Here is a 56,580-nt window from a genome sequence, read left to right on the forward strand (position 1 = left end):
CCACAACCTACAGGCAGGTTCGCGTTTCTGTGGGGGCGAATTCATTCGCGAAAGGACCGCAGCATAGTCCCATAGGTTGGCGCTGAGGAACGAAGCCCAACACAACGGCTCGACCGCGAACGTTGGGCTTCGCTTAGCTCAGCCACAACCTACAGGCAGGATCGCGTTTCTGTGGGGCGTTACTTGCCGTAGTTTTTCACCGCCTCCAGCCAGGCGGGATCGAGGCAGTTCTGCTCCACATCCAGTCCTTGCGCCTCCATCGCCTCGCGGTGCTGGTCGATTTCGCGCGTCATCTGGTTGAGATCGGAAAGATTGCCGTCCAGCTGGTGCATCTGGGTCAGGCCCAGGTGGTAGAAACGCAGCAGCTTCATGGCCGCCGGATCGCGGGCTGCGACGCCCTCCTTGACCCGGTGCATCACGTTGCCGACGCGCATCAGGTTGCGTTTGAGCTGCCAACCGTAGACAGCCGGAGCCATCCAGGGCCGCGGCCAGAGCTGGATGCGCACCACGGCCACGGTGAAGGCGAGACCGGCCAGGACGCCGACCAGGTTCCAGCGGAAGTTGTCACCACCGGGTTCGCCGAACAGCTGCACGCTGAAGGTGGCAAACAGCATGGCCAGCACCAGGAACAGGCTGGCAACGACCAGTGTGATGCGCCGCGTCTGCTGCCGATAGAGCTCGGGGCTCATGGGGCGGATTTCGAACATCGGACAGGATTCCTCCAGGCTCGGTCGGAGGCCTCAGGCCTCCACCTCTTTCCATTGCTTGGCCATGCGTTTGTCGGAGACCGGCATGCGGGTGCCCAGTTGCTGGGCGAACAGGGACACGCGGTATTCCTCCAGCATCCAGCGATAGAGCACCAGGCTGGGGTCGCGCTTGCCCTCCTGGGCGTGCTTGGCCAGGCGTGCCTGGTACTGCTCCCAATAACCGGCCAGCTCGCCGGACCAGACGCGGTCGCGCTGCAGCTGGGCGGCGATCTTGTCGAAGCGCTGCTCGATGGCCTTGAGGTAGCGCGGCAGTTCCTTCAGCCATTCGGCCGGGGTCTCGCGAACGAAGCCCGGATAGACCAGGTTGCCCAGCTGCGCCTTGATGTCGTTGAGCGCGACCGCCTGGGCCAAGTCGATGCGGCCCTTGAAGCGCTTCTGCAGGCCGTGCCAGAGCTTGAGGATGTCCAGGGTCAGCCTGGCCAGGCGCTCGGCATGCTCGGCCCAGGCGCCACGCTTTTTCTCCGCCAGGGAGGCCAGAGCGGCGCCGTCGCGGGGCAGGCTGGCTTCACCGTCGAGGATGCAGCTGTCCAGGCTGGCCAGGAGGATATCCTCCACCAGCGCATCGACCCGTCCCAGGTCGCGATAGAGCAGGCCCAACTCGGTGAGCCCCGGCAGTTTGCCGCGGAGGAACTTGGCGGTGTCCGCCAGCTGTTGCAGCAGCAGACGCTGCAAGGCGCGGCGGTGCTGCCACTCGGCCTCGGCCTGGGTCGGGAAGCGGCCTTCCTTGACGGTACCGCCCTCCTCCACCAGCGCCGGGTAGACGGTCATCGAGAGGCCGGCGACCTTCTGCTGGGTCTTCTCCGCCACCTGGGCGAAGCCCTTGGCTTCCACCGGTTTCTGTTCCTTCTGCGCCTGGGGGATGGCCAGGGCGGCCTGGCTGGCTTCGGCGAAGCGCGCGGTGACCTCGGCCAGGTCACGGCCTTCGCCGAGGAACTTGCCACGGGCGTCCACCACTTCCAGGTTCATCTTCAGGTGGCTTTCCAGCTGGGTGGCGGCCTCGCTCCAGGCCTCTTCCGGCACGCGGGCGCCGGTCATTCGTTGCAATTCGCGGCCCAGGGACTCCGGCAGGGAGCCCTGTGCGAAGGTGATCTTGTCCAATGCGGCTTTCACAAAGTCCGGCACCGGCACGAAGTTCTTGCGCATCGCCTTGGGCAAGTTGCGCACCAGCGCCACGCATTTGGCCTCCAGCAGGCCGGGCACCAGCCATTCCAGGCGCTCCGCCGGCAGTTGCGGCAGGAGCGGCGCCGGCACCCTCAGGGTCACGCCGTCGCGGACGTGGCCAGGCTCGAAGTGATAGGAAAGCGGCAAATCCAGCTCGCCCAGGCGCAGCTTGTCCGGGTACTGCGCAGCGGTGACTTCGCTGGCTTCACGGGCCAGCACGTCTTCCTCGCGCATGATGAGCAGGTCGGGGTTCTGCGCCCGTTCGCGCTCGTACCACTTCTCGAAGCTGGCGGTCTGGTAAATGTCCGCCGGCAAGCGCGCGGCGTAGTAAGCGAAAAGGGTTTCCTCGTCGGCGAGAATGTCGCGACGGCGGGCCTTGGCTTCCAGTTCGTCGAGCCTTTCCAGCAGCTGCCGGTTGGCGGCCAGGCATTTCGCCTTGCTGTGGATCTCGCCCCGCACCAAGCCTTCGCGGATGAACAGCTCGCGGGAGACTTCCGGGTCGATCGGGCCGTAGTGAACGGCGCGGCGGCCGACGATGATCAAGCCGTAAAGGGTGACCTGCTCGAAGGCCACCACCTGGCCACGGCGTTTCTCCCAGTGGGGTTCCAGGTGGTTTTTCTTCACCAGGTGGGCGGCCAGCGGCTCCAGCCAGTCCGGCTCGATCTTCGCCACCATGCGCGCGAACAGCTTGGTGGTTTCCACCAGCTCGGCGGCCATGATCCATTGCGGGCGCTTCCTGGCGATGGCAGTGCCGGGGTGTACCCAGAAACGCCGCTGGCGTGCGCCGAGGTAGTCGCCCTCCTCGGTCTTCTGGCCGATCTGGCTGAGCAGGCCGCAGAGGATCGCCTTGTGCACCTTGGCGTAGTCGATGCTGCGCTCCCCGGACTCCTCGCTCCTACCTTTGCCGGCGTCGGGGAAGAGCTTCAGCTCGCGGCAGATCAGCACCAGCTGGCGGTGGGCATCGCGCCATTCGCGCAGGCGCAGGTAGTTGAGGAAGTTCTTCCGGCACCAGCTGCGCAGCGGGTTGGACCCCAGCGCCTGGCGCTGTTCCTCGAAACCGCGCCAGAGGTTGATCAGTGCGGCGAAGTCGGAGTCCACGTCCTTCCATTGGGCATGGGCCTGATCGGCGGCCTGCTGGCGTTCCATGGGGCGCTCACGCGGGTCCTGCACCGAGAGCGCGGCGGCGATCACCAGCACCTCGTCGAGGCTGCCCTGGTGGACGCCTTCCAGCACCATGCGACCCAGGCGCGGGTCGATGGGCAGGCGCGCCAGCTGACGGCCGATCGGGGTGAGCTGGCTCTCACGGTTCACCGCTGAAAGTTCCTGCAGCAGGGTGAAGCCGTCCTTGATCGCCTTGCCGTCCGGCGGCTCGATGAAGGGGAAGGCCTCGATGTCGCCCAGGCGCAGGTGGAGCATCTGCAGGATCACCGCCGCCAGGTTGGTGCGCAGGATCTCCGGGTCGGTGAAGTCCGGCCGGGAAAGGAAATCCTCCTCGCTGTAGAGGCGCACGCAGATGCCCGGCTCGACCCGGCCGCAACGGCCTTTGCGCTGGTTGGCGCTGGCCTGGGACACGGCTTCCACCGGCAGGCGCTGGACCTTGGCACGGTAGCTGTAGCGGCTGATGCGCGCGGTGCCGCTGTCGATCACATAGCGGATGCCCGGCACCGTCAGCGAGGTTTCCGCGACGTTGGTGGCCAGGACTATCTTGCGACCCGCCATGGGCTGGAAGATCTTCTGCTGCTCGGCCGGGGTCAGCCGTGCATAAAGAGGCAATACCTCGGTGTGCCGCAGGTTGGCCTTGCGCAGCACCTCGGCGCAGTCGCGGATTTCCCGCTCGCCGGGGAGGAACACCAGCACATCGCCAGGGCGCTTGCCCACGTCGCGTTCATGGGCGGTGATCTCGTCCAGGGCACGCAGGATGCCCTGGTCAACGGAGAGGTCGTCGAACAGCGCTTCGCCGTCTTCGTCCACCTCGGCGGCGAGCGGCCGGTACCAGGTGTCCACCGGGTAAGTGCGGCCGGAGACTTCAATGATGGGCGCCTCACCGAAATGTTTCGAGAATCGCTCCAGATCGATGGTGGCCGAGGTGATGATCAACTTGAGGTCGGGCCGACGCGGCAGCAGGGTCTTGAGGTAGCCGAGGAGGAAGTCGATGTTCAGGCTGCGCTCGTGGGCCTCGTCGACGATGATGGTGTCGTAGCGTTCGAGGAAGCGGTCGTGCTGGGTTTCCGCAAGGAGGATACCGTCGGTCATCAGCTTGATCAGGCTGCGTTCGTTGGACTGGTCCTCGAAACGCACCTGGTAGCCCACCAGCTCGCCCAGGGGGCTGCCGATCTCCTCCGCCACGCGGGTCGCGACGCTGCGTGCCGCCAATCGGCGCGGCTGGGTATGGCCGATCAGGCCGTGGGCGCCGCGGCCGAGCTCCAGGCAGATCTTCGGCAGCTGGGTGGTCTTGCCCGATCCGGTCTCACCGGCGATCACCAGCACCTGGTGCTTCTCCAGCGCGGCCTTGATCTCGTCGCGCTTGGCGGCGATGGGCAGGGCATCGTCGTAACGCATCACCGGCACGCTGGCGCGGCGCGCCTCGGCCCTCGCCACCGAAGCCTGGAAGCGCTCGGCCCACTGCGCCAGCTTCGCCTCGTCCGGGTTCTTGCGCAGTTCGTGGAGCTGCCGGCGCAGGCGATGTCGGTCGGCGCCCATGGCCTGGTCGAGGCGTTGCAGGAGTTGTTCGGGGCTGGGGGATTGCTCGCTCATCGGATCCGCTGATTCTGCTGCTGTTTTCGGCAAGAGCGGAATTGTCGCAGATTTCCCCCGCCGAGGGCGGCGACCTGTAGGGGCGAAATTCATTCGCCACGGGCGGCGCAACTACCCCATGCAGGGCCTGCGGTGGACCTGCGGCCCACTTGGCGATTGAAATCGCCCCTGCACCGCCCTAGGGAAAGGGGCAGGCCGAATGTGCGACATGTTCGGAAACGACAAGGCCCCGCGATTGCGGGGCCTTGTCTGGAGCAGAGCGGGATCAGGCCTTGACCTGTTCCTTCTTCGCGTTGAGCTTCTTCAGCTCTTCGTCACGCAGTTCGCGGCGCAGGATCTTGCCGACGTTGGTGGTCGGCAGGCTGTCGCGGAACTCGATGGCACGGGGCACCTTGTAGCCGGTGACGTTGCTGCGCATGTGCTCCATCACCTGTTCCTTGGTCAGGCTGACGCCGGGCTTGGCCACCACGAACATCTTGATCGCCTCGCCGGATTTCTCGTCCGGCACGCCGATGGCGGCGCACTGCAGCACGCCTGGCAGGGTCACCAGTACGTCTTCCAGCTCGTTCGGGTACACGTTGAAGCCGGACACCAGGATCATGTCCTTCTTGCGATCGACGATGCGCATGAAGCCGTCGTCCTGGATCACCGCGATGTCGCCGGTCTTCAGCCAGCCGTCGGCGTCGAGGATTTCGTCGGTAGCCTCCTGGCGTTGCCAGTAGCCCTTCATCACCTGCGGACCCTTGACGCAGAGTTCGCCCGGGGCGCCCCGCCCGACATCATTGCCGGCGTCGTCCACCACCTTGCACTGGGTGGACGGAACCGGGATACCGATGGTGCCGATCTGGTTGTTCTCGAAGGTGTTCACCGACACCACCGGGCTGGTCTCGGTCATGCCGTAGCCTTCGCAGATGGCGCAGCCGGTGACCTCTTCCCAGCGCTCGGCCGCGGCCTGTTGCAAGGCCATGCCGCCGGAGAAGGTGGCCTTCAGCGAGGAGAAGTCCAGGTTGCGGAAATCCTGGTTGTTGCACAGGGCCACGAACAGGGTGTTCAGGCCGACGAAGCCGGTGAACTTCCACTGCGCCAGCTCTTTGGTCATGGCCGGCAGATCGCGCGGGTTGCTGATCAGGATGTTGTGGCCGCCGATCAGCATCATCGCCATGCAATGGAAGGTGAAGGCGTAGATGTGATAGAGCGGCAGCGGGGCGATGAGGATCTCGCTGCCCTCACTCATGTTGGCCCCCATCAGCGCCTTGACCTGGAGCATGTTGGCCACCAGGTTGCGGTGGGTCAGCATCGCGCCCTTGGCCACACCCGTGGTGCCGCCGGTGTACTGCAGCACGGCGATGTCGCCGCTCGGCGGGCTGGCTTCGGCCACGGCGCGGCCACGCCCCTTGGCCAGGGCGTCGTTGAGCTTGACCGCCTGGGGCAGCTTGAAGGGCGGCACCATCTTCTTCACATGCTTGATCACGGCATTGACCAGGATGCGCTTGAAGGCCGGCAGCAGGTCGCCCACTTCGGTGATTATGACGTGCTTGACACCGGTCTTCGGCAGCACGTCCTCGGCCAGGTGGGCCATGTTGGCCAGGCAGACCAGCGCCTTGGCGCCGGCGTCGTTGAACTGGTGCTCCATCTCCCGCGCGGTGTACAGCGGGTTGGTGTTGACCACCACCATGCCGGCACGGATGGCGCCGAACACTACCACCGGGTATTGCAGGATGTTCGGCAACTGCACGGCAATGCGGTCGCCGGGCTTGAGGTCAGTGTGGTTCTGCAGGTAGGCGGCGAAGGCACCGGACAGCTCGTAGAGCTCGCCGTAGGTGAGGGTCTTGCCCAGGTTGCTGAATGCAGGCTTGTCGGCAAAGCGTTGGCAGGACTGCTTCAGTACCGCCTGGACATTGGGGTACTGATCGGCATTGATCTCGGCAGGAACGCCCGCTGGATACTTGTCCTTCCAGAAGTTTTCGGTCATGGAAGCCCACTCCTAAGCAACAGCTGATTTTCACTGTCCTCGAGGACAGTTATTTGTTGTGTTCTGTGCGATTGTGCGCCCGTCCGGGCAAAAAAACGCGCCGAGAGTAGCAGCTTTGCCAAAGGGCCACCAGCACCAAACCAGCCCTAGCCAGTCACAAAAATGACCAGACACTGGTAGTCAGGTCACTTTTGGAGTTCCAACTCTAATCCGCCGACGATCCGCGGAATACGGGGCTTTCACGGGTACTGAGGGAAGCGTGACGCGGATTGGGCAGGGGGCCCGAGGAAGCGGAACGGATGAAGCGGGGCAGGACGGATCACCCGCCCTGCCCTTTCGTATCAGGCGAAGTCGCGCAGCTCGCGACGGAGGATCTTGCCCACCGGGGTCATCGGCAGGGCGTCCTTCAGCACGATGTGCTTGGGCACCTTGTAGCCGGTGAAGTTTTCCTTGCAGTAGGCCTTCAGCTCCTCGACGCTGACGCCGCCCTCGCGGGTCACCACGAAGAGCTTCACCGCCTCGCCGGACTTGTCGTCGGGCACGCCGATGGCCGCACAGCTGGCCACCTTGGGATGCGCCATGACCACGTCCTCGATCTCGTTCGGGTAAACGTTGAAGCCGGACACGATGATCAGGTCCTTCTTGCGATCGACGATGCGCACATAACCATCGAGATCGATCACCGCGATATCGCCGGTCTTCAGCCAGCCGTCGGCATCCAGCACCTCGGCGGTCGCCTCGGGGCGCTGCCAGTAGCCCTTCATCACCTGCGGACCCTTGATGCAGAGCTCGCCACGCTCGCCCAGCGGCAGTTCGTCGCCGTTGTCGTCGATGGTCTTGAAGGCGGTGCCCGGCACCGGAATTCCCACGGTGCCCAGGCGCGCCTGGCTGCCGTAGGGGTTGGTGCTGGCCACGGGCGAAGTCTCGGTCAGGCCATAGCCTTCCACCACCGAGCAGCCAGTCATGGATTGCCAGCGCTCGGCCGTGGCCTTGACCAGGGCGGTGCCTCCGGAATTGGTGACCTTGAGGTTGGAGAAGTCGAGGCTCTTGAACTCGGGGTGGTCCATCAGCGCGACGAACAGGGTGTTCAGCCCCAGCAGCGCGGAGAAGCGCCACTTCTTCAGCTCCTTGATGAAGCCGCCGATGTCCCGCGGGTTGGTGATGAGGATGTTGTGGTTGCCGTTGACCATCATGCACATGCAGTTCGCGGTGAAGGCATAGATGTGGTACAGCGGCAGCGGCGCGATCATGATCTCCTGGCCCTGCTTCATCAGCGGCGCGCCATCCGGCCCCTGCTGCGACAGGCAGGCGTCCACCTGCTGCATGTTGGCCACCAGGTTGCCGTGGGTCAGCATGGCGCCCTTGGCCACCCCGGTGGTGCCGCCGGTGTACTGCAGCACGGCGATGTCGTCCAGGCCCACCCGGACCGGCTTCAGCGCATGGCCCTGGCCCTGCTTCAGCGCCTCCTTGAAGGGCACCGCCTGGGGTAGGTGGAAGTCGGGGACCATCTTCTTCACCTTCTTCACCAGTGCGTTCACCAGCCAACCCTTGAGGCTCGGCAGCATGTCGCCCATGCGTGCCTCGATCAGGTATTCGATCTCGGTGTCGGGCAGCACCTCTTCGACCAGCTTGCCGAACAGGTTGATGTAGACCAGCGCACGTACCCCGGCGTCCTTGAACTGGTGACGCATCTCGCGGGCGGTGTAGAGGGGGTTGGTGTTGACCACGATCAGCCCGGCACGCAGGGCGCCGAACACGGCGATGGGGTATTGCAGGACATTGGGCATTTGCACGGCGATGCGGTCGCCGGGTTTGAGGTCGGTGTGCTTCTGCAGGTAGGCGGCGAAGGCGGCGGACTGGCGGTCCAGCTCGGCATAGGTCAGGGTCACGCCCAGGTTGCTGAAGGCCGGGCGGTCGGCGAATTTCTTGCAGGACCGCTCGAACACCTCGATCACCGACTTGTAGGCGGCCAGATCGATATGGTTGGGCACGCCGGCAGGGCGTTTGTCGCTCCAGAAATCAGGTTGCATTTGTTCTTGTCCTCTTAGCCCTGAAAATGTCTGGCCCGCGCTGCGGGGCTGCCCGGAACTTAGCAGCTCCCTGGCAGTGCGCAAATACTCCAGCGGGCGTCATTGATCGCGTGAATCTTGCCGCTCAAGTGTTGCGCTTCATGGAACCGGCCGGTCACCATTGGATGCTTTGCGTCATGCGACCGCCTGTGCACAATGCGCCCACGCCCCTGGCAAAGGATCCGCTATGCGCCACGATGCTTTCTGGCTCGACTCCAGCGATGCAGTGCCCCTGTACGTCAACCACTGGTCCGGCGATAGCCCGCCGCGCGCGGTGATCATGCTGTCCCACGGCATGGCCGAGCACAGTGGCCGCTATGCCCGCCTGGGCGAGGCCCTGGTCGCTGCCGGATTCGAGCTTTACGCCCTTGATCAGCGCGGCCACGGGCGTAGCGCGGAGCACGGCACCCTCGGCCAGTACGCCGCCGAGGACGGCTGGAGCAAGGTGGTCGGCGACCTCGCCAGCCTCAACCACCATATCCGCCAGCAGCATCCCCGCGCTCCGATCTTCCTCCTGGGCCACAGCATGGGCAGCTACATTGGCCAGGCCTACCTGATGCATCACAGTTGCAGCCTACAAGGCGCCATCCTCTCCGGCTCCAACTATCAGCCGGTGGCGCTGTACCGGGTGGCCAGGCTGGTGGCCCGCTTCGAACGCTGGCGCCAGGGCAAGGAGGGCCGCAGCGCGCTGATCGAGTTCCTCTCCTTCGGCTCCTTCAACAAGGCCTTCAAGCCCAACCGAACGGCCTTCGACTGGCTGAGCCGCGACCCGCAGGAAGTGGACAAGTACGTGGGCGACCCGCTCTGCGGCTTCCGCTGCACCAACCAGTTGTGGCTCGACCTGCTCGGCGGGCTTCAGAACATCACCCCGCCGAAACACCTGGCGCAGATCGACCCCGACCTGCCGCTGCTGGTAATCGGCGGCGAGCGCGACCCGGTCAGCGAAGGCCGGCGCTTGCAGCAACTGGCCGCGGCCCTGCGCCTGGCCGGCATCAGGGACGTGCAACTGAACCTCTACCCCGACGCCCGCCACGAGCTGCTCAATGAGAGCAACCGCGACGAGGTGACCCAAGACTTGATCGACTGGCTGGAGCAGGCCCTTGCCCGCAGTCGGCACCATCAACCGCAAGCCAAGGAGACCGCATGAGCCAGGTCACTAACTTCACCTACGACGCACTCGAAGTCGGGCAGAAAGCCAGCTTCTCCACCACTGTCGAAGAGCGCCACATCCAGCTGTTCGCCGCCGTCTCCGGCGACCGCAACCCGGTGCACCTGGACGCCGAGTACGCCGCCGGCACCATGTTCAAGGAGCGCATCGCCCACGGCATGTTCACCGGCGCCCTGATCAGCGCCGCCATCGCCTGCGAAATGCCCGGTCCGGGCAGCATCTACCTCGGCCAGCAGCTCAAGTTCACCCGTCCGGTAAAGCTCGGCGACAGCCTGACCGTAGAACTGGAGATCCTCGAGAAACTGCCGAAGAATCGCGTGCGCATCGCCACTCGCGTGTTCAACCAGAACACTGAACAAGTAGTGGATGGCGAAGCCGAAGTGCTGGCACCCAAGCAGCAGCTGTCGGTGGAACTGCCGGAGCTGCCGCCGATCACTATCGGCTGAGGCCCTGCTGGATACGAAAAAGCCCGGATCGGATCCGGGCTTTTTTGTGAGCGACGCTGCCGTTTTTCCTGTGGGGGCGAATTCATTCGCCAAGCAGGGCGAAGCCCTGCCGTAGGTTGGTGCCGAGCCTGCGAGGCCCAACATGCCGTGCGCGGATCGTTGGGCTTCGTTCCTCAGCGCCAACCTACGAAAAGCTCGTCCGCCCTACTCCTCCCCCACCGTCACACTGGCAGTCATGCCTGCACTCAACTGAACCTCCTCCGGCACCTTGTCCAACTTTATCCGCACCGGAATCCGCTGGGCCAGGCGCACCCAGTTGAAAGTGGGTTCGACATTGGCCAGCAACTGGGCATCCGGGCTGGCGTTGCGGTCGGTGATACCGCGGCTGATGCTTTCGACCTTGCCCGACAGCGGCTCGCCGGCGCTCATCAGCCAGACCCTCACCGGCGCGCCGACCTTGATGCGCGGCAGCTTGGTCTCCTCGAAATAGGCCTGGACGTAGAACGAACTGTCATCCACCAGCGCCATCACCGGCTGGCCCGTGCTCACATAGTTGCCCTGGGCCAGGCGCAGGTTGGTGACCTGGCCGTTGCGCGGCGCGCGCAGTTCACTGCGGGCCAGGTTCAGCTCGGCCACCTTGAGCTCCGCCTGGGCTTCGCGGAACTCGGCGCGGGCAACCTCCGCGGTGATCAGGGCGTTCTCCCGCAGCTCCTCACTGATGGCCTGAGTCCCCAGGTGGGCACGGCGGGCGGCTTCGTGCTCATGCAGGCGCAATTGATGCTGACGGGTATCGGCCACAGCGCGTGCCTTTTCCAGCGCCGCCTGGTAGCGCTCACGGTCGACGGACAGCAGCAGGTCGCCGGCCTTTACCTGCTGGTTGTCCTGGACCTTGAGGTCCATTACCCAGCCGGACACATCCGGCGAAATCACCACCACGTCGGCGCGCACCCGCGCGTCACGGGTCCAGGGTGAAAGCATGTAGTGCTGCCAGAGACCATAGCCGGCCACCAGGGCCACCGCGACCAGGGTGAGGGTTACCAGCACACGCAGGATGGAACGCATCGTCATCTATCTCCTTCACCAGTGCCCGGTCAGCGCCACCAGCGCTGCCAGCACACAGACGTACAGGGCACAATCGAACAGCGCTTCGTGCCAGATCCAGCGCGTCAGCCCGATACGGGCCAGGCCGAAGCGCAGCACGCCGGTCACCAGCAGCGCCAGCAGTGCATAGAGCAGAAAGGGGCTGAGCAGCACACCGCCCAGGGACCATTCACGCAAGCCCATGGCTCGCCTCCTGCTGTTCACACCATTGCCGCCAGCTCTGCTGCAACTGCAACAGGGCCGCCTGGGCCAGGCGGCGATCAATACTGCTGCCTGCGGCACGCAGGGCGGCCAGCAATTCCTCGGCCGGTTCGTCCAGGGCCTGGGCGCGGCCGGGCGCGGGGCCTTGCAGCAGGATGCGCTCAAGCTGCCGGAGGAAGCGCTGCTCCGAAGCCCCCAAAGGCTTGTCGGCAGCCGCCAGGCAGCGCCGCAGGTGCAACAGTTCGTCGCCCAGATCGAGGCTGGCGACGCCGTCGTCCCAGCGGCTGCGGCTCTGTTCCGGCAGCACCGGATAGAGCCGCGCCAGCTGCAGCAGGCGGTCGGCCATACGCCCGCCGAACCAGTTTTCCGCGCCCGCCAGGGCCACGCCGGTCAGGCGCGCCAGGTCGGCCAGGGTCGCCTTGAGCAAGCGACGACCATGCCAGACCGGGTTGCGCAGCTTGATAAGACGGAAGGACAACACCGCGAAACCCACTCCCAGCAGCATGGAGATGGCCTCGTTGAAGAACAGGCCGACATCGAAGCGCATGATGTTCTGCGGCGCACAGAGCACGATGAAATGCAGGCAGAACGACGTGGCCGTGGCCCCCAGCGCTGGCTTGGCCATCCCCAGGGCGCCGAAGAACAGCGGCACGCCGAGGGCCAGGCAGAGCATGGCGAAGCCACTGAGCTGGGGCAGCAACACCTGGCCGACGAAGAAGGCCACCGGCAACGCATAGAGGATGCCGCGCAGGAAGAAGAAGCCGATCTGTTCGGCGTTCTCGCGGCTGGCGAACAGGCCGCAGATCACGCAGGTTAGGGTCAACGCGCCGACAGCAGAGGTCCAGCCGGTGGCCAGCCAGAAGGCCGACAGGCCGAGGAAGGCCAGGGCGCTGCGCAGGCCATAGATGGTCGCCGTCTGCAGGTCGCGGTGGGTGGATAGCGGCGGCGGCGCGTCCGGCGGCGCCTCGCCCCGCTCCACCGCGAGCATCGAGCCCACCGCCGATGCGGCCTGGCGCATCAGCACCGCCATGCGGCCCAGGCAGTACTGCTGGATGGTCGAGAGGTCCTCATCCTCGGAGGCGAGCAGCAAGCGGTCGCGCAGCTCGTCCAGGCGCGGCACATCGGGCTCGGCCAGGGCCTGCTCCACCTCCTCCAGACAGGGCCGCAGCCGTGCGGCCTCCGTTTCGCCCAGCTGGCGCCATTGCCGCGCCACACCGCGGGCCAGGCGCAGCAGGCTGAGCAGGTCGTGGCTGAGCACACGTAAGGCCATGGCACGCTGGCGCCCGCGGTTGCCCTCGAACCAGGCGTGCTCGCGCTGGGCGTCCACCGCCACGATGCGCCCCAGCACGCCGAGCAGGCCCTGGCGCTCCTGGCGTTCGCCCTTCAGCGCCGAGAGCGCCGCCTGAATGCCGCATTGCCAGGCGTCCCGCGCCTGGCGGGCTAGCTGGCGCTCCACCCGTTGCGGCCAGAACAGAGCGCTGGTCAGGGTGGCGCAGAGGATGCCGAGGCAGATTTCCGTACAGCGCGCCACGGCCTGGTCGAACACCGTCAGCGGATGAGCGATCGCCGGCAGGCCGATGATGGCCACGGTGTACCCGGCCAGCACGAAGGAATAGGACCAGGCGCTGCGCATCAGCGTCGAGGCGGCGGTGCAGATGCCCAGCCAGGTGGCCAGCGCCAACAGGAAGAGCCAGGGCGTCTGCGCGAAGAGTCCCATGATGGCCACCGACATCGCCGTCCCCGCCAGGGTGCCGAGCAACCGCGCCAATCCCTTCTGCACCACCATGCCTGATAGCGGCTGGGCGACGATGAAGGCGGTCATCAACGCCCATTGCGGCTGTTCCAGGCCGAAGCGGAAGGCGCACCAGAGCGCCAGGCCACCGCCCAGCAGTGTCTTGATGACGAATTGCAGCGCCGGAATATCGGGTGCCAGGAAGGCACGCAGGTTGTCGCGCACGGGCAAGGTCCAGAGATGATCCAGATTGAAGATAGCCCGCCGGAATCGGCGAGCTATACGCAAAGCTTATTATTAGCTGACTAACTATTTTCGTCCAGAGGGGAATCTCACGTTCGTCGGTTGCTCGTTGCTAATTAATTAAATGAATATTTAAATAAAACCATCTTCACCGTCCGGAGACCTTCCCGTGACTCGCAGCCGCTCCCCCGGCCGACCCACAGGCGATTCCCAGGCTCAGCGCGAACGCCTGCTGGACGCCGCCACCGACGCCTTCGCCCACATCGGCATCCACGCCGCCAGCCTGCGCGGCATTGCCCAGCAGGCCGGGGTGACGCCAGCCCTGGTCAATTACTACTTCGGCAACAAGGAACGCCTGGTCGACGCCCTCGTGGAGGAGCGCCTGCTGCCGCTGTTCCAGGGCATGGCCGAGCGCCTGCAACAGGTGGGCGACGACCCGCTGGACCTGGTCCGCGCCTTCGTTCGCGGCATGAGCGCCAACCTCAGCCGCAATCCCTGGCTGCCGCCGCTCTGGGTGCGCGAAGTGCTCTGCGAAGGCGGCGCCCTGCGCGAGCTGCTGCCCACCCGCTTCGCCCCCATGGTGCCGGTCCTGATGGCCCAGCGCTTCGCCGCGGCCCAGGCCGGCGGCCGCATGAACCCCGACCTCGATCCGCGCCTGCTGGTGGTCTCCCTGGTCGGCATGGTGATGCTGCCCTATGCCGCCGGCCCGCTCTGGCGCGGCATCTTCGCCAGCCCGGAAATCGGCGACGAAGCCATGGTCAAGCACATACTGGCCTTGCTGGAGCGCGGCCTGGAGGTGAAACCATGAACAGGCTGCTGCCCTGCCTGCTGGCATTTACCCTGCTCGGCGGCTGCGAAGACCCGGCCCGTGAACCGCTGCTCGGCACCCTGGAATGGGACCGCATCGGCCTGCCCGCCGAAGCCTCGGAAACCATCCTCGCCTGGCGCGTGGCCGAGGGCGACCAGGTTCAGGCCGGCCAACTCCTGCTGGAACTGGACCCCCGCCGCCTCGATGCCCGCCTCAAGGAAGCCCAGGGCGACGTCGGCCAGGCCCAGGCGCGGCTGGATGAACTGAGCAGCGGTGCACGCAGCGAAACCGTGGACGCCGCCCGCGCCACCCTCAGCCGCAACCGCGCCGAACTCACCGATGCCGAGCGCACTTTCCAGCGCATCTCTGCGCTTTACCAGCGCCACCAAGTGGCCATCGCCGAGCTGGACCGCGCCCGCGCCGCCCGCGACCAGGCCCGCGCCGCCGTGAGCAATGCCGACGCCCAGCTGCGCGAACTCACCAACGGCACCCGCCCGGAACAGATCGAGCAGGCCACCGCCCTGCTCCAGGCCGCCCAGGGCCGGCTGGCGCAGCTGCAGGTCACCCGCGAGCACCTCAGTCTGCGTGCGCCTCGCGCAGGACGGGTCGACGCCTTGCCCTTCAAGCCCGGCGACCAGCCGCCGCTGAACGCCGAGCTGGTCAGTCTGCTGGTGGGCGAGGCGCCCTATGCGCGGGTCTATGTGCCGGCCTCGGTGCGCCCGCAGATCGCCATTGGCGACGCGCTGAAAGTGAAGGTGGAAGGCGTGCCCGAGCCCTTCGACGCGACGGTGCGCAGCATCGCCAGCGAGTCCAGCTTCACCCCCTACTTCGCCCTCACCGGCGAAGACGCCAGCCGCCTGGTCTACCGCGCCGAACTGGTGCTGCAGGGCGAGGCCGCGCGCCAGTTGCCCGCCGGCCTTCCGGTGCAGGCGGAGCGAGTGAGCCATGAACAGCAATGAAGCGGTGATCCGCGCAAGCGGCCTGACCAAGCGTTTCGGCCAGCTCACTGCCGTTGACGGGCTGAATCTGCACGTCGACCGTGCCGAGGTGTTCGGCTTCCTCGGCCCCAACGGCTGCGGCAAATCCACCACCATCCGCATGCTCTGCGGCCTGCTGCTGCCCAGCGCCGGCGAGATCGAGGTGCTCGGCTGCCGCATCCCCCAGGACGCCGAAGTGCTGAAGCGGCGCATCGGCTACATGACCCAGAAGTTCTCCCTCTACGAAGACCTGACGGTGTACGAGAACCTGGAATTCCTTGCCACCGTCCAGGACCTGGACCGCCGCGAGGCGCGCCAGCGCATCGAGGAGTTGCTGGAGCGGTACTGGCTGGCCGACCGCCGCAAGCAGCTGGCTGGAACCATGAGCGGCGGCCAGAAACAGCGCCTGGCCCTGGCCGGCGCCGTGCTGCACAAGCCCGACCTGCTGCTGCTGGACGAACCCACCAGCGCCGTGGACCCGCAGTCGCGGCGGGAATTCTGGGACTCGCTGTTCGAGCTGGCCGAGGCCGGCACCACGCTGCTGGTCTCCAGCCACTACATGGACGAGGCCGAGCGCTGCACCCGGCTCGGCATCCTCGACGCCGGCCGGCTGGTGGCCGACGGCAGCCCGGCCGACCTGATGGCCGCCCTGCCCGGCCGCCCGCTGCTGGTGGAATGCGCCCAGCCGCGCCAGGCCCAGCGCGCCCTGCAAGGCGCCGAGGAAGTCATCGCCATGGCCCAGATCGGCGCCTCGCTCCGGGTGCTCAGTGCCGTCGCCGACGCCCGAGAGCGCATTGCCCGGCGCCTGGCCGACCAAGGCATCGTCGCCTCGGTCAAGGACACCGACGCCAACCTCGAAGACGTCTTCGTCGCCGTCACCCACCGCCCGCTCGAGCGGGCTGGAGCGCCGTCATGAACCTGCGCCGCCTCGGGGCCATCGTCCTCAAGGAGCTGCGCCAGCTGCGCCGCGACCGCCTGACCTTCGCCATGATCGTCGGCATCCCCATCATGCAGCTCATTCTCTTCGGCTATGCCATCAACATGGACGTGCGCGGCCTGCACGCCGCCGTGCTGGACCAGGCCGACACTGCCCGCTCCCGCGAAGTGGTGGCGGAACTGGGCGCCAGCCAGGTGCTGGACTTCCGCTACCGCCTGGCAACACCGCAGCAGCTCGACAAGCTGCTGCGCGAAGGCAGCATCAGCGCAGCTCTGGTGGTGCCGCCGGACTTCGAGGCGCGTCTGCAACGAAAGGACCGCCCGCCGCTGCAACTGGTGGTGGACGGCTCTGACCAGGTCGTGCAGGCCTCCGCCCGGCAGCTGGCGGCCTATCCCCTGCCCGGCTGGCCCAACCTGACCGGTGTGCAGGTGGTGAACTTCTACAACCCGGAACGCCTGGCGCCGCTGAACACGGTGCCGGGGCTGATCGGCGTGATCCTCACCATGACCATGGTGCTGTTCACCGCCATCGCCCTGGTACGCGAACGCGAGCGCGGCAACATGGAACTGCTGATCACCACGCCGCTGTCCCCCTGGGAACTGACGCTGGGCAAGGTGCTGCCCTTCGTCGGCATCGGCCTGGTGCAGGTAACGGTGATCCTGCTGGTAGGCCTCTGGCTGTTCGAGGTGCCGGTGCGCGGCTCGCTGCTGGAACTCTACGGCGCGTCCCTGGTGTTCATCTTCGCCAGCCTGACCCTGGGGGTGTTCATCTCCACCCTGGCGCGCAGCCAGTTCCAGGCGATGCAGATGGCCTTCTTCACCTTCCTGCCGCAGATCCTGCTGTCCGGTTTCATGTTCCCCTTCGCCGGCATGCCCAAGGCGGCCCAGTGGATCGCCGAGATACTGCCGCTCACCCACTTCCTGCGCCTGGCCCGCGGCATCATGCTGCGCGGCGCCGGGCTGGCCGACCTCTGGCTGGAGCTGGTGGTGCTGGTGGTGTTCACCCTGGTGATGCTGACCATCGCCGTGATGCGGGTGCACAAGCGGTTGGATTGAGAAGTGCCCAGCAGGGGCAATTGCTCTTCTGTAGGGGCGAATTCATTCGCCCCTACAGTCAGTCCAATCCCCGCAGCACCAACCTAGGAAAGCAACCCCGCCATGGTCCGCTCACCCAGCGCGGGCCCCACGCTCATGCCCACGCCGCTGTGCATCAGCACGGCGGTCACCCCCGGGGCCGCCTTGAGCACCGAGAAGGGTCCCGGCCCGCGGGCGCCGTAGACGCCTTGCCAGCGCTCCAGCACCTGCAGGCGGGTGCCCAAGGTGTGTTCGGCCAGGTCGAGGAGGATGTCGTCCACCGCCTCGACGTTGAAGGGCGATGCGTCGCTGCCGTAGTGGTGGGAGTCGCCGATGATCAGCTCGCCATAGGGCGTCGGGCTGACTAGCAGGTGGATGCCGTGTTCTTCCAGTTCCGGCTGCTCGCTCTGGATCTGCTCGCGGATGGCCTCGGCTTCCGGCAGATCGGCAAAGGCGCCGTAGTGGACGCAGCTGAGCCCTGTGAGCACCGCCTGGTTCAGGCCGAAGTCGCGATCCGGGCGCACCCGCAGCATCTGCAGGCGACAGACCTGGGGCTGCAGCGGGGCAATCTGCTCGGCCAGCAATGTCTGGTAGTCATGACCTGCGCAAATCACAATCTGCTCCGCACGGCAGCTGCCCGCGGTACTGTGGATCCGCCCCGGCTCGACGTCGCGCACCAGGGTGGAAAAATGGAACTCGACGCCATGGTCACGTTGCAGGAAGTCCACCAGCGCAGGGATGGCTTCGCGGGAATAGAGCTGCTGATCGTCCAGGCCCAGCAACGCGGCGCGGTGATGGCTGAACTGGCCTTGATAGAGGTCGTGCAGGCGTTCGCCACGTAACAGCTCAACTCGGTAGCCGTATTCCAGCGCGCGCACTTCGCAGAAGGCTTCGAGCAGTTCTTCCTCGGCGCGGGTACGGGCGAACAGCAGGGAGCCGTTGCGGCGCAGGTGGAACCCGGCGACCTCGGCCCAACGGGCCCAGATGTCACGGCTGTCACGGGCCAGGGCATGCATGGGGCCCGGCGGCTGGCCGGTGACCAGGGCCTGGCCGAAGTTGCGCACCGAGGCGCCCAGCGGCGTCGCGCTGCGCTCGAAGATGCTGACGCGCAGGCCGCGCCGGGCCGCGGCATACGCATGGGAAAGGCCGAGGATACCGGCGCCGACTATGGCGATATCGGTGTCTTGCAGGGGCATGGGGTTCTCCTGGATTCATGTTCCCCCTCTCCCCAGCCCTCTCCCCGAGGGGAGAGGGAAGAAAGCGGGAAGCGGGTCTTACTGCGGCAGCTTCTCGGACTTGCCGTCGTAGCGCTTGCGCCATTCGGCGAGGATCTGGTCGCGGTTCTGCGAGGCCCAGGCGAAGTCGTTCTTGATCAGGCGCTGCTCGTAGTCAGCCGGCAGTTCGGTCTGCGGCTTGGCGATGCCGGGAGCGGCGAGCACGGCGAAGTTTTCCTTGTACAGGTCCATGGCCGCCGGACTGGCGGAGAAGTCGGCGAGCTTCTTCGCCGCTTCCATCTGGTCGGTGCCCTTGACGATGCCGGTGGCTTCGATTTCCCAACCCAGGCCTTCCTTCGGCAGGACGATGTCCAGCGGCGCGCCCTGGCGCTTGAGCTGCACCGCCGGGTACTCGAAGGAGATGCCAATGGGGAACTCGCCGGCGGCGGCCAGCTTGCACGGCTTGGAACCGGAATGAACGTACTGGCCGATGTTCTGGTGCAGGCCATCCATGTAGGCCCAGCCCTGCTTCTCGCCGAAGGTCTGCAGCCAGGCGCTGACGTCGAGGAAGCCGGTGCCGGAGGATGCCGGGTTGGGCATCACGATTTTGCCCTTGTATTCGGGCTTGGTCAGGTCTTCCCAGCTCACCGGCTTGGCCAGGCCCTGCTTCTCGGCTTCCACGGTATTGAAGCAGATGGTCGCGGCCCACACGTCCATGCCCACCCAGGCCGGCGGGTTGGCGGCATCGCGGTAGTTGGCGCCGATGCTCTCCAGATGCTTGGGCGCGTACTTCTCCAGCATGCCCTGCTGGTCGAGGATGGCCAGGCTGGACGCGGCCAGGCCCCAGACGGCGTCGGCCTGCGGGCGATCCTTCTCGGCCAGCAGCTTGGCGGTGATGATGCCGGTGGAGTCACGCACCCACTTGATCTCGATATCCGGGTTCTGCGCTTCGAAGGCCTTCTTGTAGGCCGACAGCTGTTCGGCTTCCAGGGCGGTGTAGACGGTCAGTTCGGTGGCAGCCTGGGCCTGGAGGCTGAAGCCGGCCATTACGGCGGCGGCGAGGGCGAGGCGTTTGAACATGGTGGAGCTCCTTGTCGGGGTTGGCAGTACGTGAGTGATTGTTCAGGCGGTGGTCGGCGAGCCCTGGCGCCAGGCCTGGGACCGGCGCAGCAAGCCGCGCGAGGCCCAGGCCAGCAGCAGGGACACTGCGGCGGAGGTGAGCAGGATCAGGGTGGACATGGCGGCCGCGCCGCCGACGTTGCCGGCGTCATCCATGTTCAGCACGGCGACGGCGGCGAGGATGCTGTCCGGGCTGTAGAGGAAGATGGCGGCGGAAACCGTGGTCATGGCCGAGACGAACAGGTAGCGGACGATGTCCAGCAACGCCGGCAGGCAGATTGGCACGGTCACCTTCAGGTAGTGGCACCAGAGCGGTGCCTTGAGCGACAGCGCGGCGGCTTCGAACTCGCCGTCCAGCTGGCGCAGGGCGGTGGTGGCGGTCATCTGCGCAGTGGTCAGGAAATGCGCGATGGAGCAGATCACCAGCAGCGTCATGCTGCCGTAGAGCGCGTGCAGCGGATTGCCCGGCAGGTTGAAGAAGAAGACGTAGCCGAGGCCCAGCACCAGGCCGGGTACCGCCATGGGTACGAAGCTGAGCAGGCGCAGGGCCTGGGTCAGCCAGCGCTGGCCGTGGGTCTTCTCCATCAGGTAGGCGCCGGTGAAGATCAGCGCGCTGCCGAAAATGGCCGTGCAGGTGGCCAGGGTCAGGCTGTTGCGGTAGGCCAGCCAGCCGCCGCCGGCGGTTTCCTCGAAGGCGTAATGGCGCAGCGACAGCGACAGGTTGTAGGGCCAGAACTTCACCAGGGACGAATACACCGCCATGCCCAGCACCAGCAGCAGAATGGCGCAAACCAGCAGCACCAGGGCCAGGAAGCAGGCATCGCGCACCTTCGACGGCACCGGGTGGAAGACCTGGGCGCGGCCGCTCATGGCCTCGCCCTGGCGGCGGCGCAGCCAGGCATCCACGCCGAAGCTGAGCAGCGCCGGCACCAGCAGCACCATGCCAATCAGCGCGCCGCGGCCGAACTGCTGCTGACCCACCACGGCCTTGTAGGCTTCCAGGGCCAGTACCTGGTAGTCGCCACCGACCACCACGGGCACCCCGAAGTCGGTAATGCACAGGGTGAACACCAGGCAGAAGGCGGCGAACACCGCCTGGCGGGTGGCCGGCCAGGTGATGCTGCGGAACGCCTTCCAGGGACCGGCGCCCATGCTGGCGGCGGCATCGAACAGGCGCGCGTCCGCCATGCCGAGGGCCGAGAGCAGCACCATGAGCGCATGGGGAAAGGTGTAGATGGCCTGGCCCAGGACGATGCCCCAGAAACCGTAGATATTGTCCGGCAACCAATCGCGCAGCAGGCCCTGGTTGCCGAACAGGTAGATCAGCGCGATGCCCGGCAGCATCGAGGGCGCCAGTAGCGGCAACAGGGAAATCCCGCGCCACAGGCCCTTGGCCGGTATCAGCGTGCGTTGCAGGGCGTAGGCGAAGAGGTAGGCGGTGGGCACCACGATGGCGGCGACGCTCAAGGATACTTTCAGGCTGTTACCCAGCAGCCAGTGGAAGTTGGCGCTGGCCAGCAGTTCCCTGGCCGCGACCAGACCGCCGCCCTGCCCTGCTTCGCCGCTGAAGCCGCGCCAGAAGATCGCCAGCAACGGCAGCAACACGGCCAGCACCAGCAGGCCGAGGAACAGGTACTTGCCGCCCTGCACGAAGAGGCGGTCGCCCAGGTCGGCGCGCGGCGCACGTTTTGCCTGGGACTTGTCCAGCTTGATCGCGGCATCCATCTCAGGCGAACACCTGCAGGCTGCGCGATGGCAGGGCCACCCAGATATCCGGAGTGCCCAGGCGCGGCATGAGCGAAGGGTCCAGCTCGGCCAACAGCGGGTGGCCCGGCAGTTGATCCAGTTCGAAGCTCATGCGGCAGCGGTTGCCGAGGAAGGTGATCTCCCGCACCTGGGCGCGAAAGCGGTTGTCCTGCTGCTCGGAAGGGTTGATGGCGACGGCCTCGGGGCGGCAGAAAAGGCGGCCGCTGGCAGCGTTGCCGGCCTGCTCGGGCAGGCGCAGGTCGAGGCCCCCGACGCGGGCGTGGCCATTCTGGCGCGACTCGAAGGGCAGCCAGTTGCCCTGGCCGACGAACTCGGCGACGAAGGGCGTGGCCGGCTGGCGATAGATCTCCTGCGGGGTGCCGTACTGCTCCACGCGGCCCTGGTTCATCACCGCGATGCGGTCGGCCATCAGCATGGCCTCGTCCTGGTTGTGGGTCACCATCAGGGTGGTGATGCCGAGCTGCTTCTGCAGCTGGCGCAGCTCGGTGCAGAGATGCTCGCGCACGCGGGCGTCCAGCGCCGACATGGGCTCGTCAAGGAGCAGCAGCGAAGGCTTCGGCGCCAGCGCGCGGGCCAGGGCCACGCGCTGTTGCTGGCCACCGGAAAGCTGGCCGGGGAATTTCTTCTCGCTGCCGGCAAGGCCCACCAGTTCCAGCATCTCCACCACGCGACCGCGTGCGGCTTCGCGACTGCTGCCGACCAGGCCATAGGCAATGTTCTGTTCCACCGTCAGGTTGGGGAACAGGGCGTAGGACTGGAACAGGATGCCGTAATCACGGGCCTGGGGCGGCAGGCGCGAAATGTCGCGCTGGCCGACGTGCAGGCTACCGCCGTCCTGCTGCTCCAGGCCGGCAATGCAGCGCAGCAGGGTGGTCTTGCCGCAGCCGGACGGCCCCAGCAGGCACACCAGTTCGCCTTCGGCGATATCCAGGCTCACCCCGCCCAAGGCGGTGAAGTGGCCGAAGCGCTTGTGGATATCGCGTACCCGCATATGGGTGGCGTGCTGGTGGGGGTGTGACATGGCGGTACCTCGTTAAGCGATTGGCGTGCACGGGGGCACGGCTCGACGAGGTTGATGCTAGGGACGCAATGCGAACGTCAGATGGCGGTTGGCGCAAAGATGCCGATAGTGGCATTGGCGGATTTGGGATGTGGGCCAGGTGTTGGGGGGATAGCGCTTTTCTATCCACCGTCGCCGTTCGGCATGACCACGATGGTGGATCGGTGAAGCCTGATTCACCCTACATGGGACTACTCCTTGCCCTCCCGCGCCAGGGCCAGGAACGCTGCCGGCAGTCGCGCCTGGCGGCGCTCCTTCAGGCAATAGAGGTATTCGTCGATCAGCGGCGCACCCTTGAGTGCAATCACACGCAGCTCCGGGTTATCCGGCACTTCATGGCGGGCGATGATGCTGATCCCGAGGTTGCGGATCACCGCTTCGCGGATGGACTCGCGGCTGCCGATTTCCAGCAGCGGGCCCACGGAGATACCGGCGTCCTTGAGCATGGTTTCGGTGAGCTGGCGGGTGGTGGAGCCGGGTTCGCGCATCAGCAGGCAATGGCCCTTGAGAGCTTGCAGGTCCACGGACTTTCGCTTGGCCAGGGGGTGCTCGCGGTGCACGGCGAGCACCAGCGGGTCGCTGCCGAGGACGACGCGGGTGAGGCGGGCGTCGTCGAGGCATTGCGAAGAGGCGGCGAGATCGACGCGGTACTCCTCCAGGGCCTCGATCACCTGCTGGGAGTTGCCGATTTCCAGGGAGACATCGGTCTGCGGGAAACGCGTGCGGAAGCTGCGTACCAGATCAAGGATGTAATAAGGCGCTGTGGCGCCGATGCGCAGGGTGCCCTGCATCTGCCCGCAGTTGCGCAGGAAGAACTCGATATCGGCTTCCTGCTGCAGCAGCACCTTGACCATGGGCAAGAGCCGCGCGCCCTCCTCGCTCACGGTCAGGCGGCGGCCGCCGCGATGGAAGAGCTCGACGCCGTACTGGCCCTCCAGGTTGCGGATCTGGGTGGTCACCGTGGGCTGGCTGAGGCCGAGCTTCTTCGCCGCCTGGGTGATGCTGCCCAAGCGAGCGACCATGTAGAAGGCCTTGAGCTCAGCGCTGAGCATGGCACGGGTTCAGGGAGGCGGAATGGGGCACGGCCGGGACCTCGGGCTGTGGGGGAGTCCGGGCATTCTGCCCTTGAGCACGCGGCGACGCCACGGGCATCGCCCCCTGGTGCTACCTTTGCCAACCAGCAGAGAACGCCAACGAGCCTCGAAGCACCCCATGACTGATCGCGCGGCCTTTCCTCGCTACATCCCTCTGCTCTGCCTGCTGGCAAGCGAGCAATTGGCCGCAGCCGATCCACAACCCATGGAAGCGCCCGCGCTGGTCATCAGCGGTAGCCGCTACCGGGCACCGGCCTTCGACCTGCCGTTCTCGGTGGACAGGGTGGACCCTGTGGAACGGGCACAGCCGGGCATCAACCTGTCCGAGCAGCTGTCGGGTGTGCCCGGCCTGGCCATCCAGAACCGCCAGAACTACGCCCAGGAGGCGCAGCTGTCCTCGCGCGGCTTCGGTGCCCGCTCGGCGTTCGGCGTGCGCGGGATCAAGCTGCTCAGCGACGGTATTCCGGCCAGCACTCCGGACGGCCAGGGCCAGACCTCCAGTTTCGACCTGGATGTGCTGGATCATATGGAAGTGCTGCGCGGCCCTTTCGCCACCACCTATGGCAGCAATTCCGGCGGCGTGGTGCAGCTCTTTTCCCGTGACGGCGAAGGTCCGCCGCGCCTGTCCGGCGGCGCCACTCTGGGCGCCTGGGGCACCCAGCGGGAAAGGCTCACGGCTGAGGGCGGCGACGGCCGCGCCGGTTTCCTCCTCAACCGCGCCCATTTCGAGACTGACGGCTACCGCGACCATAGCGCGGCCATCTTCGACAAGACCTTCGGCAAGCTGACCCTGCGCCCCGACGCCGACAGCAAGCTGGCACTGATCTACAACGACCTCAACCAGAACGGCACCCAGGACCCACAGGGCCTGACCTGGGACGCCTACCGTCAGGACCCGCGCTCGGTGTCGGCCAATACCCTGCTGTTCAACACCCGCAAGACGGTGGACCAGCGCCAGGGCGGGCTCAACTACGAGCGCTCGTTTGGCGAGGCCAGCTGGCAGACCACGCTCTACGCCGGCACGCGGCGGGTGATCCAGTTCCAGTCGATCCCGGTGGCGGTGCAGGCTAACCCGCGCCACTCGGGCGGGGTGATCGACTTCAAACGGGATTACCAGGGCATCGGCAGCCGTTGGATACAGCCCTTCGACACCGACGTGGGCCGTTTCACCGCCACGGCCGGCGTCGACTACGACCAGTCCAGTGACGACCGCCAGGGCTATGAGAACTTCGTTGGCGACACCTTGGGCGTGAAAGGTGCGCTACGCCGTGACGAGCGGGATGACGTGACCAGCACCTCGCCCTACCTGCAGCTTTCCTGGGCATACGGCGATCTCAAGCTGTTGGGTGGACTGCGCCACAACGAAGTGGAGTTCGAGGTGGATGACCGCTACCTGGCCAATGGCGATGACAGCGGCAGCGTCACTTACCGCAAGACCACGCCCAGCCTGGGCGCGACCTACGCCCTGGCCCCGCAGCTGAACCTCTACATCAGTTGGGCCCGGGGCTTCGAGACGCCCACCCTGAACGAGCTTTCCTACTCCGGCCCCGATGCCAGCTTCGGCTTCGACCTCAAGCCTGCCACCAGCGAGCAGTACGAACTGGGCATCAAGGCCCTGCTGCCAGGCAATGGCAATCTCAACGCAGCGCTGTTCCACATCATCACCGAAGACGAACTGGTGGTGGCCTCCTCCATCGGCGGCCGCACCCAGTTCCAGAATGCCGCGCAAACCCGCCGCCGGGGCCTGGAGCTCAACCTGGAACAGCCCCTGGGTCGGGACTGGCGAGTGGAGCTGGCCTACACCTGGCTGGATGCCAGGTACAGCAAGGCCTTCGTAAGCGCGGGCGAGCTGATCCCGTCAGGCCGGCGCATGCCCGGCATCGCCGAGCACAACCTCTTCACCACCCTGGCCTGGACACCGAAGCCTGGCATCAGCACCGGCCTCGAAGGCCAGCTGCGCAGCAGCGTGGAGGTGGAAGACAGCAACCAGGCCCGCGCCGCGCCAGGCTACGCCCTGGCCAACTGGTACCTGCGCTTCGAGCAGAAGCTGCGCCCCTGGACCTTCAGCCAGACCCTGCGTGTGGATAACCTGTTCGACCGCGACTACATCGGCTCGGTGATCATCGGCGAAAGCAATGAGCGCTTCTATGAACCCGGTGCCGGGCGCAGCTGGTATGCGGGCGTGAACCTGGAGTACGCCTTCGACTAGCGGTCGCGGGCGGGAACTTTCCTGGCCCACTCGCGGAAGGCTACCGGCGTTTCACCAAATCGCTTGCGGAAAATCTTCCCGAGGTAGCTGGCGTCCCCGACGCCTATTTCGTCGGCGATCACAGCCAGGCTGTGGCTGGAGTTCAGCAGGCGCCACTTCGCGTGCTGGAGCCGCATCTCGTTCCAGTATTCCTTCGCTGTCATGCCTTGGCTGGCGGTGAACAGGCGATCCAGTTGCCGGCGGCTGATGCCCACCAGTTCGGCCAATTGTTCGGCTGTGCGGTCTGACGCCATCAGGTGGCGCATCAGCGCGATGGCGCGGTCGACGTGCCGGCCACGAGCGCCATCGGCGTCCAGCGAACGCAGCGGATGCTGGCTGCTGCGCGACTCGTCCACCAACATGTCGGCCAGCCCCTTCAGCGCCCTGGCTCGCCCACACGCCTGTGCCAGCAGCTCCACTGCCACGTCGATGGCGGCCGTGCCGCCGGCACAGGAAATACGGTCGCGGTCGAAGCAGTAGAGCTGCTCGCTCTGCACCTGGATGCGCGGATAGGACGCGCGAAACTCCGCTTCATGGCGCCAGTGGAGGGCGACCCGGTGTCCGGAAAGGAGCCCGCAGGCAGCCAGTAGGAAACTGGCATTGTCGATGCTGACCAGCTTCACGCCCTGCCCGGCCGCTGTACGCAACAGCCGCTTGTAGCGTGGGGCGAGCGCCTCCGTGGCACGGGCACTGCGTCCACCGAACACCACAAGGTAGTCGTAATCGGCGAAGCGGATATCCGCGACCGTTGCCTCCACCTGAACGGCCGCGCCGCTGCTCGACACCACGTGCCCCGGTTCGAGGCCGAGGATTGTCCAGGAGCAGTAGCGCTGACGGCTGTAATCCTCGTCATCCGCGGTAAAGCGCAGCTTGTCGAGGACGCCGCCGAACGCCAGCAGGGCGAACTCCGGCAGGGGTAGCAGCAGGAAACGGATGTCGGGGGTGACCGCGTCATTGGCCATACTCGGAGCGTCCAGATTCTTCCGCAGGATGTCCGGATAATACCGCAGTCCAGGGCGCGTTCTGCTGCACCATCCCCCCATCGAGCAAGAGGAACGGCAAATGGCCCTGGATACCTGGTTCATCTACTTCATCGCGACCATCGGCCTGGCGCTGACCCCGGGCCCCAACAGCTTGCTGGCCCTGACCCATGGCGCTCTATACGGGTCGCAGCGAACGCTCTTCACCATTACTGGCGGCGTGACCGGCTTCAGTTGCCTGATCGCCCTCGCGATGTTCGGCCTGGGCGCCCTGCTCCAGGCCTCGTCTTCGGTGCTCGAAGTCCTCAAGTGGGTGGGGGGTGCCTACCTGCTCTGGCTGGGACTTCAACTCTGGCGTGCACCCGCGCTGCACCTCACGCCCGTGGTCGGCGCCGGCGCACCCGGTGCGGCAGGCCTTTTTCGCCAGGGATTCCTTTCGGCGGTGGCCAACCCCAAGGTGCTGCTCTTCTATGGGGCCTTCCTCCCCCAGTTCCTGAACCCGCAGCGTTCGCTGGTGCCGCAGTTCGTGGTGATGGCCGCCACCTTCGCTGCCATCGAGTTCCTGGTGGAGTACCTGCTGGCGCGGCTGGCCTTCCGCATCCGGCCCTGGATGGAGCGTGGGGGCAAGGGCTTCAATCGCTTCTGCGGCACACTGTTCGCGCTGATCGGCGCAGCATTGCCGCTAGCCAGATAGGCAAGCGACTGGCGAGTGAAGGAACAGCCAGAAATCGACATTAGGTAATGGTTGTCTCCGACCCAGAGTGAACGGCCGCCTAATGCTGATCCTGCTGGTTGGCGGCATGGTTTACAGCCGCCTCAATCGCTTCAACCCAGGACGCATTGCCAATTGCCTGCGCAATAGCGCGTGCGCCCACCATCGCCGCAAAAATGACCATCGCGTCGCGCTCGGCTGCGTCTGGAGTGGCATGGCCAGCAGCTGTTCCTTTCATCTCGCTGATGAACTTGTCGAACAGGTCCTTGATTCCCGCCTTGTAAGCTTCAACCGAGGCTTCATCGGCGCCTCGGTTGATCACATGTGGTGCAAATGCCAAAACCGGACAGCGACGGTTCGCCGCGCTATTTCGAAGGTACTGGCGAACAAGTGCACATGCTCGATTCTCAGCGTTGGCATCTGCTTGCAGATAAACGTCGTCCCAGGCGTCGCGGGAATGATCGAACGCCAGCGAGAAAGCTTCCGCCACAAGGGCATCCTTGGATGCAAACTGCTTGTAGAAGCCGCCAACAGTCATTCCGTTGGCAGCCGTCACATCGGACACGGATACGTTCTCGACGCTTAGCTCGCGAAACATCCTGGGCCGGAAGCTGCCCACCGTGAACGGCCGCTATCGGCCGATTCTGTTGAAAAACGCCCTCCACATACTCTGCGTGCGAAAGTGGGCGGCTGACGTTGAAATCCGAGCTAATGTGCCGACACCGAACTGCTCCAGATTTCGTGTAGCAACGCCTCAATTGGACGTTTTCTCGCCTTTGTGCAAGCGAACCGAGACGGCACCGACTTTTTCAACAGAATCGGCCAGAAGCGGTCATCGAATGGCTAGGAAATCCGGGGCGATTCAGTACCGTCCGCTTCCCCGTACGAGTTCGCGCTATTTGTCCAATCAGCGCACGCACTGGGACCTGGTGGTGCGTACAACCGACGTGCCACTGCAATAAGATGCTTTAGCGCTTCAAGTTCTCGAGGTCCTATGTCCCAAATCGACTGGCTAAGCAATCTCCTGCAAATGATCACCATCACCGGTCAGCTGGAGGTCCGCTGTGTCTACGGTGCGCCATGGCGTGTGGTTTGGGCTCAGGCCGCGGCTCACGAGATTCCCTACCACGTCGTGCTCAAGGGCCGGGCCATTCTCGAAGATCCGGAGAGGGAGACGGCCATGGAGCTGGTGAGCGGAGATATCGTGCTGTTGCCGCACGGGGCGGCGCACGTGCTGCACGATGGTAGCGGACATGCGCCAGGGATTACCCACAATCGCCGAGGGTCTGCAGGATGGATGCTCAGCGAGAATGATGGCCAGGGCGAGCATCTGGACCTGCTCTGCGGGCGATTTTTCATCGGACCGCCCCATGATCGGCTGATTCGCAGTTATCTTCCCACGAATCTGGTGGTACGGGCCTTGGACCGCCATGGAGGGGAGGGCATCGAGTCCGCTTCGAATCACCTGGCCAGTCTCGTGGGGTTGATGCGCATGGAGTCCGACGGCGACAAACCAGGCGGACTCGCCATCCTCAACGCCCTTAGCTCGGCGCTGTTCACCCTGGTAGTGCGCGCGGCGAGCGAGTCCGAGCAAGCCTCGGCAGGCTTGTTGGCGCTGGCCGGCCATCCACGGCTGGCCCCGGCCATTTCAGCCATGTTCGCCGATCCGGCGCGGCCCTGGACTCTGCCGGATCTGGCCGACTTGTCCAGCATGTCTCGCGCTACCTTCATGCGGCACTTTCAGGACGCGCTGGGGCGCTCGGCCGTCGAACTGTTGACCGATATCCGAATGAGCCTGGCCGCGAACGCGCTGAAGAAGCCCGCGATGACCACCGAAGCTGTGGCCGAGTCTGTCGGATATCAATCCGTATCGGCATTCCGCCGTGTGTTCACCGACAGGATGGGGATGACTCCGGGGCAATGGCGCCGTCTGGCGCGCGATGGCGAGTGATTTATTACCGCATTGATCCTTTTGAGCATTTTTTTGAGCGAATCTAGTCTCGAAAGCAATATCGTGCAGACCTAAAGTGGCGACTCCTAATCACCTGATGCAGGAGTCACCATGTCAAACGCCGTCATTGAATGCATCCTCAGCCGCAGCGCCGCCAAGTACTACGACCCTGCAGCCATCGTGAGCGACAACCTAATCCGCGAGCTGGTGCGCATCGGCACCTCCGCGCCGACATCCTTTCACTTGCAGAACTGGCGCTTCATTGCTGTGCGCACGCACGAAGCCAAGGCCCGGCTGAGTCCGATCGCCTGGAACCAGCCTGCAATCACCGATGCTGCCGTTACCTTCATCGTCTGCGGCCAGTTGGCCGATTCCAGCGTAATACCCGAACGCCTGGCGCCGTTGGTTGAAGCGGGCGTCATGCCGGCCACGATGGTGCCGGAGTGGGAAATCCCCGCACGCGATCTGTACCTGGAGTACCCGCAGCGCCAACGCGACGAGGCCGTACGAACTGGCACCTTCGGCGCGGCGGCGATGATCTACGCAGCCCGTTCGCTGGGCCTCGGTTCAACTCCGATGATCGGTTTCGATGCCGAAGCACTGCACCGCGAGTTCGGACTGGCCGAGGACGAAGTGCCAGTCATGCTGCTGTCCGTAGGGGCGGAGCGTCCAGGGAACTGGGCGCAGAAGCCGCGCCGTCCGCTGGATGAGGTGTTGGATTTCATCTAGGTGCGCCCCGGCGGCAGTGATCGCGCCGAACGGCTAAGCGGCCTTCAAGTGGGAAGCAACCGCAAGGGAGTTCTCTCTTGAAAGCCTAACCAGCTTCGACCCAGGACCTGGGCGCGAAGTAACCCGAGGGATGGTGCCCACGTGGACTTTCCCAAATTAGCGAAGTCAGTAACTGTAGGAAGACAACGATGCAAAGATCTACTGCTCTGAAACCGGAACAGGTTCCGGCTGATTCCAAGTCGACGCTCGATATGTTCACCAAGAATATCGGGTTCACCCCAAATATGATGGCGATCTTCGCGCAGAGCCCGATTGCATTCAACGCATGGGCCACCCTGCTCGGCTCCTTGAGCAAGGCGCTCGATGTGAAGACACGTGACGGCATCGGCCTCTCTGTGTCCGAGGCGAATGGCTGCAACTACTGCCTGGCGGTTCACAGCTTCACAGCCGAACATATGGCCAAGCTGCCCCCCGATGAAATCATTCTCGCTCGGAAGGGCCATGCGAGCGACCCGAAGCGCGACGCCGCTGTCCAGTTTGCGCGCAAAGTCATCGAGACCCGCGGCCAGGTCAGTGACGCCGATCTGAAAGCCGTTCGCGATGCCGGCTATACGGATGCGAACGTGATGGAGATCGTTGCGCTGGTGGCCATGTATTCCCTGACGAACTTTTTCAATAACGTGTTCGATCCCGAGAAGGACTTTCCCGCCGTTGCCCCGGCAGGCTCGATCTGACCTCTATCCGCTCGCATCGACCATCTCGGAGGGACCTGGAAGGTGTCATCTGATGCGAACGTAACACCAAAGCCCGGAGGCACCCAGGCAGGAGTCTTGGGAACGCATCCGGGCTTTACGTATGTGCTGATGCACCAGCAAATCGGGTTGCTACGGACACATCTCCGACAATGGCGCTTTGGTAACGCGTCCGTTGCGACCAGTTCAGCATCACTAAGGTCGTCACGGTCCTTTCGTCGCCTCCCCATGAACGAAAGCTCGCAGCCGTGACGACCTCCTTTTGTCACGCCGGGGCTATTGCCTCACGGCAAACATGGCGTCGGTCGATTCTCCTGTGGCACCGGGAAGGGGAGCCAAGTACCGGGAACTTCCTACGTACACGGTTTGCGCTCTAAACGTCCGTATATGGCCGATTGCTGCCGTTGACGAGGGGCCGCAATCGACCAGAAGCGGACACAGACGATCTAAAGATGTCCCTCCGAGATGACGCAATTCAGCGGCTACAGCCAGGCCGACTCCTTACATAGAAGCAGCACGGCCAGCGCTAGCATCATCAAGCCCGATACCCGGCCAACTACGCGTGCAGCAGCGGGGCGTGTCGCTAGCATCGCACCCGCGCCTATACCCACAATCGAATAAACCACCGCGCAGCTAGTGGTATAGAGCAGTCCCAGAACCACTATCTGGGTGGAAAGGCTCCAGGCTGCCGCAACGTTGGTCCAGGGAGGAAGGAAAGCCAGGAAGAACAGAAAGGCTTTGGGGTTCAATCCGCTGACCAGCGCGCCGCGTAAGAACAACCTTGCTCTATCGCTCCCAGTTGAGTTGTCAACGACCGCCCTAGGCACTGGTGGATTTCGGAGCAAGCTGATGCCCAGCCAAGTCAGGTAAAGCGCACCGAAGACCGTCAAGGCGAGCATGACCAGGCGGTTTCCCGCGATCAGCATGCCGAAGCCCGCTGCAACGACCAGCGTCAGCACCACGTACCCCGCCAGCAACCCACCGACAGCAGCCATGACGCCCCGGCCGCGAATACCAGCTGCTATCGCGTAGGCCCAGTCAGCCCCCGGTGTGAACACGAAAAGCAGGGAAAAGGCCCAGAAGGCCATCAGTGTTGCACTACTCATTTCCAATCCCAGAGCAATTCCATTAAAGGCGTGACGCCCGTCACTTGTGCAGAGCAAGGCCTTTAATCGCCTTGTCCACCGGCTTCTTAGGGCCGCGCAAGGCCAGGCCCACCAGGTTCATGTTCTCGGGCTCCTCGGCGAGGAATGCCTCGCGATTGGCTTCGTCGTGATAGGTGGAGAACATCGCGAAGACGTAGGGCAGTACCGTCAGCTCGCGCTCCAGGCCAGCGCGACGGGCTTTCTGCAGGCCGGCGACGTCGGCCTCGAAGATCAGCATCGGTTGTCCCGAGAGCTTGCCGTACTCATGGCCGGCCGCATCGACGTAGGGCTCGCCCATGATCTCCGGCGCAGCCGATGCAATGCCGGTGGCGAGGAAAGCGACCACGTTCAATCGCTGCCAGGTCGGCAGGTCGTCGCGGACAATGAAAGCTACTTTGGTTTCCAACATCTGAATCTCCATACAAAGCCGTAGCGCAATGATTGGAGATGGCGACTGCTCAGTCTGTAAGGTTTGTGCACTGCCGCTGATAAGTTGCCGGCGTCAGTCGGTAAGCGCGCCGGAACCAGACACCCAGGTGACTCTGATCGGAAAAGCCCACCTCAGCAGCCACCTGTGAGGGCGCCATGCCGGCTGCCAGGAGTGCCCGAGCGGTGCGCAGGCGAAGTCTCACAAGGTAGGCGTGTGGCGACTGACCGAAGGCCTTCTTGAACTGCCGCGTCAGCCTGAAGCGATCAATCCCCGAGTAGGTAGCCAGCTCTTCGAGGCTGACGTCATCGGCCATCCTTGCATGCAGAAAGTCACGAGCGCGTTGCGTTTCCGCATCGGAGTCGAGCTTCATCGACTGAGCTTTCAGGCTTAGGTGCCGGGAAAGCAGCCCCAATAGATGATCCATGCTCTGGTCGCGGGCCAGCCGGCCCTCGCCGTTGTGGATGACAAGAAACGCCTGCTGTATAGCGCCGATCAGTTGCGCGTCGTCGCTCAACGTGTGCTGAAAAGCTGCCTGGAGATTGGACACATCGCCTAGGCCGAGACGCTCCGTCATGTCAGAGACATACGCCTGAGGGAGATAGAGCATCCCGTAAGTGAAGCCTCCCTCTTCCGGAGCAAGGCCATCGTGCACGGCACCTGGCTCGATGAGCATGGCGCGACCTGGAATACTGGTATGCACCGCCTTGTGACAACTGAACTGCTGTACACCCTGGTACGTGACGCCCACCAGCAGTTCGTCATGATCATGCGGATCATAGGCATGGCCCTGGAAATGGGCATGCAAGCTCTCAATGCCGGTGTCCTGGTCGCGGCGAACTCGAATCCAGTCGGTGCTTGCAGTGTCGTTCAGTTCACGCGTCATGGGGAAAACCGGGGTTCAGTTGCGACAAGGTATCGAGTTCGGTGATCTTGGTAGCTCGGCGGGATTGCTGCAAAAAAAAAGATAATAGCTGTAATCTATTTCCTCAAGCCAAGGCGATGAACGCCCTGGGAACACAATCGAGGACTTCTGGATGGAAGCCGCAATCACACCGGAACGAATCTACCTCGACGACCTGGCGGTGGGAGACGTTTTCATCAGTGATGCCCACCGGCTGGACGCCGAGCAGATCGTCCAGTTCGCCTCGCAGTTCGACCCCCAACCTTTCCACCTGGATGCCGATGCGGCACAGGACACCTTTTTCCAGGGCCTGGCGGCGAGCGGATGGCACACGACAGCCATCACTATGCGCCTGCTCGTGCAGAGCCTGCCGCTTGCGCAGGGTGTGATCGGCGCAGGTGCGGAAATATCGTGGCCACAACCTACCCGGCCTGACGATGTGCTCCAGGTAACGAGCCAGATCATCGAAATCACCCCATCTCGCTCCAAGCCCGACCGTGGGATTGTCGTTGTCGAATGCGTCACTTCGAATCAGGACGGCAAAGTGCTGCAGCGCCTGGTCACCAAAGTCCTGTGCTTCAGAAGAGGAGGCTGACCGTATGGGGCGCTCATCGCAGACGAAAGCTCTGGAAAACCGGACGAAGATCGTGGAGACGGCTGCTGCGCTGTTCCGCGAATTTGGGGTCGATCAGGTATCAGTAGCGGCCATCATGACCGCCAATGACATGACCGTTGGTGGGTTCTACAAGCACTTCGATTCGAAGGACGCACTTGTCGCAGAGGCCTTCTCGCTTGCCTTCGACCACTCTCGGGAAGCCTGGGACGGTGTGTTTTCCCAGGCGGACAGGAAGACCGAGGATCGCTCCGTAGCGCTGGTTCGACAGTACTTGCTCAATAAGTCTGCGAGACGTCGCTGCCCACTGCTGGCATTCGCGCCACACATCGCCAACGGCAGCGCGACCGCTGCATCGAAAAACGCCTACAAGGCGGGAACGAAGGAATTGCTCGACAAATTCCTGAACGAGGCAGGTACCTCAGGCACCAGCGCTGATGAGGCAGAAGCGCAGCGTAATGCGCTCGTGCTGTTCGCGGCGATGGTCGGTGCTCGCGCAATGTCGCAGGCGGTTGGGAACACGGAGTGGATGTTGGCGATAGAAGCTGCCATCAACGAAGCAGCAGCCCACTAAGGTGCCAAACCGAATGTCCAATAATGGCCGAAACCGGCCGCGAAGGCATCACGGTCGATGCGCTGTCGCTCGGCACCATGAACTACTGGGATTCCGAGGAACTGGCGAAGAAAACCTGCATCGCCCCCCTGCGCCCGCCCACCGCAGGACGGCGGCGCTGGTGTGGCCTACTTTGCTTCGCGCTAGGCGAGCGGGATTACTGGCTAGGTGCTTCCGCTCAATGGTGGCAGCCTGACGGCTTGCCACCTGGAACTACGAAGCTCCGACCGAATGTGCGGGGCGCTCGGCGAGCGGCTTTGCTTCACCTCTTTCCAGAAGAGACTTCAGTCCTGCCCGTGCGCGCGTTTGTGGTGCCGGGCCATTCAGCCGATGTCCTCGTGAATGCAAAGGAAGTTGCCCTCTGTGTCCCGGAACCAGGCCGCCTTTTCCGCGCCCAGCACACAGATATGGTTCACTGTGCGCAGGTCGGGGTAGTCGTAGTCCTCGAACACCACGCCGTTTGCCTTGAGCTCGGCAATCGCCTGTTCGATGTTCTCCACCTGGAAGCTGATCGCCGTGTGATCGGCCTTGGTGCCGCCGGGGCGGGGAAACAGCGCCAGTAGCGCGCCGCCACCACACTCATAGATGAACTTGCCGTCCGGCTTCAGGCCAGCCGGCGTCAGGCCGAGCTTGCTCTCGTAGAAATCGCGCGCACGCACCAGATCGATCACCGGCAGCATCGTCGTCACAATCGCGTTGGATAACATTCCAGTTCACCTCCCCAACGAGCGGCGCGCGACCGCCCGATGCATGTTCCGGCCGGCGCTGCCGGCCTTTACTAGTAACATTAGGCCAGCGGGAAGCAGGAGGTAGACGCGGTCGTCTGCTTCTGCACACCTCGTCCTGCAGCAGAAAATGTCGGGGGCGAGTATCAGTACTTCAACACCGTGCATTGAAAAAGGAGCTCGCGGTTAGCCGCGAAGCCTCCACAGGCCGACCACTAGTGCTGTGCCCCCAACCTGCGGCGGATGTCTGCAGTGGTTTTCACACAGCCTGGACCCAAAACGGCCTGCCAGTGACGGCGGAAGCCGGCCAGAATCGGGCGTTTAGATTAGAGAAAATAAATCTGTCCCGTTTCCCGTCCTGGGCATCAAGAAGACCAAGGATGAAGGGAAGTACAAGGGGCGCCCGATCGACGCTGAGGCGCCAACGTGTAGGAGCCCAGCTTGCTCATACCTTCACAGGCAATCACCTCTGGAACGGGCGCACGATTGAGCGTAATGCTGGAGCGCCCCCCAAGACTGAGCTCTGGGAATCAGCGGAGAAGTGGTGACCTCAGGCAGGCATCAAAACCTTTTTCACCCACCATGCACCCACGGAAAAGGGCTTGATTGGCAGTGAATGGCTGTAGCCGTGAGATATATGGCGTCCCAGAGTGGGTTCGAACCACCAACCTTCCCCTTAGGAGGGGGATGCTCTATCCAATTGAGCTACTGGGACGTGGCGGGCTCGCCGGGGCCGGCGAGATCCAGAGGACGGGCGGCATGTTAACGGCGTCCACGCGATTTGTCATCGCCTCGCGGAGCGGATGCCCCGCGAGGCGCCGTCCTCAGCGGCCGAAGCGTTCTTCGGCCAGATGATCGGCCACCGCGGTGGTGGTGCGACCTTCGCGGTCGGCGCGGGTGAAGATTTCCCGCAGGGTCTCGCCTATGCCTTCGACGTGCTGCTTGAGGGCAGCTTCGCTGCCATTGCTGCGCTCGTACCAGACGTCGATGATGCCGCCGGCATTGATAGCGTAGTCCGGCGCGTAGAGGCAGCCGCGACGGCGCAGTTCTTCGGCCAGGCCGGCATCGGCCAGCTGGTTGTTGGCCGCACCGGCGATGATGGGCGCACGCAGGGATTCGAGGGTCTGCGGGTTGATGATGCCGCCCATGGCGCAGGGCGCAAATACGTCCACGTCCAGGCCGTAGATCTCGTTCTGCCCCACTACCTTGGCACCGAGCTGCTCGGCGGCGCGACGGGCGTTGGACTCGTGAATGTCGCAGACCCAGAGCTGGGCGCCGGCGTCCTTGAGGTACTGGGCCAGGCTGAAACCCACCTGGCCGACGCCCTGGATGGCCACGCGCAGGCCGGAGAGGTCGTCGCGGCCGAGGCGGTGCTTCACCGCCACCCGGATACCGACGAAGGTGCCATAGGCCGTGGAGGGTGACGGGTTGCCATCGCGGGTGCCGCCACCCAGGGCTTCGCGGGTGCCGGCGCCGGCCACGTGGCGGCTGCGCTCGGCCATGATGCGCATTTCGGCGACGCCGGTGCCGGAGTCGGCAGCGGTGATGTAACGGCCGCCCAGGCTGTCGACGAAATCGCCCATGGCCTGGAACAGCGCCTCGCTCTTGTCGCGATGGGGATCGCCGATGATCACCGCCTTGCCGCCGCCCAGTGGCAGGTTGGCCAGGGCCGACTTGTAGGTCATGCCGCGGGACAGGCGCAGCACATCGCGCAGCGCCTGTTCGTCATTCAGGTAGGGCCACATGCGGCAGCCACCCAGGGCCGGGCCGAGGTTGCTGTTGTGGACGGCAATGATGGCCTTGAGGCCGGTTGCCTTGTCGTGGCCGAAGACTACCTGCTCGTGATGGTCGAACTCGACATGGGTGAAGACGGACATGGGGATTTCCTCGGATTTGTTGTTAACCACTAAGGGGAAGAAAGGGCGTCCCCTCGCGAGGGGAGGCCAGAATCTGGATAAGGCATGCGCGTAGCCCGGGCATCCCTCACCCCACCCCCTCTCCCGGAGGGAGAGGGGCTTTATCAGGCAGCCGGGTCGAACAGCTGCAGTACCTGGATCTCGCTGGCGGTGAGGCGGGCACGGAGTTGCCGCTCCTGCTCGCGGACCTTGGCCAGCGCGCGTTCCTTGACCGGGCCGTAACCGCGGATCTGCTCGGGCAGCTCGACCAGGGCGACCGCGGTGGCGTAGTTGCCCGGTTTCAGTTCCTTGAGCAGCAGTTCGACCGTGGCTTCGTATTCGCCGATCAGCTTGCGTTCGAGCTTGCGCTCGGCGCTGTAGCCGAAGAGGTCGAAGGCCGTGCCGCGGAGGAACTTGAAGCCGGCCAGCACACCGAAGGCCTTGAGCATCCAGGGCCCGAAGCGGCGCTTGCGCGGCTCACCGGTCACCGGGTCGGGCCTGGCCAGCCAGGACGGCGCCAGGTGGAATTCCAGGTGGTAATCGCCCTGGAACTGGGCCTCCAGCTGCTTGCGGAAGTTGCCATCGCTGTACAGACGGGCCACTTCGTACTCGTCCTTGTAGGCCAGCAACTTGGCGTAGTACTTGGCCACGGCGCGGCTCAGGGCTTTGTCCGCGCCGCAGTCCGCCTGGCGCACGCGCTCCACCAGGGCGCGGTAGCGCTCGGCGTAGGCGGCGTCCTGGTAGGCGCGCAGGTGATCGGCGCGGAACTGGACGATCTCCTCCAGGGTTTCGCACTTGCGTGGGTCCGTTTCCAGCGGCTTGGCCAGCTTTTCCACCGCCGCCAGGTCATAGGCGGCGCGGCGGCCCCAGAGGAAGGCCTGCTGGTTGAGCTTCACGGCCACGCCGTTGAGCTCGATGGCCTTGTCCAGGGCTTCGGCGGAGATGGGCACCAGGCCTCTCTGGTAGGCGTAGCCCAGCATGAAGAGGTTGGTGGCGATACTGTCGCCGAGCAGGCGGGTAGCCAGGCGGGTGGCGTCGACGAAATGGGTCTTGGCCCCGCCCACCGCGTCCACCAGGGCTTCGCGCATGGCCTGCCCCGGCACCTGAGCGTCAGGGTTGCGGGTGAACTCGGCGGTGGCCGCCTCGTAGCTGTTGATCACCGCATGGGCGATGCGCTCGTTGAGCTTGGCCAGGGCCTCCTCGCTGGCCGCCACCACCAGGTCGCAACCGAGCAGCAGGTCGGTCTCGCCGGCGGCGATGCGCACGGCATGGATGTCGTCCTGCCTGGCGGCGATGCGGATATGGGTGATGACCGGACCGAACTTCTGCGCAAGGCCAGCCTGGTCGAGCACGGTGCAGCCCTTGCCTTCGATGTGCGCGGCCATGCCGAGCAGCGCGCCGACCGTGGTCACGCCGCTGCCGCCGACGCCCGGCAGGAGGATGTTCCAAGGCCGTGCGAGGCTCGGCTGACGCGGCTCCGGCAGGGCCACGAAAAGTGCCTTGGCGCCTACCGCTTCAGGCTGGCGCAGGCTACCGCCATGCACGGTCACGAAGCTCGGGCAGAAGCCTTCGACGCAGGAGAAATCCTTGTTGCAGGCGTTCTGGTCGATCTGACGCTTGCGCCCCAGTTCAGTTTCCAGCGGCAGTACCGAGAGGCAATTGGACTTGACGCTGCAATCGCCGCAGCCCTCGCACACCGCCGGGTTGATGAAGGCGCGTTTCTGCGGGTCGACCAGTTTGCCGCGCTTGCGGCGGCGGCGCTTCTCGGTGGCGCAGGTCTGGTCGTAGATCAGTACCGAAACGCCCTTGAACTCGCGCAGCTCGCGCTGCACGGCATCCAGCTCACGGCGGTGATGGAAGCTGACGTTGGGCGCGAAGGTGGCGCGGCTCGGGTACTTCTCAGGCTCATCGGAGACCAGGGCGATGCGCTTCACGCCTTCGGCGAAGACCTGCTGGCTGAGCTGGTCGACGCGCAGTTCGCCGTCGATGGGCTGGCCGCCGGTCATGGCGACGGCGTCGTTGTAGAGGATCTTGTAGGTGATGTTGACCCCGGCGGCGACTGCGGCACGCAGGGCCAGCTGGCCGGAGTGGAAGTAGGTGCCGTCGCCGAGGTTCTGGAAGATGTGCGGCGTATCGGTGAAGGGCGCCTGGCCGATCCAGGTCGCGCCCTCCCCGCCCATCTGGGTGAAAGTGTCGGTATCGCGGTCCATCCACTGGGTCATGTAGTGGCAGCCGATGCCGCCCTGGGCGCGGCTGCCTTCGGGCAGCTTGGTGGAGGTGTTGTGCGGGCAGCCGGAGCAGAAGTGCGGGGTGCGCACGGTCTTGTGCTTGGGTTCGGCCAGGGCCTTTTCCTTGGCGGCGAGGAAGGCCAGGCGGGACTCGATCTGCTCGCTGGAATAGATGGGCGCCAGGCGTCTGGCGATGACTCGGGCGATCATCGCCGGAGTCAGTTCGCTGAGATTGGGCAGCAGGGAGTTACCCTCCTCGTCGAACTCGCCCACCACGCGCGGACGCTTGTCCACCGGCCAGTTGTAGAGCTGGCCGGTGAGCTGGTCCTCGATGATGCTGCGCTTCTCTTCCACCACCAGGATTTCGTCCAGGCCTTCGGCGAACTCGTGCACCGAGACCGGCTCCAGCGGCCAGCTCATGCCCACCTTGAGCACCCGCAGGCCAACCTTGGCGCAGAGTTCCTCGTCCAGCCCGAGGTCGTTCAGGGCCTGGCGCACATCGAGGTAGGACTTGCCGGTGGTGATGATGCCCAGGCGCGGATTAGGCGAATCCAGGGTGACCTGGTTGAGGTTGTTGGCGCGGGCGAAGGCGCGGGCGGCGTAGATCTTGTACATGTTCAGGCGCTTTTCCTGCGCCAGGGGCGGGTCCGGCCAGCGGATGTGCACGCCGTCTTCCGGCAGGACGAAGTCCCCGGGGATCTTCACGTCCACCCGCAGGGGATCGACCTCCACGACGGCGGAAGAGTCGACATTCTCGGCGATGGTCTTGAGCGCCACCCAGCAGCCGCTATAGCGCGACAGCTCCCAGCCAATGATGCCGTAGTCGAGGATTTCCTGGACGTTGGCCGGGTTCAGTACCGGGATGGAGGCGGCGATGAAGGCATGCTCGCTCTGGTTGGCGATGCTCGAGGACTTGCAGCCGTGGTCATCGCCGGCCAGCAGCAGGACGCCGCCATGGGGCGATACGCCAGCCGAGTTGCCGTGCTTGAACACGTCGCCGCAGCGGTCCACGCCCGGCCCCTTGCCGTACCACATGGCGAACACGCCATCGTAGCGCGCGCCAGGGAACAGGCCGGTCTGCTGGCTGCCCCAGACGGCGGTTGCAGCCAGCTCTTCGTTGACCCCCGGCTGGAAGTGGACGTGGTTTTCCTTGAGGAAGGACTTGGCTTCCCAGAGGCTCTTGTCGAGGTTGCCCAGGGGCGAGCCCCGGTAGCCAGAGATGAAGCAGGCGGTGTTCAGGCCGTGGGCCTTGTCCCGTTGCTTCTGCAGCATCGGCAGGCGGGTGAGGGCCTGGGTGCCGGTGAGATAGAGGTGACCGGTTGCGAGACGGTATTTGTCATCCAGGCGGATCTCGGCCAGAGACATGCGGACGCTCCTTTTGTTTTTATGGCGACCTCGATGGCAACGGTGGGTGCCATCTTTCATTCAGCCCCGGGCAGGATCGCTGCCGCGGACGCGTGGCCAAGAAGATGACCGATTGGTGCTGATTTTTCCTTTCTATTTGCGGTCAGAAAAGCCAGACTTGCGCATGATCCTTCCAACAAAAACAAGATTTCGGACTGACTCATGCAGAACTCTCTGAGCCCTATCGACCGCAAGATCCTGCGCCTGCTGCAACACGACGCCGACCTGTCCGCCGCCGAGGTGGCAGAGAAGGTGGAGCTGTCGCAATCACCCTGCTGGCGCCGCATCCACCGCATGCAGGAAGAAGGACTGATCGAGCGCAAGGTGGCCCTGCTCAATCCCAAGCTGCTGGGCTTTTCGATCACGGTGTTCGTCAACATCAAGTTGTCCGCCCACGGCCGCAACCACCTCACCGAGTTCGAGGAGGCCATAGTCGGCTATCCGGAAGTGCAGGAGTGCTACACCATGGCTGGCGGCTCGGATTACCTGCTGAAGGTGGTGGCGCGGGATATCGGTGGCTACGAGCGCTTCCTGCGCGACCAGTTGCTGCAGCGCCCCCATGTGCTGGAGGCGCATTCGAACATCGCCATGAGCGAGGTCAAGCGCACCACGGAACTGCCACTGGATTGAGGCTCAGGCGGAGTCGGGCCAGGCGGCCGGGCGGTGCTCTTCGATGAGCTGCAACAGACGCTGGCAGGTCTCCGCCAAGGAGCCGGAATTGTCCAGCAGGCAGAGGTCCGGGTTCTCGCCGGCCAACAAGGTGTCGGCAAAGCCGGCGTTGCGCGCCAGGCGGGCTTCGATCTCCTCCGCCGACTCGCGGCCGCGGGCATGCAGACGCTGACGCAGTACCTGGTCGTCCACCGTCAGCAACACGGCAAGCAGGTGCGGATAGCGCCGCCGGGCTTCCGGCAGGTAGCCGCGTGAGCCGTTCACTAGCACGTCGTCGCCTGCAGCCAACCAGTCGTCGATCGAATTCGGGATCCCATAGGAGAGGCCATTGGCGTACCAGCTCATGGCGAAGTCGCCCCGGGCTTCGCGCTGGGCGAACTCCTCGCTGCTGACCGCCTCGGCCGATTCGCCGCGAGCCTCGGCGGACCGGGTGATGACCCGGCGGGCAACGCGGCAGCCCTGCCCCGCCAGCATCGTGCGCGCGGTATCCAGCAGGCTGTCCTTGCCGGATCCGGACGGGCCTATGAGATAGATCAACCTGCCTTTCATCTGTGCACCTGATGGATATGTGTGGGGGCCGATGGCCGCTGCCGAGGAGAAGTACAACTCTGATGCGAAAAGTCTGAACTCGTTTCGCGCTAGGGCAAGGGATTCTTTCGTGCGGAGCGAGGTCAGACAACAACGGCTACCATTTAAAATGATGGCCAGACAGCATCACCGTGCCGTCACCGGTCAGCAACGAGCAGCAAAGGCGTCCTGGATAGCGCTGTCGGATGAAAGGGACCTGGCCCATAGCCAAATCAAGAATGGACGAATTGATCAGCGACTCTCAATTTGGACAATTGGTGCTGGCTAAAAGCCGCTACACTGATCACAATCTGACACCAAATTGACGTCAAGGAAACGTTTTGCTGACCTCAGGGTCATACCGAATCGAATCGCGAAACTGGTTGAACAATTGCTGCTAAGGACAGTCAAACCGGTGACAATCTTGCAGCTCATTGCCAGCATCGCTTTCCTGAACTAACCGGTTGAATGTATGCGCCCTATGAAACAGGCTATTTACTCCAGTCGCACGGCTGACAAATTCGTCGTTCGCCTCCCCGAGGGCATGCGCGAGCGCATTGCTGTCGTGGCGCGCAACCACCACCGCAGCATGAACTCCGAGATCATCGCTCGCCTGGAGCAGAGCATGCTTCAGGAAGGCGCCTTGGACGAAGGCGTATCCATGCGCCTGGACAGCCCGGAGCTGACCCTGCACGAACGCGAACTGCTGCAGCGCTTCCGCCAGCTGTCGCGGCGCCAGCAGAATGCGCTGGTGGCACTGATTGCCCACGATGCGGAACTGGCGGCCGAGGAATCCTAAGGCCACCCCGCATCGAATGAAGAAGCCGGCATCAGCCGGTTTTTTCATGCCTGCGATTCGCTGCGCAGCAAACGAAAAAAAGCCGCCCGTGGGCGGCTTTCTTCGTTGTCGGCGGGAGTCAGAGCAGGAACAGGGTCGCGAGACCCAGGAAGATGAAGAAGCCACCACTGTCGGTCATGGCGGTGATCATCACGCTGGCACCCATGGCCGGGTCCCGCCCCATCCGCACCAGGGTCATGGGGATCAGCACGCCCATCAGCGCTGCCAGCAAGAGGTTCAAGGTCATGGCGCCGGTCATCACCACACCCAGAGACCAGCTGCCATAGAGGTAGAAGGCGACGAGACCGATCACCCCACCCCAGAGCAGGCCGTTGATCAGGGCCACACCCAGCTCCTTGCGCACCAGGCGTGAGGTATTGCCGGTGCCCACCTGGTCCAGCGCCATGGCCCGGACGATCATGGTGATGGTCTGGTTGCCCGAGTTGCCGCCGATGCCGGCGACTATGGGCATCAAGGCGGCCAGGGCCACCAGCTTCTCGATGGAGCCTTCGAACAGGCCGATGACCCGCGAGGCGATGAAAGCGGTGACCAGGTTGACCGCGAGCCAGGCCCAACGGTTGCCCACCGACTTCCAGACCGAGGCGAAGATGTCTTCCTCTTCACGCAGACCGGCCATGCTGAGGACTTCGCTTTCGCTTTCCTCACGGATCAGGTCGACCATCTCGTCGATGGTCAGGCGGCCGATCAGCTTGCCGTTCTTGTCCACCACAGGCGCCGAAACCAGGTCGTAACGCTCGAACGCCTGCGCCGCATCGTAGGCGTCTTCGTCAGGGTGGAAACTCACCGGATCGGTGGCCATCACCTCGGCCACATGCTTGTCCGGATCGTTCACCAGCAGGCGCTTGATCGGCAGCACACCCTTGAGAACGCCGTCGTAGTCCACCACGAAGAGCTTGTCGGTGTGGCCGGGCAGCTCCTTGAGCCGGCGCAGGTAACGCAGCACCACTTCCAGGGTCACATCGTCGCGGATGGTGACCATCTCGAAGTCCATCAGCGCGCCGACCTGGTCCTCCTCGTAGGACAGCACGGAGCGAACGCGCTCGCGCTGCTGCGCATCGAGGGATTCCATCAGCTCGTGGATGACGTCCCGCGGCAACTCGGGCGCAAGGTCGGCCAGCTCGTCCGCGTCCATTTCCTTGGCGGCGGCGAGCAGCTCGTGATCGTCCATGTCGGCGATCAGCGATTCACGGACGGCGTCGGATACTTCGAGGAGGATGTCGCCGTCGCGTTCGGCCTTGACCAGTTGCCAGACGGTCAGACGCTCGTTGAGCGGCAGCGCTTCGAGGATGTGAGCGATGTCGGCCGGGTGCAGCTCATCGAGCTTGCGCTGCAGCTCGACAAGGTTCTGCCGGTGGACGAGGTTCTCGACGAGATCCTGATGCTGGCCCTCCTGACGGTGGGTCAGGTCTTCTACCAGCTTGTGGCGATGCAGCAGATCGATTACCTGGGCCAGGCGGTCCTGCAGGCTCTCTTGCGGCTTCTTGGCTTCTACTTCAGTCATATAGCGCGCTCCACCCCCAGTGGCAGAGCACGCCAAGAGGGGTCAGAAAATCATTTCGCGATTGTGCAATCGGGATTCTGAGTAACTACTGGGTAATTCCATGATGGTTGTCCGAATGCCCCGGCGGGGCTGACCGCGCAATGATAACACCGCCGTTTGGCTCACGCGTTACAAAATCATGGACAGAACAATCGCTTGCATCGCAAAGCTGAGATTGCCTTCATCCTGTTGCGACGTCGGCAATGCCCTGTAGGACACCCGCACGGGGAGGAAGTGACCAGGTACCCTCGAGGGCCCATGCCAAGGAGAAGGCGCCATGCAACGACTTTCGATCATCCTCATCGCCGCCCTGCCCTGCTGCCTCCATGCGCCGCTGCACGCGGCCTCCATCTATCGCTGCAAAGATGGCGAAGGCCATGTCAGCTTCAACCAGCACGGATGCCCAGCGGACAGCCAGGAAGAGCTGCAACGCCTCAAGTCCCTGAACCTGCTCGGCAGCCAGGCCAATCAGAGAGAAATCAGGGAGGAGTACCTTCCGATTCCGAATCGCGAAAGGGCTGAACACAGCAACGAAGTCGTAGTGGTCGGCGAGCGAGAGGCCCCGTGCGACCAACCGATCACGCCGCAAGAGCGCCGCCAGGCCATCATCCGCAAACAGGTTCGCGCCGGCATGACCCGTGCCGACGTGGAAAGCGCCCTGGGCAAGCCGGAGCGGATAAGCAGCAGCAATGGCCGGCTTCGCTATCACTACCAGCCGCAGAAAGGCACGCGCCACCAGGTCGATTTCGACGAGTCGGGATGCGTAAGAAGTCGGCGTTGAGCGGACAAAGAAAAAGGGCCTGCATTTCTGCAGGCCCTTTCGGTATGGCGCACTCAGGAGGATTCGAACCTCCGACCGCCCGGTTCGTAGCCGGGTACTCTATCCAGCTGAGCTATGAGTGCGTGTCGGCGCTTTTAGACCAGATCACCGCTGGTTTATCCAAGTTGACCAGCCTAGCCAATCGACTTGAAAGATGGCGCACTCAGGAGGATTCGAACCTCCGACCGCCCGGTTCGTAGCCGGGTACTCTATCCAGCTGAGCTATGAGTGCGTTGTGGGCGCGCATTATAGGGAAATTTTTGCCTTGGTCAACTACTTTTTCGAGAAGTTTCAATAACTTAACGATCTAGCACCCAACCACCCTACAACACAAAATATGGCGGAGAAGGGGGGATTCGAACCCCCGACACCCTTTTGAGGTGTACTCCCTTAGCAGGGGAGCGCCTTCGGCCACTCGGCCACCTCTCCGCAACACGGGGCGCATGATAACCATGTTTTCCCCGTTTGCAAAGCCAAAAATTGCAGAAAAATTAGTGGTTTGGTTCTTGGTCTTTCTCTTTCTGGATGCGCTGGTAGATTTCCTCTCGGTGCACAGCTACCTCCTTGGGAGCATTCACTCCAATGCGCACCTGATTACCTTTCACGCCTAACACGGTCACAGTGACATCGTCACCCACCATCAGGGTCTCTCCGACCCGGCGAGTCAGAATCAGCATTCCTTTCTCCTTACGGATTCGTTTCGGGACAACAGTCTGCAAAAAAAGAAATGGTTACGGCCCCGGCACAGACTTAGCCGCTGGAGCTTACACCCAAGTATTGACCAGCCCCGGCAAAAGGAAAGTTCCACCGTAGCGACCAAAAACGACAAAAGGCGCGGGGTGAGCCGCGCCTTTCGCAAATTGCCTCACTCGCCCTGTCGATTCGGGGCGTCCAGCTCGAATGCGGTGTGCAGTGCACGAACCGCGAGCTCCAGGTATTTCTCTTCGATCACCACGGAAACCTTGATTTCCGAAGTGGAGATCATCTGGATATTGATGGTCTCCTTGGCCAGGGCTTCGAACATGCGACTGGCGACGCCCGCGTGGGAGCGCATGCCGACGCCGACGATGGAGACCTTGGCGATCTTGGTGTCACCGATCACTTCGCGGGCGCCGATCTCGCTGGCGGTCTGCTCCAGCACGCGCTGGGCGTTCTGGTAGTCGTTGCGGTGCACGGTGAAGGTGAAGTCGGTGGTGTTATCGTGCGCCACATTCTGCACGATCATATCCACTTCTATATTGGCGGCACTGATCGGGCCCAGGATCTTGAAGGCCACGCCGGGGATGTCCGGCACGCCACGGATGGTCAGCTTGGCTTCGTCGCGATTGAAGGCGATGCCGGAGATGATCGGCTGTTCCATGGATTCCTCTTCATCAAGGGTAATGAGGGTGCCCGGACCCTCCTGGAAGCTGTGCAGCACGCGCAGCGGGACATTGTATTTGCCGGCGAACTCCACCGAGCGGATCTGCAGCACCTTGGAGCCGAGACTGGCCATTTCCAGCATCTCTTCGAAGGTGATCTTGTCCAGGCGCTGGGCCTGGGGCACTACGCGCGGGTCGGTGGTGTAGACACCATCTACATCGGTGTAGATCTGGCACTCGTCGGCCTTCAGCGCCGCCGCCAGGGCTACGCCCGTGGTGTCGGAGCCGCCACGGCCGAGAGTGGTGATGTTGCCGTGCTCATCCACGCCCTGGAAGCCGGCGACCACCACTACGCGACCTGCCTTGAGGTCGGCACGGATCTTCTGGTCGTCGATCTGCAAGATGCGCGCCTTGTTGTGGGCGCTATCGGTGAGGATGCGCACCTGGTTGCCGGTGTAGGACACCGCCGGTACGCCACGCTTGATCAGGGCCATGGACAGCAGGGCGATGGTCACCTGCTCGCCAGTGGACACCATTACATCTAGTTCGCGCGGTACCGGCTGCTCGCTGATCTGTTTGGCCAGATCGATCAGGCGGTTGGTTTCGCCGCTCATGGCGGAAACCACGACCACGATGTCATCGCCGCCTTCGCGGAACTTCTTCACCTTCTCGGCCACCTGCTCGATGCGCTCGACAGTGCCGACCGAGGTCCCCCCAAACTTCTGTACGATCAAAGCCATTTCAAAAGCCGCCTAATCCCGTGAAGGGCGCCCATTAAACAATCAACGCAGAACACTGCCAAGGCCCGCCGGGCGTGGGACGGGCCAATGGCGGAGGGCTTTAGAGCCCCTGCTCGACGAACGGTACGGCCAGGGCCAGTGCCTGCTCCAGGGCCGCGGCGTCGGTACCGCCGCCACGGGCCATGTCAGGACGACCACCGCCCTTGCCGCCGACCGCAGCCGCGGCCTGCTTCATCAGATCGCCGGCTTTGAGTTGGCCGGTCAGGTCCTGGGTGACGCCAGCGACCAGTGTCACCTTGCCCTCCAGCGCACCGCCGAGCAGGATCACCGCGCGGCCGAGCTTGTTCTTCAATTGATCGACCAGCGCCAGCAGCGCGTCGCCGTCCAGTCCGTCCAGGCGCGCGGCCAGCACCTTCACGCCTTTCACTTCGATGGCGGAAGCGGCCAGGTCGTCGCCGGCGGCGCTGGCCGCCTTGGCCTTGAGCTGCTCCAGCTCTTTTTCCAACTGGCGGTTGCGTTCCAGCAGGCCGGACAATTTGTCCAGCAGGTTGTCGCGGCTTCCTTTCACCAGGCCCGCGGCTTCCTTGAGCTGCTCCTCGGCACCATTCAGGTAGGCCAGCGCAGCCGCGCCGGTCACCGCCTCGATACGTCGTACGCCGGCGGCCACGCCACCTTCGCTGACGATCTTGAACAGGCCGATGTCGCCGGTACGGGAGACGTGGGTGCCGCCGCAGAGCTCGACGGAGAAGCCGCCACCCATGGTCAGCACGCGTACCTGCTCGCCGTATTTCTCGCCGAACAGCGCCGTGGCGCCCTTGGCCTTGGCGGTGTCGATATCGGTCTCTTCGGTCTCGACTTCGCTGTTATTGCGAATTTCCGCGTTGACGATGTCTTCCAGCTCTTTCAGCTGCTCGGGCTTGATGGCCTCGAAGTGGCTGAAGTCGAAGCGCAGGCGCTGGCTGTCCACCAGCGAGCCTTTCTGTTGTACGTGGTCACCCAGCACACGGCGCAGGGCGGCATGCAGCAGGTGGGTGGCCGAGTGGTTCAGGGCGGTGGCCTGGCGCACCGAGGCATCGACCTGGGCGGTCACGCCGGCGCCGATGCGCAGGGTGCCATGGTCGACCACGCCGTGGTGCAGGAATGCGCCGCCGGCCTTGGTGGTATCACGCACGTCGAAACGCAGGCCCTGGGCTTTGATAAAGCCGCAGTCGCCGATCTGGCCGCCGGACTCGGCGTAGAAGGGGGTGCGATCGAGGACCAGCACGCCTTCTTCGCCCTCGTTCAGCTGCTCGACGGCCTGGCCGTCCTTGAAAAGGGCAATCACCTTGCCTTCGCCGGAGGTGCAGACGTAGCCGGTGAAATCGGTATCGGCGTCCACCTTGACCAGGGCGTTGTAGTCCATGCCGAAGGCGCTGGAGGCGCGGGCGCGCTCGCGCTGGCCTTCCATCTCGCGTTCAAAGCCGGCTTCGTCGATGGTCAGGCCGCGCTCGCGGGCGATGTCGCCGGTCAGGTCGACAGGGAAACCGTAGGTGTCGTACAGCTTGAACAGGGTTTCGCCGGGGATCATCTTGCCCTTGAGGCCGACCAGATCCTGCTCGAGGATCTTCAGGCCCTGCTCCAGGGTCTTGGCGAACTGCTCTTCCTCGGTCTTCAGCAGGCGCTCGATGTGCGCCTGCTGCTGCTTGAGTTCGGGGAAGGCTTCACCCATCTCGGCCACCAGGGCGGCGACGATCTTGTGGAAGAAGCTGCCCTTGGCGCCCAGCTTGTTGCCATGACGGCAAGCGCGACGAATGATGCGGCGCAGCACGTAGCCACGGCCTTCGTTGGACGGCAGCACGCCGTCGGCAATCAGGAAGCTGCAAGATCGGATGTGGTCGGCGACCACCTTCAGCGAAGGGGCGTCGTCGTTGGCGCAGCCGATGGCTTCGGCGGAGGCCTTGAGCAGGCTCTGGAACAGGTCGATCTCGTAGTTCGAGTGCACGTGCTGCAGTACGGCGCTGATGCGCTCCAGGCCCATGCCGGTATCCACGCTCGGCGCCGGCAGCGGGTGCATCACACCGTCGGCGGTGCGGTTGAACTGCATGAACACGTTGTTCCAGATCTCGATGTAGCGGTCGCCGTCCTCTTCCGGGGAACCGGGCGGGCCACCCCAGATGTCCGGGCCGTGGTCGAAGAATATCTCGGTGCAAGGGCCGCAGGGGCCGGTATCGCCCATGGCCCAGAAGTTGTCGGACGCATAGGGCGCGCCCTTGTTATCGCCGATGCGCACCATGCGCTCGTGGGGAATCCCGACTTCCTTGGTCCAGATGTCGTAGGCCTCGTCATCGCTGGCGTAGACGGTGACCCAGAGTTTGTCCTTCGGCAGCTTCAGCCACTTGTCGCCGGTGAGGAATTCCCAGGCATAGTGGATGGCGTCGCGCTTGAAGTAGTCGCCGAAGCTGAAGTTGCCCAGCATCTCGAAGAAGGTGTGGTGGCGCGCGGTGTAGCCGACGTTTTCCAGGTCGTTGTGCTTGCCGCCGGCGCGCACGCATTTCTGGCTGGTGGTGGCACGTGTGTAGGCGCGCTTCTCCAGACCAAGGAAGCAGTCCTTGAACTGGTTCATCCCCGCGTTGGTGAACAGCAGGGTCGGGTCGTTGCCCGGAATCAGGGAGCTGGAAGCGACACGGGTATGCCCCTTCTCTTCGAAGAAGCTGAGGAAGGCTTCACGGATTTCTGCGCTTTTCATAGGTTCTTCCACGGAAACTGCGGCCACGAAGGCGGGTGCAAATCGTTATCGGCGAAGGACGGCAAGCGTGAATTGGCAAGAAGGCGGCAGGTTTACCGAGATAAACCGGCATTCCCTACCTGTTCCCGACATTGCACGCGAGGTTCGCAGTCGTCTGGCGACGGGCGTACGAATCACCGGCAAAGGGCCGCATTATATCGGCCCTGCGCGAACGGGATAGTCTCTTTGTGCGATAGATGCCGGCTATTTGTACGAGTCGGCAACCCAGCACTAGCGGAATGCGGCGAAAGCCTCGATCACCCGGGGAACATCGGCGGCTTGCACGTCGAGGTGGGTCACCAGACGCAGGCGCGCCGCCGGGCTCACGCGAATCCCGCGGCCGGCGAGGAAGTCGCTCAGCGCACGGGCCCGTTCGCCGATCTGCACATAGACCATGTTGGTCTGCACCGGCTCGATCTCGAAGCCCAGTTCCCGCAGCCCGGCCCCCAGGCGCTCGGCGTTGGCGTGGTCCTCGGCCAGGCGCTCGACCTGGTGGTCCAGCGCGTAAAGGCCCGCCGCCGCCAGCAGGCCGGCCTGGCGCATGCCGCCGCCGACCATTTTTCGCAGGCGCCGGGCCTTGGCGATCAACACCGCGCTGCCGCACAGCACCGAGCCCACAGGCGCGCCCAACCCCTTGGACAGGCAGACCGAAACCGAGTCGAAATGCTTGGTGATCTCGCGGGCGTCCACCTTGAGCTTCACTGCCGCGTTGTACAGCCGGGCGCCGTCCAGGTGCAGGCCCAGGCCACGGCGGCGGGTCAGTTCGCGGGCTGCCGCCAGGTAGCCCAGCGGCAGCACCTTGCCCTGCATGGTGTTCTCCAGAGCCAGCAGGCGCGTGCGGGCGAAGTGGAAGTCGTCCTGCTTGATGGCGGTCTCCACTCTGCCGAGATCCAGGCTGCCGTCGGCCTCGCCCTCGATGGGCTGCGGCTGGATGGAGCCGAGCACGGCGGCGCCGCCGCCCTCGTACTTATAGGTGTGGGCCTGCTGCCCGACTATGTATTCGTCGCCACGTTCGCAATGGGCCATCAGCCCCAGCAGGTTGCTCATGGTGCCGGTGGGCACGAAGAGCGCGGCCTCGAAGCCGAGGCGCTCGGCGAGGCTGGCTTCCAGGCGGTTGACCGTGGGGTCCTCGCCATAGACGTCGTCGCCCAGCTCCGCGCGCTGCATGGCCTCGCGCATGCCGGGAGTGGGTTGGGTGACGGTATCGCTACGCAGGTCGATCAGGCTCATGCCAGGCTCCTTGGATGGGCGAAGAGCCCGATCCTAAGGCCCGACGCCACGCGGGTACAGGTACAGAGAGGATGAAAAAGAAGGCGCTGTTGCCCGGGGTCGGTGGACCGGTGAAGCCTGGTCCACCCTAGCCTAGGGGCTAGACCTCGGCGGGCACCACGAGAATGCCAGCGCGCAGACCGCTCTTCACCCTGGGATTGGGGAAGATGATCCGGGCGCCCTGCTCTTCCACCACCCAGCGGGTGCCGGCGATATCCTCGGCCAGCAGATAGCCCACCGGCAGCTCGCTGAAGTTCTCGATGTCAGGGGCCAGGTGCAGCAGGAACGACTCGCTGTGCTTGATGATTTCCCGCGCCACCGAGAACAGTTGCAGGCCGTCCAGGGCGTTGCCGTCGAGTTCCGGCTCGCGCCCCTCTATCAGACTGTGCAAGCGCGACTCCAGGCGATCGAGATTGACCTCCTGGTTACTGCCGAAGGGCCGCGCCTTGCCCAGTTCGAGGGTGAAGGCCTCGGCCTCCAGTTGGGCGTAGGTGTAGGAGCTGAAGGTGATGCCGGTCTTGTTCTGCAGCAGCACGGCGTCAATGCCAGCTGCGCGCAGGCGCGCCAGCTCCAGGCGCGAATGCTCGCGGCCTTCGACAAAGGGATAGAGGGCGAACTGCTCGATCTTCGAGCCACGGATGGCGGTATGCAGGTCATAATGCAGCCGGGCACGGCCGGGCTTGCTGAAGAAGGCCGCGGCATAGCGCTCCAGCTCGCCGGCGCGCATCGCCTCGAAGCCGCTGGATTCGGCGTGGCGGCCGTTGAACAGGCGATTGACGTCCTGCTCGACATAGCGTTCGCCACGGCGGATGGCCTCTGGGTTGCCGAACAGGAAAAGAATTCTGGCGCGCGGTTTCAACTGGCCGCGGGCGATGCCCTGGATCAGGCGATCCAGCAGCTCTATGGGTGCGGTCTCGTTGCCATGCACCCCGGCCGAAAGCAGCAGGTCGAGCCCGCTGTCTTCGGCGGCAGGCGGGGTGACGTCCAGCACCCCCTCGCCCAGCCAGTGCAGGCGCACGCCCCCGGATGTCAGCTGGATCTTCTCGGTCGGCTCGCGGCCGGCGAGGGTCAGTTCGAGCAGTTTGCCGAGGGCTAGCATCCTGTTACCTCAATGATCGTGGTCGCAGTCGGGACCATGTACATGGTCGTCGTCATCAGCGGCGTCGGCCGGTTCCATCTCCAGTTGCAGGCTGACCAGATTGGTGGCCAGCGGGCGCAGCAGCAGGTTGGCATACTCGGTATCGCCCTCCTCCACGTCTACGCCGATCAGCAGCTGGCCGTTGCCAGCCTGCTGGATCCAGACTTCCTTGCCCTGCCAGACGACGGCGAACCGGGTGCAAGAGGTTTCGAGCTGGGTGCCGTCGGTATCTTCGAGGATGAGTTGCAGGGCATCGGTCATTTCAGGACTCTCAGTTGAGCTGGAAGGGATAAACAGCGCCCAGTTTAAGGATCTGCGTCAGTTCATCCAATGCCGTCCGGCACTCGACCAGCAATTGCGGGTCGGCCAGGTCGCTTTCGCTGAGGCGGTCGCGGTAGTGCTTCTCGACCCAGGCGGTCAGGGTGGCGTAGAGCGCGGGGGTCATGATCACACCCGGATTCACCGCCGCCAGCTCGCTTTCCTTCAGCGCCACACGCAGGCGCAGGCAGGCGGGCCCACCGCCGTTCTGCATGCTCTGCTTGAGGTCGAACACCTTCACTTCACGAATCGGCCCCTGGCCCGAGGTGAGCTCGTTCAGGTAGTTCCAGACGTTGGCGTTGCCGCGGCACTCTTCCGGCACGATCAGCAGCATGCTGCCGTCGTCGCGGCTGAGCAGCTGGCTGTTGAACAGGTAGGAACGCACTGCGTCCTCCACGCCCACCGCACTGCGCGGCACGCGTACCGCCTGGAAGCGGCCGCCGCGTCGGCCCAGCTTGCCGTCCAGCTCGGCGAGGACCTTGTCGGTCTCGAGGAAGGCGTCCTCGTGGTAGAACAGTACCTCGCCGTTGCCCACCGAAATCACGTCGTTGTGGAACACACCCTGGTCGATCACCGCCGGGTTCTGTTGAGCGTAGACCACACCCTCGGCGCCAAGGCCGTGCAAACGAGCGACCGCCTGGCAGGCTTCCAGGGTCTGCCGCGCCGGATAGCGCTGCGGAGACGGGAAGCGCGCGTCGAAGGCGCTGCGGCCGAACACGAAGAACTCCACGCCGGCATCGCCATAACCCTTGCAGAAACGGGTGTGGTTGGCCGCGCCTTCGTCACCGAACTGCCCCACCGCCGGCAGCGCGGCATGGTGGGCGAAGAACTTGTCGTTGGCGAACATGGCGCCCAGCACGCGGCTGGTAGTCGGGTGTTCGATCGAGCGGTGGAACTTGCAGTTCAGGTTGGCGGCGGTGAAATGCACACGGCCGTCCGCGGTGTCGGCACTGGGGCTGACGGTGCAGGAGTTGGCGGTCCACATGCTCGAGGCCGAGCTGCAGGCGGCCAGCAGCGGCATGGCTTCCTTGGCGGCCTGGGCGATCACGTCGGCATCGCTGCCGGAGAAGCCCAGGCTGCGCAGGGCAGCGACGTCCTGGCGCTCCTGCGGGGCGAACACGCCCTGCTTGAAGCCCATTTCCATCAGCGCCTTCATCTTGCCCAGGCCCTGCAGTGCAGCTTCCTTCGGGTTGGAGACCGCCTGGCTGTTGCTCTGCGAGGCAACGTTGCCGTAGGACAGGCCACCGTAGTTGTGGGTCGGGCCGACCAGTCCGTCGAAGTTCACTTCATAGGCGTTCACAAGCTGACTCCTGGAGTAAGGGTTGCAGGCAGGGCAAGGGTTTCGCTTTCCAGCGAGGCCACCGGATAGGCGCAGTAGTCCGCGGCGTAGTAGGCACTGGCGCGGTGGTTGCCGGAGGCGCCGACTCCACCGAAGGGCGCGCTGCTGGCGGCGCCGGTCAGTTGCTTGTTCCAGTTGACGATGCCGGCACGGCTTTCGATGAGGAACCGCTGGTAGCGCTCGGCCGAATCCGACAGCAGGCCGGCAGCCAGGCCGTACTGGGTGGCGTTGGCCTCGGCTATCGCGGCATCGAAGTCGCTGTAGCGGATCACCTGCAGCAGCGGGCCGAAGAATTCTTCATCCGGGCGGTCGGCCACGGCGCTGACGTCGAGAATGCCGGGCGTGAGCAGCGCGGCATCGGCCTGGGGCTGGGTCATGGCCAGCAGCGCCTTGGCGCCCTTGGCGATCAGTTGCTGCTGGGCCTGCAGCAGGTGCTGCGCGGCGACCAGGGAAATCACCGAGCCCATGAAGGGCGCGGGCTGGGCGTCGAAGGCGCCGACCTTGATGGTACTGGCCACGCTCACCAGGCGCGCCAGCAACGCATCGCCCCAGGCGCCTTCCGGCACCAGCAGGCGGCGGGCGCAGGTGCAGCGCTGGCCGGCGGAAATGAAGGCCGACTGGATGATGGTGTAGACCGCGGCATCCACATCCTGGACCTGATCCACCACCAGCGGGTTGTTGCCACCCATCTCCAGCGCCAGGATCTTGTCTGGGCGGCCGGCGAACTGCTGATGCAGCAGATTGCCGGTGCGGCTGGAGCCGGTGAAGAACAGACCGTCGATACCCGGGTTGCCGGCCAGGGCGACGCCGGTTTCGCGGGCCCCTTGCAGCAGGTTGAGCACGCCGGCCGGCAAGCCGGCCTCGATCCAGCATTTCACCGTCAGCTCGGCGACCTTGGGGGTCAGCTCGCTGGGCTTGAAGATCACCGCGTTGCCGGCCAGCAGCGCCGGCACGATATGCCCGTTGGGCAGGTGGCCGGGGAAGTTGTACGGGCCGAACACCGCCACCACGCCGTGGGGCTTGTGGCGCAGCACGGCAGTGGCGTCGGCCAGGGGACCGCTCTTCTCGCCGGTGCGCTCGCGATAGCTCTGGATGGAGATGGCGACCTTGTTGACCATGCTGGTCACTTCGGTAGCGGATTCCCACAGCGGCTTGCCGGTTTCCTCGCCAATGCAGCGGGCCAGCTCGTCGGCATGGCTGCGCAAGGTCACGGCGAACTGTTCGAGGACGCCGATGCGCTCCTCCAGCGGGCGACGGGCCCAGGCCGGGAAGGCGGCGCGGGCGGCTTTCACCGCTTCGTCCACCTGGGCCGCAGTGGCGCCACGGCCGGACCAGACGACCGCCTGGGTCACCGGGTTCAGCGACTCGAACGCCTCTCCCTGCCCTGCCTGCCAGTTACCTGCAACGAAATGGGTGCTCATTTATACGGACTCCTTGGCCGACAGCGGCACGGCGCGTACGGAGGCGCCGGCGGAGAGTTTCAGGCGTTTGGCCGTCAGCGCGTCGACCACCAGGGTGCCGGCGGCCAGGCGGGCCGGCGCAGCGGTGATGCGGCAGTCTTCGCGCTTGCGGTTGTGGATCAGGAATGGCGTGGCGTCCCCGCCCGGGGTGCCGACGGCCAGGACCAGGCTCTGGCTGTCGCGCACGGCGCGGATCTTCGCCGTCTCGCACTCGATGGCCGGGCCCGCGTCGAAGATGTCGACATAGCCCTGATAGCTGAAGCCTTCGCCCTTGAGCATGGCCAGGGCCGGCTCGGTATCGGTGTGCACGCGGCCGATGACCTCGCGCGCCGCCTCCGACAGAAAGCACGTGTAAAGCGGGAATTTGGGCATCAGTTCGGCAATGAAGGCCTTGTTGCCGACGCCGGTGAGGTAGTCGGCGCGGGAAAACTCCATCTTGAAGAAGTGCCGGCCCAGGCTGTCCCAGAAGGGCGAAACGCCGTTCTGGTCGGACATGCCGCGCATTTCGGCGATGACCTTGCCGCCGAACAGTTCGGGGAACTCGGCGATGAACAGGAAGCGCGCCTTGGACAGCAGCCGGCCGTTCAGGCCGCTGCGGTGGCCGGCATGGAGGAACAGCGAGCAGAGCTCGGAGTTGCCGGTCAGGTCGTTAGCCAGGAACAGGGTCGGAATCTGCCGGTGGATGTGCAGTTCCTGGGAGGCGCTGACGGTCAGGCCGACCCGGTAGTTGTACCAGGGCTCGCGCAG

General features: G+C 64.5%; 48 protein-coding genes and 4 tRNA genes (1 of these 52 running past the window's edge). 16 read left to right on the forward strand and 36 right to left on the reverse strand.

The window, feature by feature from the left end; all coding sequences use genetic code 11:
- Positions 1–179 precede the first annotated feature (179 nt).
- The 4 genes from E8F12_RS29595 to fadD2 all read right to left on the reverse strand — a co-directional run bounded on the left by E8F12_RS29595 (position 180) and on the right by fadD2 (position 8,684).
- Positions 180–707, reverse strand: coding sequence for a DUF3087 domain-containing protein (locus E8F12_RS29595; protein WP_280328769.1), 528 nt, complete (start codon positions 705–707; stop codon positions 180–182).
- Between the two features lie 33 nt (positions 708–740).
- Positions 741–4,682 carry an ATP-dependent RNA helicase HrpA gene (gene hrpA, locus E8F12_RS29600; RefSeq protein ID WP_280328770.1) on the reverse strand — a complete coding sequence of 1,314 codons (3,942 nt, stop codon included), beginning with the start codon at positions 4,680–4,682 and terminating at the stop codon, positions 741–743.
- Positions 4,683–4,947: 265 nt separating this feature from the next.
- A complete protein-coding gene (fadD1, locus tag E8F12_RS29605; protein WP_280328771.1) occupies positions 4,948–6,654 on the reverse strand; it encodes a long-chain-fatty-acid--CoA ligase FadD1 in 1,707 nt (568 codons plus the stop codon).
- Positions 6,655–6,995: 341 nt separating this feature from the next.
- Positions 6,996–8,684: a long-chain-fatty-acid--CoA ligase FadD2 gene (fadD2, locus tag E8F12_RS29610; protein WP_280328772.1), complete on the reverse strand. Its 1,689-nt coding sequence runs from the start codon at positions 8,682–8,684 to the stop codon at positions 6,996–6,998.
- A gap of 226 nt (positions 8,685–8,910) precedes the next feature.
- Between fadD2 and E8F12_RS29615 the strand changes: the two genes are divergently transcribed.
- Together E8F12_RS29615 and E8F12_RS29620 are read left to right on the forward strand one after the other, a co-directional pair.
- The gene (locus tag E8F12_RS29615) at positions 8,911–9,870 is read left to right on the forward strand and encodes an alpha/beta hydrolase (RefSeq protein ID WP_280328773.1); all 960 of its coding nucleotides are present in this window, start codon (positions 8,911–8,913) and stop codon (positions 9,868–9,870) included.
- On the forward strand, positions 9,867–10,337 hold the full coding sequence (locus E8F12_RS29620) for a MaoC family dehydratase (RefSeq protein WP_280328774.1): 471 nt from the start codon (positions 9,867–9,869) through the stop codon (positions 10,335–10,337). Before E8F12_RS29615 ends, E8F12_RS29620 begins: the two co-directional genes overlap by 4 nt.
- Positions 10,338–10,541: 204 nt before the next feature.
- Here the strand turns inward: E8F12_RS29620 and E8F12_RS29625 are convergent, their stop codons facing one another.
- From E8F12_RS29625 to E8F12_RS29635, 3 genes are read right to left on the reverse strand one after another with little or no spacing between them, the layout of a single operon-like run.
- Positions 10,542–11,399, reverse strand: coding sequence for an HlyD family secretion protein (locus E8F12_RS29625; RefSeq protein ID WP_280328822.1), 858 nt, complete (start codon positions 11,397–11,399; stop codon positions 10,542–10,544).
- 15 nt (positions 11,400–11,414) lie between these two features.
- Positions 11,415–11,621 carry a DUF1656 domain-containing protein gene (locus E8F12_RS29630; RefSeq protein ID WP_069084912.1) on the reverse strand — a complete coding sequence of 69 codons (207 nt, stop codon included), beginning with the start codon at positions 11,619–11,621 and terminating at the stop codon, positions 11,415–11,417.
- Positions 11,608–13,596: an FUSC family protein gene (locus E8F12_RS29635; protein ID WP_280328775.1), complete on the reverse strand. Its 1,989-nt coding sequence runs from the start codon at positions 13,594–13,596 to the stop codon at positions 11,608–11,610. The genes E8F12_RS29630 and E8F12_RS29635 overlap by 14 nt, the downstream gene beginning before the upstream one ends.
- Before the next feature lie 187 nt (positions 13,597–13,783).
- Between E8F12_RS29635 and E8F12_RS29640 the strand changes: the two genes are divergently transcribed.
- The 4 genes from E8F12_RS29640 to E8F12_RS29655 are packed head-to-tail and all read left to right on the forward strand — an operon-like array spanning position 13,784 to position 17,391.
- Complete coding sequence (locus E8F12_RS29640; RefSeq protein WP_280328776.1) at positions 13,784–14,422, forward strand: TetR/AcrR family transcriptional regulator; 639 nt, start codon at positions 13,784–13,786, stop codon at positions 14,420–14,422.
- On the forward strand, positions 14,419–15,381 hold the full coding sequence (locus E8F12_RS29645) for a biotin/lipoyl-binding protein (RefSeq protein WP_280328777.1): 963 nt from the start codon (positions 14,419–14,421) through the stop codon (positions 15,379–15,381). The genes E8F12_RS29640 and E8F12_RS29645 overlap by 4 nt, the downstream gene beginning before the upstream one ends.
- On the forward strand, positions 15,368–16,315 hold the full coding sequence (locus tag E8F12_RS29650) for an ABC transporter ATP-binding protein (RefSeq protein ID WP_280328778.1): 948 nt from the start codon (positions 15,368–15,370) through the stop codon (positions 16,313–16,315). The genes E8F12_RS29645 and E8F12_RS29650 overlap by 14 nt, the downstream gene beginning before the upstream one ends.
- Entirely contained in the window at positions 16,312–17,391 is a 1,080-nt protein-coding gene (locus tag E8F12_RS29655) for an ABC transporter permease (protein ID WP_280328779.1), read from the forward strand. Before E8F12_RS29650 ends, E8F12_RS29655 begins: the two co-directional genes overlap by 4 nt.
- A gap of 83 nt (positions 17,392–17,474) precedes the next feature.
- On the opposite strand, the gene E8F12_RS29660 is transcribed toward E8F12_RS29655, so the two are convergent.
- The 5 genes from E8F12_RS29660 to E8F12_RS29680 form a co-directional block, all read right to left on the reverse strand.
- Positions 17,475–18,605 (reverse strand): TIGR03364 family FAD-dependent oxidoreductase, encoded by a 1,131-nt coding sequence (locus tag E8F12_RS29660; protein ID WP_280328780.1) that lies wholly within the window; start codon positions 18,603–18,605, stop codon positions 17,475–17,477.
- 78 nt (positions 18,606–18,683) lie between these two features.
- Positions 18,684–19,703: a putative 2-aminoethylphosphonate ABC transporter substrate-binding protein gene (locus E8F12_RS29665; RefSeq protein WP_280328781.1), complete on the reverse strand. Its 1,020-nt coding sequence runs from the start codon at positions 19,701–19,703 to the stop codon at positions 18,684–18,686.
- Positions 19,704–19,745: 42 nt separating this feature from the next.
- Positions 19,746–21,467 (reverse strand): putative 2-aminoethylphosphonate ABC transporter permease subunit, encoded by a 1,722-nt coding sequence (locus E8F12_RS29670; RefSeq protein WP_280328782.1) that lies wholly within the window; start codon positions 21,465–21,467, stop codon positions 19,746–19,748.
- Between the two features lies 1 nt (position 21,468).
- Positions 21,469–22,530, reverse strand: coding sequence for a putative 2-aminoethylphosphonate ABC transporter ATP-binding protein (locus E8F12_RS29675; protein ID WP_280328783.1), 1,062 nt, complete (start codon positions 22,528–22,530; stop codon positions 21,469–21,471).
- A gap of 230 nt (positions 22,531–22,760) precedes the next feature.
- On the reverse strand, positions 22,761–23,621 hold the full coding sequence (locus E8F12_RS29680; RefSeq protein WP_280328784.1) for a LysR family transcriptional regulator: 861 nt from the start codon (positions 23,619–23,621) through the stop codon (positions 22,761–22,763).
- 160 nt (positions 23,622–23,781) lie between these two features.
- Here E8F12_RS29680 and E8F12_RS29685 point away from each other — a divergent pair, with 160 nt between their 5' ends.
- Positions 23,782–25,872 carry a TonB-dependent receptor gene (locus E8F12_RS29685; RefSeq protein ID WP_280328785.1) on the forward strand — a complete coding sequence of 697 codons (2,091 nt, stop codon included), beginning with the start codon at positions 23,782–23,784 and terminating at the stop codon, positions 25,870–25,872.
- On the opposite strand, the gene E8F12_RS29690 is transcribed toward E8F12_RS29685, so the two are convergent.
- Positions 25,869–26,873, reverse strand: a complete 1,005-nt coding sequence (locus E8F12_RS29690) for a helix-turn-helix domain-containing protein (RefSeq protein ID WP_280328786.1) — start codon at positions 26,871–26,873, stop codon at positions 25,869–25,871. The genes E8F12_RS29685 and E8F12_RS29690 overlap by 4 nt on opposite strands.
- Before the next feature lie 100 nt (positions 26,874–26,973).
- On the opposite strand from E8F12_RS29690, the gene E8F12_RS29695 reads away from it, so the two are divergent.
- Positions 26,974–27,585, forward strand: coding sequence for a LysE family transporter (locus E8F12_RS29695; RefSeq protein ID WP_280328787.1), 612 nt, complete (start codon positions 26,974–26,976; stop codon positions 27,583–27,585).
- 79 nt (positions 27,586–27,664) lie between these two features.
- Here E8F12_RS29695 and E8F12_RS29700 read toward each other — a convergent pair whose 3' ends face one another.
- Positions 27,665–28,201, reverse strand: a complete 537-nt coding sequence (locus E8F12_RS29700) for a TetR/AcrR family transcriptional regulator (RefSeq protein ID WP_280328788.1) — start codon at positions 28,199–28,201, stop codon at positions 27,665–27,667.
- Between the two features lie 396 nt (positions 28,202–28,597).
- On the opposite strand from E8F12_RS29700, the gene E8F12_RS29705 reads away from it, so the two are divergent.
- The 3 genes from E8F12_RS29705 (at position 28,598) to E8F12_RS29715 (ending at position 31,017) form a co-directional block, all read left to right on the forward strand.
- A complete protein-coding gene (locus E8F12_RS29705) occupies positions 28,598–29,554 on the forward strand; it encodes a cupin domain-containing protein (RefSeq protein ID WP_280328789.1) in 957 nt (318 codons plus the stop codon).
- A 111-nt stretch (positions 29,555–29,665) separates the two neighbouring features.
- Complete coding sequence (locus E8F12_RS29710) at positions 29,666–30,283, forward strand: nitroreductase family protein (RefSeq protein WP_280328790.1); 618 nt, start codon at positions 29,666–29,668, stop codon at positions 30,281–30,283.
- 188 nt (positions 30,284–30,471) lie between these two features.
- Positions 30,472–31,017 carry a carboxymuconolactone decarboxylase family protein gene (locus E8F12_RS29715; RefSeq protein WP_280328791.1) on the forward strand — a complete coding sequence of 182 codons (546 nt, stop codon included), beginning with the start codon at positions 30,472–30,474 and terminating at the stop codon, positions 31,015–31,017.
- Between the two features lie 500 nt (positions 31,018–31,517).
- Here the strand turns inward: E8F12_RS29715 and E8F12_RS29720 are convergent, their stop codons facing one another.
- Genes E8F12_RS29720 through E8F12_RS29730 form a run of 3 tightly spaced genes read right to left on the reverse strand, consistent with a single transcriptional unit; the run spans position 31,518 to position 33,493 of the window.
- The gene (locus tag E8F12_RS29720) at positions 31,518–32,141 is read right to left on the reverse strand and encodes a LysE family translocator (protein WP_280328792.1); all 624 of its coding nucleotides are present in this window, start codon (positions 32,139–32,141) and stop codon (positions 31,518–31,520) included.
- A 40-nt stretch (positions 32,142–32,181) separates the two neighbouring features.
- Positions 32,182–32,589 (reverse strand): DUF2000 domain-containing protein, encoded by a 408-nt coding sequence (locus tag E8F12_RS29725; RefSeq protein ID WP_280328793.1) that lies wholly within the window; start codon positions 32,587–32,589, stop codon positions 32,182–32,184.
- A 49-nt stretch (positions 32,590–32,638) separates the two neighbouring features.
- Positions 32,639–33,493, reverse strand: coding sequence for an AraC family transcriptional regulator (locus E8F12_RS29730; RefSeq protein ID WP_280328794.1), 855 nt, complete (start codon positions 33,491–33,493; stop codon positions 32,639–32,641).
- Between the two features lie 151 nt (positions 33,494–33,644).
- Between E8F12_RS29730 and E8F12_RS29735 the strand changes: the two genes are divergently transcribed.
- The gene (locus E8F12_RS29735; RefSeq protein WP_280328795.1) at positions 33,645–34,106 is read left to right on the forward strand and encodes a MaoC family dehydratase; all 462 of its coding nucleotides are present in this window, start codon (positions 33,645–33,647) and stop codon (positions 34,104–34,106) included.
- 4 nt (positions 34,107–34,110) lie between these two features.
- Positions 34,111–34,698, forward strand: coding sequence for a TetR/AcrR family transcriptional regulator (locus E8F12_RS29740; RefSeq protein WP_280328796.1), 588 nt, complete (start codon positions 34,111–34,113; stop codon positions 34,696–34,698).
- 362 nt (positions 34,699–35,060) lie between these two features.
- Here the strand turns inward: E8F12_RS29740 and E8F12_RS29745 are convergent, their stop codons facing one another.
- The 5 genes from E8F12_RS29745 to E8F12_RS29765 all read right to left on the reverse strand — a co-directional run bounded on the left by E8F12_RS29745 (position 35,061) and on the right by E8F12_RS29765 (position 41,153).
- On the reverse strand, positions 35,061–35,444 hold the full coding sequence (locus tag E8F12_RS29745; RefSeq protein WP_280328797.1) for a VOC family protein: 384 nt from the start codon (positions 35,442–35,444) through the stop codon (positions 35,061–35,063).
- Positions 35,445–36,100: 656 nt separating this feature from the next.
- Positions 36,101–36,177: transfer RNA gene (locus tag E8F12_RS29750), tRNA-Arg, on the reverse strand.
- A gap of 109 nt (positions 36,178–36,286) precedes the next feature.
- Positions 36,287–37,339: a Glu/Leu/Phe/Val dehydrogenase dimerization domain-containing protein gene (locus E8F12_RS29755; protein ID WP_280328798.1), complete on the reverse strand. Its 1,053-nt coding sequence runs from the start codon at positions 37,337–37,339 to the stop codon at positions 36,287–36,289.
- A gap of 143 nt (positions 37,340–37,482) precedes the next feature.
- Positions 37,483–40,950 (reverse strand): indolepyruvate ferredoxin oxidoreductase family protein, encoded by a 3,468-nt coding sequence (locus E8F12_RS29760; RefSeq protein WP_280328799.1) that lies wholly within the window; start codon positions 40,948–40,950, stop codon positions 37,483–37,485.
- A gap of 56 nt (positions 40,951–41,006) precedes the next feature.
- Complete coding sequence (locus E8F12_RS29765) at positions 41,007–41,153, reverse strand: hypothetical protein (protein ID WP_280328800.1); 147 nt, start codon at positions 41,151–41,153, stop codon at positions 41,007–41,009.
- On the opposite strand from E8F12_RS29765, the gene E8F12_RS29770 reads away from it, so the two are divergent.
- Positions 41,152–41,619, forward strand: a complete 468-nt coding sequence (locus E8F12_RS29770) for an Lrp/AsnC family transcriptional regulator (protein ID WP_280328801.1) — start codon at positions 41,152–41,154, stop codon at positions 41,617–41,619. The genes E8F12_RS29765 and E8F12_RS29770 overlap by 2 nt on opposite strands.
- 3 nt (positions 41,620–41,622) lie before the next feature.
- Here E8F12_RS29770 and phnN read toward each other — a convergent pair whose 3' ends face one another.
- Positions 41,623–42,207: a phosphonate metabolism protein/1,5-bisphosphokinase (PRPP-forming) PhnN gene (phnN, locus tag E8F12_RS29775; protein ID WP_280291612.1), complete on the reverse strand. Its 585-nt coding sequence runs from the start codon at positions 42,205–42,207 to the stop codon at positions 41,623–41,625.
- 490 nt (positions 42,208–42,697) lie between these two features.
- Between phnN and E8F12_RS29780 the strand changes: the two genes are divergently transcribed.
- Positions 42,698–43,024, forward strand: a complete 327-nt coding sequence (locus tag E8F12_RS29780; RefSeq protein ID WP_041770386.1) for an Arc family DNA-binding protein — start codon at positions 42,698–42,700, stop codon at positions 43,022–43,024.
- Positions 43,025–43,142: 118 nt separating this feature from the next.
- Here the strand turns inward: E8F12_RS29780 and mgtE are convergent, their stop codons facing one another.
- On the reverse strand, positions 43,143–44,585 hold the full coding sequence (mgtE, locus tag E8F12_RS29785; RefSeq protein WP_280328802.1) for a magnesium transporter: 1,443 nt from the start codon (positions 44,583–44,585) through the stop codon (positions 43,143–43,145).
- A 316-nt stretch (positions 44,586–44,901) separates the two neighbouring features.
- Between mgtE and E8F12_RS29790 the strand changes: the two genes are divergently transcribed.
- Positions 44,902–45,405, forward strand: coding sequence for a DUF4124 domain-containing protein (locus tag E8F12_RS29790; RefSeq protein WP_280328803.1), 504 nt, complete (start codon positions 44,902–44,904; stop codon positions 45,403–45,405).
- Positions 45,406–45,450: 45 nt separating this feature from the next.
- Here the strand turns inward: E8F12_RS29790 and E8F12_RS29795 are convergent.
- The 12 genes from E8F12_RS29795 to astA all read right to left on the reverse strand — a co-directional run.
- A tRNA-Arg gene (locus E8F12_RS29795) sits at positions 45,451–45,527 on the reverse strand.
- Positions 45,528–45,599: 72 nt separating this feature from the next.
- Positions 45,600–45,676 (reverse strand) — tRNA-Arg (locus E8F12_RS29800).
- Between the two features lie 106 nt (positions 45,677–45,782).
- Positions 45,783–45,873, reverse strand: a tRNA-Ser gene (locus tag E8F12_RS29805).
- 62 nt (positions 45,874–45,935) lie between these two features.
- Positions 45,936–46,121, reverse strand: a complete 186-nt coding sequence (gene csrA, locus E8F12_RS29810; RefSeq protein WP_003085981.1) for a carbon storage regulator CsrA — start codon at positions 46,119–46,121, stop codon at positions 45,936–45,938.
- Positions 46,122–46,309: 188 nt separating this feature from the next.
- Entirely contained in the window at positions 46,310–47,545 is a 1,236-nt protein-coding gene (locus E8F12_RS29815; RefSeq protein WP_280291615.1) for an aspartate kinase, read from the reverse strand.
- Positions 47,546–47,645: 100 nt separating this feature from the next.
- The gene (alaS, locus tag E8F12_RS29820; RefSeq protein WP_280328804.1) at positions 47,646–50,270 is read right to left on the reverse strand and encodes an alanine--tRNA ligase; all 2,625 of its coding nucleotides are present in this window, start codon (positions 50,268–50,270) and stop codon (positions 47,646–47,648) included.
- A gap of 270 nt (positions 50,271–50,540) precedes the next feature.
- Positions 50,541–51,539: a low-specificity L-threonine aldolase gene (ltaE, locus tag E8F12_RS29825; protein WP_280328805.1), complete on the reverse strand. Its 999-nt coding sequence runs from the start codon at positions 51,537–51,539 to the stop codon at positions 50,541–50,543.
- Positions 51,540–51,678: 139 nt separating this feature from the next.
- A complete protein-coding gene (gene astE / locus E8F12_RS29830) occupies positions 51,679–52,677 on the reverse strand; it encodes a succinylglutamate desuccinylase (RefSeq protein WP_280328806.1) in 999 nt (332 codons plus the stop codon).
- Positions 52,678–52,686: 9 nt separating this feature from the next.
- Entirely contained in the window at positions 52,687–52,977 is a 291-nt protein-coding gene (locus E8F12_RS29835; RefSeq protein ID WP_280291619.1) for a topoisomerase II, read from the reverse strand.
- A gap of 10 nt (positions 52,978–52,987) precedes the next feature.
- Positions 52,988–54,334 (reverse strand): N-succinylarginine dihydrolase, encoded by a 1,347-nt coding sequence (gene astB / locus E8F12_RS29840; RefSeq protein ID WP_280328807.1) that lies wholly within the window; start codon positions 54,332–54,334, stop codon positions 52,988–52,990.
- Positions 54,331–55,794, reverse strand: coding sequence for a succinylglutamate-semialdehyde dehydrogenase (gene astD / locus E8F12_RS29845; protein WP_280328808.1), 1,464 nt, complete (start codon positions 55,792–55,794; stop codon positions 54,331–54,333). The genes astB and astD overlap by 4 nt, the downstream gene beginning before the upstream one ends.
- Positions 55,795–56,580, reverse strand: partial view of an arginine N-succinyltransferase gene (gene astA / locus E8F12_RS29850; RefSeq protein WP_280328809.1) — the 3' portion only. It continues 237 nt past the right edge of the window; the window shows 786 of its 1,023 coding nt (coding positions 238–1,023); its start codon lies off the right edge, out of view; it ends in the stop codon at positions 55,795–55,797.

The organism is Pseudomonas sp. BN102 (assembly GCF_029871245.1).
In the GTDB taxonomy this organism is placed as follows: Bacteria; Pseudomonadota; Gammaproteobacteria; order Pseudomonadales; family Pseudomonadaceae; genus Metapseudomonas.

Coding starts and splice junctions, on each gene's coding strand:
- E8F12_RS29595 (WP_280328769.1), bottom strand. CDS start 707: ATGTTCGAAATCCGCCCCATGAGCCCCGAGCTCTATCGGCAGCAGACG.
- hrpA (WP_280328770.1), bottom strand. CDS start 4,682: ATGAGCGAGCAATCCCCCAGCCCCGAACAACTCCTGCAACGCCTCGAC.
- fadD1 (WP_280328771.1), bottom strand. CDS start 6,654: ATGACCGAAAACTTCTGGAAGGACAAGTATCCAGCGGGCGTTCCTGCC.
- fadD2 (WP_280328772.1), bottom strand. CDS start 8,684: ATGCAACCTGATTTCTGGAGCGACAAACGCCCTGCCGGCGTGCCCAAC.
- E8F12_RS29615 (WP_280328773.1), top strand. CDS start 8,911: ATGCGCCACGATGCTTTCTGGCTCGACTCCAGCGATGCAGTGCCCCTG.
- E8F12_RS29620 (WP_280328774.1), top strand. CDS start 9,867: ATGAGCCAGGTCACTAACTTCACCTACGACGCACTCGAAGTCGGGCAG.
- E8F12_RS29625 (WP_280328822.1), bottom strand. CDS start 11,399: ATGCGTTCCATCCTGCGTGTGCTGGTAACCCTCACCCTGGTCGCGGTG.
- E8F12_RS29630 (WP_069084912.1), bottom strand. CDS start 11,621: ATGGGCTTGCGTGAATGGTCCCTGGGCGGTGTGCTGCTCAGCCCCTTT.
- E8F12_RS29645 (WP_280328777.1), top strand. CDS start 14,419: ATGAACAGGCTGCTGCCCTGCCTGCTGGCATTTACCCTGCTCGGCGGC.
- E8F12_RS29650 (WP_280328778.1), top strand. CDS start 15,368: ATGAACAGCAATGAAGCGGTGATCCGCGCAAGCGGCCTGACCAAGCGT.
- E8F12_RS29655 (WP_280328779.1), top strand. CDS start 16,312: ATGAACCTGCGCCGCCTCGGGGCCATCGTCCTCAAGGAGCTGCGCCAG.
- E8F12_RS29660 (WP_280328780.1), bottom strand. CDS start 18,605: ATGCCCCTGCAAGACACCGATATCGCCATAGTCGGCGCCGGTATCCTC.
- E8F12_RS29665 (WP_280328781.1), bottom strand. CDS start 19,703: ATGTTCAAACGCCTCGCCCTCGCCGCCGCCGTAATGGCCGGCTTCAGC.
- E8F12_RS29670 (WP_280328782.1), bottom strand. CDS start 21,467: ATGGATGCCGCGATCAAGCTGGACAAGTCCCAGGCAAAACGTGCGCCG.
- E8F12_RS29675 (WP_280328783.1), bottom strand. CDS start 22,530: ATGTCACACCCCCACCAGCACGCCACCCATATGCGGGTACGCGATATC.
- E8F12_RS29680 (WP_280328784.1), bottom strand. CDS start 23,621: ATGCTCAGCGCTGAGCTCAAGGCCTTCTACATGGTCGCTCGCTTGGGC.
- E8F12_RS29685 (WP_280328785.1), top strand. CDS start 23,782: ATGACTGATCGCGCGGCCTTTCCTCGCTACATCCCTCTGCTCTGCCTG.
- E8F12_RS29690 (WP_280328786.1), bottom strand. CDS start 26,873: ATGGCCAATGACGCGGTCACCCCCGACATCCGTTTCCTGCTGCTACCC.
- E8F12_RS29695 (WP_280328787.1), top strand. CDS start 26,974: ATGGCCCTGGATACCTGGTTCATCTACTTCATCGCGACCATCGGCCTG.
- E8F12_RS29700 (WP_280328788.1), bottom strand. CDS start 28,201: ATGTTTCGCGAGCTAAGCGTCGAGAACGTATCCGTGTCCGATGTGACG.
- E8F12_RS29705 (WP_280328789.1), top strand. CDS start 28,598: ATGTCCCAAATCGACTGGCTAAGCAATCTCCTGCAAATGATCACCATC.
- E8F12_RS29710 (WP_280328790.1), top strand. CDS start 29,666: ATGTCAAACGCCGTCATTGAATGCATCCTCAGCCGCAGCGCCGCCAAG.
- E8F12_RS29715 (WP_280328791.1), top strand. CDS start 30,472: ATGCAAAGATCTACTGCTCTGAAACCGGAACAGGTTCCGGCTGATTCC.
- E8F12_RS29720 (WP_280328792.1), bottom strand. CDS start 32,141: ATGAGTAGTGCAACACTGATGGCCTTCTGGGCCTTTTCCCTGCTTTTC.
- E8F12_RS29725 (WP_280328793.1), bottom strand. CDS start 32,589: ATGTTGGAAACCAAAGTAGCTTTCATTGTCCGCGACGACCTGCCGACC.
- E8F12_RS29730 (WP_280328794.1), bottom strand. CDS start 33,493: ATGACGCGTGAACTGAACGACACTGCAAGCACCGACTGGATTCGAGTT.
- E8F12_RS29735 (WP_280328795.1), top strand. CDS start 33,645: ATGGAAGCCGCAATCACACCGGAACGAATCTACCTCGACGACCTGGCG.
- E8F12_RS29740 (WP_280328796.1), top strand. CDS start 34,111: ATGGGGCGCTCATCGCAGACGAAAGCTCTGGAAAACCGGACGAAGATC.
- E8F12_RS29745 (WP_280328797.1), bottom strand. CDS start 35,444: ATGTTATCCAACGCGATTGTGACGACGATGCTGCCGGTGATCGATCTG.
- E8F12_RS29755 (WP_280328798.1), bottom strand. CDS start 37,339: ATGTCCGTCTTCACCCATGTCGAGTTCGACCATCACGAGCAGGTAGTC.
- E8F12_RS29760 (WP_280328799.1), bottom strand. CDS start 40,950: ATGTCTCTGGCCGAGATCCGCCTGGATGACAAATACCGTCTCGCAACC.
- E8F12_RS29770 (WP_280328801.1), top strand. CDS start 41,152: ATGCAGAACTCTCTGAGCCCTATCGACCGCAAGATCCTGCGCCTGCTG.
- E8F12_RS29765 (WP_280328800.1), bottom strand. CDS start 41,153: ATGAGTCAGTCCGAAATCTTGTTTTTGTTGGAAGGATCATGCGCAAGT.
- phnN (WP_280291612.1), bottom strand. CDS start 42,207: ATGAAAGGCAGGTTGATCTATCTCATAGGCCCGTCCGGATCCGGCAAG.
- E8F12_RS29780 (WP_041770386.1), top strand. CDS start 42,698: ATGCGCCCTATGAAACAGGCTATTTACTCCAGTCGCACGGCTGACAAA.
- mgtE (WP_280328802.1), bottom strand. CDS start 44,585: ATGACTGAAGTAGAAGCCAAGAAGCCGCAAGAGAGCCTGCAGGACCGC.
- E8F12_RS29790 (WP_280328803.1), top strand. CDS start 44,902: ATGCAACGACTTTCGATCATCCTCATCGCCGCCCTGCCCTGCTGCCTC.
- csrA (WP_003085981.1), bottom strand. CDS start 46,121: ATGCTGATTCTGACTCGCCGGGTCGGAGAGACCCTGATGGTGGGTGAC.
- E8F12_RS29815 (WP_280291615.1), bottom strand. CDS start 47,545: ATGGCTTTGATCGTACAGAAGTTTGGGGGGACCTCGGTCGGCACTGTC.
- alaS (WP_280328804.1), bottom strand. CDS start 50,270: ATGAAAAGCGCAGAAATCCGTGAAGCCTTCCTCAGCTTCTTCGAAGAG.
- ltaE (WP_280328805.1), bottom strand. CDS start 51,539: ATGAGCCTGATCGACCTGCGTAGCGATACCGTCACCCAACCCACTCCC.
- astE (WP_280328806.1), bottom strand. CDS start 52,677: ATGCTAGCCCTCGGCAAACTGCTCGAACTGACCCTCGCCGGCCGCGAG.
- E8F12_RS29835 (WP_280291619.1), bottom strand. CDS start 52,977: ATGACCGATGCCCTGCAACTCATCCTCGAAGATACCGACGGCACCCAG.
- astD (WP_280328808.1), bottom strand. CDS start 55,794: ATGAGCACCCATTTCGTTGCAGGTAACTGGCAGGCAGGGCAGGGAGAG.